Source organism: Sphingobium sp. B7D2B, from assembly GCF_025961895.1.
Classification (GTDB): domain Bacteria; phylum Pseudomonadota; class Alphaproteobacteria; order Sphingomonadales; family Sphingomonadaceae; genus Sphingobium.
Window position 1 is genome coordinate 1,140,548 of record NZ_JAOQOM010000001.1, and the last position, 57,671, is coordinate 1,198,218.

The 57,671-nt window shown below is 66.3% G+C and carries 48 protein-coding genes and 1 tRNA gene (2 of these 49 running past the window's edge); 28 read left to right on the plus strand and 21 right to left on the minus strand.

All coding sequences use genetic code 11. From position 1 onward, the window contains the following. The 6 genes from M2341_RS05155 to M2341_RS05180 all read right to left on the minus strand — a co-directional run. Nucleotides 1-147 carry the start of an SDR family oxidoreductase gene (locus tag M2341_RS05155; protein WP_264584474.1) on the minus strand. 606 nt of this gene lie to the left of the window's left edge, so the window shows 147 of its 753 coding nt (coding positions 1-147); the start codon lies at nt 145-147; its stop codon lies off the left edge, out of view. Nucleotides 148-157: 10 nt separating this feature from the next. Beyond that, nucleotides 158-1,660 carry an MATE family efflux transporter gene (locus M2341_RS05160; RefSeq protein ID WP_264584475.1) on the minus strand — a complete coding sequence of 501 codons (1,503 nt, stop codon included), beginning with the start codon at nt 1,658-1,660 and terminating at the stop codon, nt 158-160. A gap of 18 nt (nt 1,661-1,678) precedes the next feature. Next, nucleotides 1,679-4,654, minus strand: a complete 2,976-nt coding sequence (locus M2341_RS05165) for a valine--tRNA ligase (protein ID WP_264584476.1) — start codon at nt 4,652-4,654, stop codon at nt 1,679-1,681. 291 nt (nt 4,655-4,945) lie between these two features. Then, nucleotides 4,946-5,527, minus strand: coding sequence for a DUF2497 domain-containing protein (locus M2341_RS05170; protein WP_319801040.1), 582 nt, complete (start codon nt 5,525-5,527; stop codon nt 4,946-4,948). Between the two features lie 23 nt (nt 5,528-5,550). Next, nucleotides 5,551-6,999 carry a TolC family outer membrane protein gene (locus M2341_RS05175; protein WP_264584477.1) on the minus strand — a complete coding sequence of 483 codons (1,449 nt, stop codon included), beginning with the start codon at nt 6,997-6,999 and terminating at the stop codon, nt 5,551-5,553. Nucleotides 7,000-7,019: 20 nt separating this feature from the next. After that, complete coding sequence (locus tag M2341_RS05180) at nt 7,020-7,673, minus strand: protein-L-isoaspartate O-methyltransferase family protein (RefSeq protein WP_264584478.1); 654 nt, start codon at nt 7,671-7,673, stop codon at nt 7,020-7,022. 200 nt (nt 7,674-7,873) lie between these two features. Here M2341_RS05180 and M2341_RS05185 point away from each other — a divergent pair. Further along, nucleotides 7,874-7,947 (plus strand) — tRNA-Cys (locus tag M2341_RS05185). Nucleotides 7,948-7,992: 45 nt separating this feature from the next. Here the strand turns inward: M2341_RS05185 and M2341_RS05190 are convergent. The 3 genes from M2341_RS05190 to M2341_RS05200 are packed head-to-tail and all read right to left on the minus strand — an operon-like array spanning nt 7,993 to nt 13,422. After that, nucleotides 7,993-11,232, minus strand: coding sequence for an error-prone DNA polymerase (locus tag M2341_RS05190; protein ID WP_264584479.1), 3,240 nt, complete (start codon nt 11,230-11,232; stop codon nt 7,993-7,995). Then, nucleotides 11,229-12,803, minus strand: a complete 1,575-nt coding sequence (locus M2341_RS05195; RefSeq protein ID WP_264584480.1) for a Y-family DNA polymerase — start codon at nt 12,801-12,803, stop codon at nt 11,229-11,231. The genes M2341_RS05190 and M2341_RS05195 overlap by 4 nt, the downstream gene beginning before the upstream one ends. Then, the gene (locus tag M2341_RS05200) at nt 12,685-13,422 is read right to left on the minus strand and encodes an ImuA family protein (RefSeq protein WP_264584481.1); all 738 of its coding nucleotides are present in this window, start codon (nt 13,420-13,422) and stop codon (nt 12,685-12,687) included. Before M2341_RS05200 ends, M2341_RS05195 begins: the two co-directional genes overlap by 119 nt. Before the next feature lie 288 nt (nt 13,423-13,710). Between M2341_RS05200 and M2341_RS05205 the strand changes: the two genes are divergently transcribed. The 3 genes from M2341_RS05205 to M2341_RS05215 are packed head-to-tail and all read left to right on the plus strand — an operon-like array spanning nt 13,711 to nt 16,154. Next, nucleotides 13,711-14,199: a nuclear transport factor 2 family protein gene (locus M2341_RS05205; RefSeq protein WP_264584482.1), complete on the plus strand. Its 489-nt coding sequence runs from the start codon at nt 13,711-13,713 to the stop codon at nt 14,197-14,199. Then, nucleotides 14,196-15,191 carry a hypothetical protein gene (locus M2341_RS05210; protein WP_264584483.1) on the plus strand — a complete coding sequence of 332 codons (996 nt, stop codon included), beginning with the start codon at nt 14,196-14,198 and terminating at the stop codon, nt 15,189-15,191. The genes M2341_RS05205 and M2341_RS05210 overlap by 4 nt, the downstream gene beginning before the upstream one ends. 3 nt (nt 15,192-15,194) lie before the next feature. Then, on the plus strand, nt 15,195-16,154 hold the full coding sequence (locus M2341_RS05215) for a hypothetical protein (protein ID WP_264584484.1): 960 nt from the start codon (nt 15,195-15,197) through the stop codon (nt 16,152-16,154). A 48-nt stretch (nt 16,155-16,202) separates the two neighbouring features. Here M2341_RS05215 and M2341_RS05220 read toward each other — a convergent pair whose 3' ends face one another. Next, nucleotides 16,203-17,663 carry a sulfatase-like hydrolase/transferase gene (locus M2341_RS05220; protein WP_264584485.1) on the minus strand — a complete coding sequence of 487 codons (1,461 nt, stop codon included), beginning with the start codon at nt 17,661-17,663 and terminating at the stop codon, nt 16,203-16,205. Between the two features lie 100 nt (nt 17,664-17,763). Between M2341_RS05220 and M2341_RS05225 the strand changes: the two genes are divergently transcribed. Continuing rightward, a complete protein-coding gene (locus M2341_RS05225; RefSeq protein ID WP_264584486.1) occupies nt 17,764-18,708 on the plus strand; it encodes a LysR family transcriptional regulator in 945 nt (314 codons plus the stop codon). 66 nt (nt 18,709-18,774) lie between these two features. On the opposite strand, the gene M2341_RS05230 is transcribed toward M2341_RS05225, so the two are convergent. Beyond that, a complete protein-coding gene (locus M2341_RS05230) occupies nt 18,775-19,473 on the minus strand; it encodes a pirin family protein (RefSeq protein ID WP_264584487.1) in 699 nt (232 codons plus the stop codon). A gap of 125 nt (nt 19,474-19,598) precedes the next feature. On the opposite strand from M2341_RS05230, the gene M2341_RS05235 reads away from it, so the two are divergent. The 3 genes from M2341_RS05235 to M2341_RS05245 all read left to right on the plus strand — a co-directional run bounded on the left by M2341_RS05235 (nt 19,599) and on the right by M2341_RS05245 (nt 22,313). Then, nucleotides 19,599-20,528 (plus strand): LysR family transcriptional regulator, encoded by a 930-nt coding sequence (locus tag M2341_RS05235; protein ID WP_264574637.1) that lies wholly within the window; start codon nt 19,599-19,601, stop codon nt 20,526-20,528. Between the two features lie 121 nt (nt 20,529-20,649). Further along, complete coding sequence (locus tag M2341_RS05240; RefSeq protein ID WP_264584488.1) at nt 20,650-21,537, plus strand: hypothetical protein; 888 nt, start codon at nt 20,650-20,652, stop codon at nt 21,535-21,537. A 155-nt stretch (nt 21,538-21,692) separates the two neighbouring features. Next, nucleotides 21,693-22,313 carry a nuclear transport factor 2 family protein gene (locus M2341_RS05245; protein WP_181558933.1) on the plus strand — a complete coding sequence of 207 codons (621 nt, stop codon included), beginning with the start codon at nt 21,693-21,695 and terminating at the stop codon, nt 22,311-22,313. Between the two features lie 36 nt (nt 22,314-22,349). Here the strand turns inward: M2341_RS05245 and M2341_RS05250 are convergent, their stop codons facing one another. The 3 genes from M2341_RS05250 to M2341_RS05260 form a co-directional block, all read right to left on the minus strand. Beyond that, complete coding sequence (locus tag M2341_RS05250) at nt 22,350-22,820, minus strand: nuclear transport factor 2 family protein (protein WP_264584489.1); 471 nt, start codon at nt 22,818-22,820, stop codon at nt 22,350-22,352. Between the two features lie 30 nt (nt 22,821-22,850). Beyond that, nucleotides 22,851-24,185, minus strand: a complete 1,335-nt coding sequence (locus M2341_RS05255) for an MFS transporter (RefSeq protein ID WP_264584490.1) — start codon at nt 24,183-24,185, stop codon at nt 22,851-22,853. A 150-nt stretch (nt 24,186-24,335) separates the two neighbouring features. Continuing rightward, nucleotides 24,336-25,256 carry a helix-turn-helix domain-containing protein gene (locus M2341_RS05260; protein WP_264584491.1) on the minus strand — a complete coding sequence of 307 codons (921 nt, stop codon included), beginning with the start codon at nt 25,254-25,256 and terminating at the stop codon, nt 24,336-24,338. 215 nt (nt 25,257-25,471) lie between these two features. Between M2341_RS05260 and M2341_RS05265 the strand changes: the two genes are divergently transcribed. From M2341_RS05265 to M2341_RS05280, 4 genes are read left to right on the plus strand one after another with little or no spacing between them, the layout of a single operon-like run. Then, nucleotides 25,472-26,965, plus strand: coding sequence for an aldehyde dehydrogenase family protein (locus tag M2341_RS05265; RefSeq protein WP_264584492.1), 1,494 nt, complete (start codon nt 25,472-25,474; stop codon nt 26,963-26,965). Continuing rightward, complete coding sequence (locus M2341_RS05270) at nt 26,958-27,389, plus strand: DUF3237 domain-containing protein (RefSeq protein WP_264584493.1); 432 nt, start codon at nt 26,958-26,960, stop codon at nt 27,387-27,389. Before M2341_RS05265 ends, M2341_RS05270 begins: the two co-directional genes overlap by 8 nt. 2 nt (nt 27,390-27,391) lie before the next feature. Beyond that, complete coding sequence (locus M2341_RS05275; RefSeq protein ID WP_264569668.1) at nt 27,392-27,844, plus strand: DUF3237 domain-containing protein; 453 nt, start codon at nt 27,392-27,394, stop codon at nt 27,842-27,844. Nucleotides 27,845-27,846: 2 nt separating this feature from the next. Then, nucleotides 27,847-29,448 carry a GMC family oxidoreductase gene (locus tag M2341_RS05280; protein ID WP_264584494.1) on the plus strand — a complete coding sequence of 534 codons (1,602 nt, stop codon included), beginning with the start codon at nt 27,847-27,849 and terminating at the stop codon, nt 29,446-29,448. Nucleotides 29,449-29,460: 12 nt separating this feature from the next. Here M2341_RS05280 and M2341_RS05285 read toward each other — a convergent pair whose 3' ends face one another. Together M2341_RS05285 and M2341_RS05290 are read right to left on the minus strand one after the other, a co-directional pair. Continuing rightward, nucleotides 29,461-31,134, minus strand: a complete 1,674-nt coding sequence (locus M2341_RS05285; protein WP_264584495.1) for an FAD-dependent oxidoreductase — start codon at nt 31,132-31,134, stop codon at nt 29,461-29,463. Between the two features lie 92 nt (nt 31,135-31,226). Further along, a complete protein-coding gene (locus M2341_RS05290; protein ID WP_264584496.1) occupies nt 31,227-33,314 on the minus strand; it encodes a TonB-dependent receptor plug domain-containing protein in 2,088 nt (695 codons plus the stop codon). Between the two features lie 85 nt (nt 33,315-33,399). Between M2341_RS05290 and M2341_RS05295 the strand changes: the two genes are divergently transcribed. Together M2341_RS05295 and M2341_RS05300 are read left to right on the plus strand one after the other, a co-directional pair. Next, nucleotides 33,400-33,909, plus strand: a complete 510-nt coding sequence (locus tag M2341_RS05295; RefSeq protein ID WP_264584497.1) for a homogentisate 1,2-dioxygenase — start codon at nt 33,400-33,402, stop codon at nt 33,907-33,909. Between the two features lie 95 nt (nt 33,910-34,004). Further along, nucleotides 34,005-34,697: a VIT family protein gene (locus tag M2341_RS05300; RefSeq protein ID WP_264584498.1), complete on the plus strand. Its 693-nt coding sequence runs from the start codon at nt 34,005-34,007 to the stop codon at nt 34,695-34,697. Nucleotides 34,698-34,715: 18 nt separating this feature from the next. Here M2341_RS05300 and M2341_RS05305 read toward each other — a convergent pair whose 3' ends face one another. Beyond that, entirely contained in the window at nt 34,716-35,471 is a 756-nt protein-coding gene (locus M2341_RS05305) for a FadR/GntR family transcriptional regulator (protein ID WP_264584499.1), read from the minus strand. Nucleotides 35,472-35,642: 171 nt separating this feature from the next. Here M2341_RS05305 and M2341_RS05310 point away from each other — a divergent pair, with 171 nt between their 5' ends. Genes M2341_RS05310 through M2341_RS05320 form a run of 3 tightly spaced genes read left to right on the plus strand, consistent with a single transcriptional unit; the run spans nt 35,643 to nt 39,551 of the window. Continuing rightward, on the plus strand, nt 35,643-36,980 hold the full coding sequence (locus M2341_RS05310) for a Rieske 2Fe-2S domain-containing protein (RefSeq protein WP_264584500.1): 1,338 nt from the start codon (nt 35,643-35,645) through the stop codon (nt 36,978-36,980). 9 nt (nt 36,981-36,989) lie between these two features. Next, nucleotides 36,990-38,198, plus strand: a complete 1,209-nt coding sequence (locus tag M2341_RS05315) for a pyridoxal-phosphate-dependent aminotransferase family protein (protein ID WP_264584501.1) — start codon at nt 36,990-36,992, stop codon at nt 38,196-38,198. Nucleotides 38,199-38,237: 39 nt separating this feature from the next. Then, nucleotides 38,238-39,551 carry an MFS transporter gene (locus M2341_RS05320; RefSeq protein WP_264584502.1) on the plus strand — a complete coding sequence of 438 codons (1,314 nt, stop codon included), beginning with the start codon at nt 38,238-38,240 and terminating at the stop codon, nt 39,549-39,551. 104 nt (nt 39,552-39,655) lie between these two features. Here M2341_RS05320 and M2341_RS05325 read toward each other — a convergent pair whose 3' ends face one another. After that, a complete protein-coding gene (locus M2341_RS05325; protein WP_264584503.1) occupies nt 39,656-39,829 on the minus strand; it encodes a hypothetical protein in 174 nt (57 codons plus the stop codon). Nucleotides 39,830-40,034: 205 nt separating this feature from the next. Then, nucleotides 40,035-41,492 (minus strand): aldehyde dehydrogenase family protein, encoded by a 1,458-nt coding sequence (locus tag M2341_RS05330; protein WP_264584504.1) that lies wholly within the window; start codon nt 41,490-41,492, stop codon nt 40,035-40,037. Between the two features lie 89 nt (nt 41,493-41,581). On the opposite strand from M2341_RS05330, the gene M2341_RS05335 reads away from it, so the two are divergent. Then, the gene (locus M2341_RS05335) at nt 41,582-42,661 is read left to right on the plus strand and encodes an aldo/keto reductase (RefSeq protein WP_264584505.1); all 1,080 of its coding nucleotides are present in this window, start codon (nt 41,582-41,584) and stop codon (nt 42,659-42,661) included. Between the two features lie 17 nt (nt 42,662-42,678). On the opposite strand, the gene M2341_RS05340 is transcribed toward M2341_RS05335, so the two are convergent. Together M2341_RS05340 and M2341_RS05345 are read right to left on the minus strand one after the other, a co-directional pair. After that, complete coding sequence (locus M2341_RS05340; protein WP_264584506.1) at nt 42,679-43,809, minus strand: acyl-CoA dehydrogenase family protein; 1,131 nt, start codon at nt 43,807-43,809, stop codon at nt 42,679-42,681. Continuing rightward, complete coding sequence (locus tag M2341_RS05345) at nt 43,806-44,981, minus strand: acyl-CoA dehydrogenase family protein (protein ID WP_264584507.1); 1,176 nt, start codon at nt 44,979-44,981, stop codon at nt 43,806-43,808. The genes M2341_RS05340 and M2341_RS05345 overlap by 4 nt, the downstream gene beginning before the upstream one ends. A gap of 340 nt (nt 44,982-45,321) precedes the next feature. Between M2341_RS05345 and M2341_RS05350 the strand changes: the two genes are divergently transcribed. The 10 genes from M2341_RS05350 to M2341_RS05395 all read left to right on the plus strand — a co-directional run. Further along, nucleotides 45,322-48,228, plus strand: coding sequence for a TonB-dependent receptor domain-containing protein (locus M2341_RS05350; RefSeq protein WP_264574655.1), 2,907 nt, complete (start codon nt 45,322-45,324; stop codon nt 48,226-48,228). Between the two features lie 112 nt (nt 48,229-48,340). Then, entirely contained in the window at nt 48,341-50,494 is a 2,154-nt protein-coding gene (locus M2341_RS05355; protein WP_264584508.1) for an acetate--CoA ligase family protein, read from the plus strand. 3 nt (nt 50,495-50,497) lie between these two features. Further along, complete coding sequence (locus M2341_RS05360) at nt 50,498-51,298, plus strand: crotonase/enoyl-CoA hydratase family protein (protein ID WP_181558952.1); 801 nt, start codon at nt 50,498-50,500, stop codon at nt 51,296-51,298. A gap of 3 nt (nt 51,299-51,301) precedes the next feature. Beyond that, the gene (locus tag M2341_RS05365) at nt 51,302-52,474 is read left to right on the plus strand and encodes a thiolase family protein (RefSeq protein WP_264584509.1); all 1,173 of its coding nucleotides are present in this window, start codon (nt 51,302-51,304) and stop codon (nt 52,472-52,474) included. 5 nt (nt 52,475-52,479) lie between these two features. Then, entirely contained in the window at nt 52,480-52,905 is a 426-nt protein-coding gene (locus tag M2341_RS05370) for a Zn-ribbon domain-containing OB-fold protein (protein WP_264584510.1), read from the plus strand. A 247-nt stretch (nt 52,906-53,152) separates the two neighbouring features. Beyond that, nucleotides 53,153-53,881, plus strand: a complete 729-nt coding sequence (locus tag M2341_RS05375; RefSeq protein WP_264584511.1) for an SDR family oxidoreductase — start codon at nt 53,153-53,155, stop codon at nt 53,879-53,881. 119 nt (nt 53,882-54,000) lie between these two features. Then, a complete protein-coding gene (locus tag M2341_RS05380) occupies nt 54,001-55,341 on the plus strand; it encodes an MFS transporter (RefSeq protein WP_264584512.1) in 1,341 nt (446 codons plus the stop codon). Continuing rightward, the gene (locus M2341_RS05385; RefSeq protein WP_264584513.1) at nt 55,338-56,096 is read left to right on the plus strand and encodes an HD domain-containing protein; all 759 of its coding nucleotides are present in this window, start codon (nt 55,338-55,340) and stop codon (nt 56,094-56,096) included. The genes M2341_RS05380 and M2341_RS05385 overlap by 4 nt, the downstream gene beginning before the upstream one ends. 108 nt (nt 56,097-56,204) lie before the next feature. Continuing rightward, a complete protein-coding gene (locus M2341_RS05390) occupies nt 56,205-57,215 on the plus strand; it encodes a protocatechuate 3,4-dioxygenase (RefSeq protein WP_264584514.1) in 1,011 nt (336 codons plus the stop codon). A 22-nt stretch (nt 57,216-57,237) separates the two neighbouring features. Next, nucleotides 57,238-57,671, plus strand: partial view of an RraA family protein gene (locus M2341_RS05395; RefSeq protein WP_264584515.1) — the 5' portion only. Its footprint extends 244 nt past the window's final position; the window shows 434 of its 678 coding nt (coding positions 1-434); the start codon lies at nt 57,238-57,240; its stop codon lies off the right edge, out of view.

Here is a 57,671-nt window from a genome sequence, read left to right on the forward strand (position 1 = left end):
CACCATGCCGGGGTGCGCGGCAAGGGCCTTGTCGATGGCGTCCCGGTCCACATCGCCGATCAGCACGCGATGCCCCTCGGCATGGAAGCGCCGGGCGATGGCGAGGCCGATGCCGCCTGCGCCGCCGGTGACCAGAACGCGCATCATATCCTTGCCCTCACCCTGCGCTGTGAACCGGCGCGCTGCCCGGCATCCCCAGGCTCGCCTCCCGCCAGCGCGCCCAGCGATAATAGGACCAGCCGAGCAGCAAGGAGACGGCTGCGGAGGCGTTGAAGCTCCACCATAGCCCATCCGCGCCCAGATAGGGATAGCTGGCAAAGTAGAAGCCGATCCGCACCAGAAACAGCGAGAAGGTGAGGATGAACAGCGGCGCCAGCACCACGCCATTGGCGCGCATCGTGCCGAACATGACCGTGGTCACGCTGAACAGCAGGAAGCTCCAGTTGACGATGTTCATCATGTGGCGGCCGATCTCGATGGCGTCGCCGCCGCCTTCCAGGAACAGGGCGAGGATGGGCCGCGTGAACAGCATGACGAGCATGATGAGGCTGCCGGTCATCGCCAGATTGACGCCGACGGCAACCAGCGTGGTGCGCTCCACCCGGTCCCACTTGCCCGCGCCGATATTCTGGGCGGCAATGGCGGAAACCGCGCCGCCGACCGCCATGGCCGGCATCTGGATGTAGTTCCACAACTGCTGGGCGGCGGCGAAGGCGGCCACGGTGGTCGTGCCCTCGCGGTTGACGAAGCCGATGACGACCAGCGTGGAGAGCGAGAAGATCACCATCTGCAGCCCCATCGGCACGCCGCGCCCGGCGACGATCCGCAGCAGCGCCCAATCGGGCTTGAGATAGCCCCACTCAGCCCCGCGCAGCCGCAACGGCAGGTCGCGCCAGTAGATATAGGCGACCATTGCCGACAGGCCGGCATAATTGGCGACGGCGGTGGCGAAGGCCGAGCCGGCGATCCCCATTTCCGGCGCCGGGCCAAGGCCGAGGATGAACACCGGGTTGAGCAGGATATCCAGCAAGACGGTGAGGATCATGAACCACAGCGGCGTCATGGAATCGCCGCTGCCGCGCAGGCCCATCATCAGCATCACGAACATCATCGCGCCGGGCAGGCCGAGGAAAACGAAGTGGAGATAGGCGCGGGCGAGCCGGAAGACCTCCGGCGGCGTGGAGAGCAAGGCGAGGATGCGGTCCGACCACAGGAAACCGCCGATGGCGATGACGAATGCCATGCCGAGGCAGAAGCCGATCGCCGAGCCGAAAGCGTGGCGCGCGGCCCGCAGATCGCCGCGCCCGAAGGCCTGCCCGACGACCACATTGGCCGCCATGCCGAAGCCGAAGATCAGCGAGAACATCAGGAACATGATGATGTTCGCATTGGCAGTGGCGGCGAGCGCCGCTTCGCCCAGGAAATGCGCAACCCAGATCGAGTTGATCGAGCCGTTGAGCGTGTGGAGGATGTTGGAAGCGAGCGTCGGCAGGGTGAAGAGCACCAGCGTGCCGAAAATCGGCCCGCTCGTCAGATCCCGCCCGCCACGGATATGGCGGGGGCCGGGCACGAGGCCACTATCCTCGACCAGCGCCTCCGCATCGGGGTCTGCGGCTGGGCGCCGCTCCCCCGAATCGTCCCATGATGGAGTCTCGCTCATCGCTTCGTGCCCACGTCCTTATCCAAGACGCGTCAGAGCAGCCTCCAGACGCTGGAATTCCGCGACTTTCTCGGCATGGTCGGCACGCGCCTTATCGACCGCTTCGGGCTTGGCCTTCTCGACAAATGCCGGGTTGGCGAGGCGCCCCTCGAGCGACTTGGCCTCCTTCTGCGCGGCATGAAGGGACTTTGTCAACCGAGCGCGTTCGGCCTCGATGTCGATGACACCCTCGAGCGGGAGGACGACGGTCGCTTCGTCCACGACCACCTGTGCCGCGCCCCCCTGAGGTGGCTCATCAAAGTAGCTGTTTTCGATGCGCGCTAGTCGCCTGAGGGCGCTGTAAAAGGTGTTTACACGGCGGACAGTAACGACGTCGGCATCTCGGATGAAAGCTGTCAGTTTAGCACCCGGTGGAACGCCCAATTCCGCACGGGTCGCGCGAATGGCACTTACGGTGCGTATCAGCCAGTCAATATCTTCGCTGGCATTGGGATCAAGTTTTGCGGAAGGGGCGGGCCATTGCGCCACGATCAGGTCATAGGGCCGTGCGCCCTGCGCGTGCCATAGCTCCTCGGTGATGAACGGCATGAAGGGGTGAAGCATCACCAAAATCTGATCGATCACCCAGCCTGCGACCGATCGAATTTCTTTCGCTTGGTCGGGGTAGATGTCAGCATTTTCGATCAAATCTGGCTTGATCAGCTCCAGATACCAATCGCAGAACTGATCCCACACGAAATGGTAGATGGCATTGGCGGCGGCATCGAAACGCAGGTCGGCCAGCGCCTTGTCCAGCTCGGCCACAGTGCTGACGACTTCGCCGATGATCCACTTGTTCACCGCCAGCGTGGCGGCGGGCGCGGCAACGCTTTCGCTCGCGCCGATGCCGTTCGACTGGGCGAAGCGCACCGCGTTCCACAGCTTGGTGGCGAAGTTGCGATAGCCCTCGACGCGCTTCTCATCCATCTTCACGTCGCGGCCCTGGCTCTCCATGGCGGCCATGAAGAAGCGCAGCGCATCGGCGCCATATTGGTCGATGAGGCCGAGCGGATCGACGACATTGCCCTTGGACTTGGACATTTTCTGCCCATCCGCCGCGCGCACCAGACCATGGAGGTACAGCCGCTTCCACGGCACGTCCTTCATGAAACGAATGCCCTGCATCGCCATGCGCGCATCCCAGAAGAACAGGATGTCGAAGCCGGAGATGAGGAGGTCGTTGGGGTAATGGCGCTCTACCAGTGACCGCGCACTGCCCGCACCAAACCCACCGTTCGTGTCGAGCGAAGTCGAGACACCGCCAGCGCTGTCCTTCGGGTTCTCGACTTCGCTCGAACCGAACGGAGAAGGGGATGCGTCTTCCGGCCAGCCCAGCGTCGCGAAGGGCCACAGGGCGGAGGAGAACCATGTGTCGAGAACGTCTGGGTCTCGATGCAGACTAACGAAATCTCCAGAAACTCGGTCTTCTTCGCTCAAGTCGGTCGGGAAATCGTTCCGTTGCTCATATTCAACAATGTAAACTGATATGTGGCTTCCATAGTAAGCTTTAGCTTGCTGTCTGATGACTTCATCATCCGAACCCACAAAGTGATGCAGCTCGAATGGATTGGCTCTGCCGTTCTCCATCTTAGGCCCGAAGCACGCCGGAATCCGGTGCCCCCACCACAACTGCCGGCTCACACACCAGGGCTGAATGTTCTCCATCCAGTTAAAGTAGGTCTTCTCCCAGCTCTTCGGCACGATCTCGATCGCGCCCGAGCGCACCGCCTCGATGGCGGGCTTGGCCAGCGTCGCGGCGTCGACATACCATTGGTCGGTCAGCCAGGGCTCGATGACCACGCCGGAGCGGTCGCCATAGGGCGTCTGGATCGTGCGGGGTTCGGCGTCGTGTTCGGTCTCGTTGCCTTCTTTGTCGCGGGTGACGTGGGGGATGAGGAGCCCCAGCGCCTTCAGCTGCTCCACCACCAGCTTGCGCGCCTCGAAGCGCTCCAGCCCGATGAAGTCGGCGGGAACGAGACCATCAGCGGTCTGGACGACATTCGCATGCGCATCGAGCATGTTGAGCATCTGCGCGGGCGCGATGCCGGCGCGCTTGCCGACCTCGAAGTCATTGAAATCATGGCCCGGCGTGATCTTCACCGCGCCCGAGCCCAGCTCAGGGTCGGCATGCTCATCAGCGACGATGGGGACGCGACGCCCGGTGATCGGCAGGATGACATGCTTGCCGATGACGGACTGGTAGCGCGCGTCCAGCGGGTTCACCGCCACGGCCATATCCGCCAGCATCGTCTCGGGGCGGGTGGTCGCCACCTCGATGTAGTCCTGGCCCTCAACGCCCGGCCCATCGAGGCGCACGCCATCGGCAAGCGGATATTTGAAGTGCCAGAATCCGCCCTTCACCTCTCGCGTCTCCACCTCAAGGTCGCTGATCGCGGTCTTGAGGCCCGGGTCCCAGTTCACCAGCCTTTTGTCGCGATAGAGCAAGCCCTGATTGTAGAGATCGACGAACACCTTCACCACGGCGCGGGTGAAATGCGGGTCCATGGTGAACTGCTCGCGGCTCCAGTCCATCGAGCAGCCCAGGCGCCGAAGCTGGCCGGTGATCGTCCCGCCGCTCTCATGCTTCCATTCCCACACCTTCTCGACGAAGCCCTCGCGAGTATAATCGGTGCGTTTCTCGCCCTTCGCGTTCATCTGCCGCTCGACGACCATCTGCGTGGCGATGCCGGCATGGTCGGTGCCGACCACCCACAGCGCATCCTTGCCGCGCAGCCGCTCGTAGCGGATCACGATGTCCTGCAGCGTGTTGTCGAGCGCGTGGCCGATGTGCAGGCTGCCGGTGACGTTCGGCGGCGGATTGACGATGGTGAAGGGCTGCGCATCCGGGCGGGCCGGGCGGAACTGGCCGGTCTGCTCCCAATGCGGATACCATTTCGCCTCGATTGCGGCGGGATCGAAGGTCTTTGCAAGCTCGGTGATGGGCGTGTTCGTCATGGCTGGGGCCTTAATCAGTCTTGCCGCGCCGCGCCAGTGGGTGCGCGGGGGGAGAGGAAGGCGGCGTTGCGCCACCTCGCGTACATTGTTCTCCCGCGAAAGCGGGAGTCCAGGGCGGGGAAGGGCGGTGCCATGCGCCCTGGGCTCCTGCCTTCGCAGGAGCACTGGTCGTTCCATCCGAAAGGGAATGCAGTCGTCCGGTGACGCTCAGATGCTTATCTGATGTTGCGAGCCGGAACTGTCGCTCTCAAATCTGCCGAACCGCTGCGATGGAGGGCCGCGGCCCGGCCATCATACTCGGCCGGTGATCCGGTCGATCTCGCGCTTCACCATGGCCTCGACCATGCCGGGCAGGTTCTCGTCCAGCCATTCCTTGAGCATGGGGCGCAGCATCTCGCGCACCAGGCCTTCGACCGTGTTGGGTTGGCTGTCTTCCGGGCTGATGAGCAGCCGCGAGAGGTTGACGAGCGAATCGCGGGCAGCGCGGGCCTTCTCGTCCGAGACGAGCGTGGAGGCCGGCGCGGAAACAGCGGGTGCGCCATCGGCGGACGCCGCTGCCGCGCGCGGCTTGGCGGCGGCTCTGCTTTTAGACTCGGCGCTCTTTGGCTCGGCTTTCTGCTCCACAGCGGCCGGGGCGGGCTTGGCGGGGGCGCTCATCATCGGCTCCTCATGCGAGTCGTCGCTCTCGGCCCCGTCGGCATTGTCGCCGGGCAGCGCGTCCGTCAGCTCCAGAATCTGGTCATCCAGGCTGGCGCTCACGCTCGCCATGGCGGCCCGGCGCGGCACGCGCGGCGTCGCGGAAAGGCCGTCCTCCTCGGCGATGATCCGTTTGATGGAAGAGAGAATTTCCTCCATCGACGGCTCGTTCTGCATCGCCCCCATCATGGTTCCTGCGCTCAGTTGGTGTCTGAAGCGTTTACTGTCGCGTTTTGGGCGGCAGAGTCAACCGTGCGGGACGAAATGGGCGCCGGCTTGGCGTCATCGTCCCAGTCGAACCACTTGCCCTTCACGCGCTGGAAGTTGTCGGCCGGGTTGATCACCTGCTCGGGCGCGATGCCGAAGTCCGTCGGGTTGATCCGGCCCATCGCGGCCAGCAGCGAGAAGGCCGCGACATAGGCATTGCGCTCTGCCGTCACGAGCTGGACGCTCGCGATGAAGCTTTCCTGCTCCGCGTTCAGGATATCGAGGATGGTGCGGGTGCCCACGCTGTTTTCGGCGCGCACGCCGCGCAGCGAGAGGCCGCTGGCATCCACCGCCACGCGATTGGAGGCGATCACTTCATTGCTCGCCTGCCAGCTCGAATAGAGCGAGCGGGTCTGCGCGATCACGCTGCGCTCGACGGCGGTCTCGGTTTCTATCGCCTGCTGCTGATAGGCCTGGCTCTGGCGGACCTGCGCGCCGGGCCGGCCGCCCTGATAGAGCGGCAGGGAAAGGCGCGCGCCGACGATCACCTGACCGCTGTCTTGCGCCTCGTTGGCGCCGCCGCGGGAGGCGAGATCGGTATAATGCTGGCCGCTGGCGAAGGCGGAGACCGTCGGCAGCCGCTGGCCCTTGGCGACGCGCACGTCATAGGCCGCGGCTTCGCGGATGTTGCGGGCCGCGAGCAGATCGGGATTCTGGGCCATGGCGACATCGACGGCTTCGTCAGGCGTCGCGGGCAGGCCGGGCAATTGCGGCGGGGTCTGCAGGTCGACCGGCTCGTGGCCGACCAGCTGGATGTAGCGCTCGCGCGCCTCGATCAGCGAGGCTTCGGCCGTCTGCATGTCCGCGCGGGCCAGCGAAAGGCGCGACTCGGACTGGGCGACGTCCGTGCGGGTGAGATCGCCGACCTGGAAGCGATTGTTGGTCGCCCGCAGATTGACCTCGAGCACCTGCACATTGTTGCGGCTGAGGCCCACAACGGACTCCGCGCGGATCACGTCCATATAGGCCGCCACCACCTGCGAGAAGATGGAGAGCTCCGTGGCGCGCAGATCATATTGCCCGGCCTCGATCCGCTCGCGCGCGCCGGCCAGCGCATTGCGCACCCGGCCGCCGGAATAGACCGGCACGCTCACGCTCAGCAGCGTCGTAAGCGAGCGGGAGGGCGCCAGCGGATTGAGCGGGCGCTCATGGGCGAACTCGTTGTAGGTGGAGGAGACGCCCACATCCGGCAGGCCATTGGCCTTCTGGATGTTGAAATTCTCGTCCGTCGCCCGCTGGCCGGCCCGCGCCGCGGTCAGCGTCGGATTGTCCCGATAGGCCGCGGCCAGCGCTTCCTGCAGCGTCTCGGCCTGGGCGGGGAGGGTGCTGGTGCTCAGCAGAGCGGCGAGCATCGCGAGGGGCTTGGTCCGGCGGATGAGCATAAGCGGTCGAGGCTTCCGGGTCAGAATGTGAAGGTCTTGGGCCGGGCGAAACCGGGCAGGGGCACGGCCTCCCAATCCACGAAGGCGCGTGCGCCAAAGCCGCCGGTGGTGCGCGTGCCGATGCACAGGCGCGTCACGCCGCGCTCCAGCCGGGCGAACACCGCGCGGCCACCGATGCGCAATTGCGCAATGAGCGCCTCGTCCAGCTCCTCAATGGCGCCATCGACGAACAGCAGATCATAAGGCGCGCCCTGCGCGAAGCCGGCGGCGAGCGGTCCTTGCTGCAGCGTAACGCCGGCATGACCGGCCAAGGCAGCCTTGGCGTGGGCGAACAGCGCGTCATCGTCCTCGATCGCGACCACAGTGCAGCCAAGCCGCGCGAGCAGCGCCGCCGCATAGCCGGTCGCCGCGCCGACCAGCAGCACCTTCTCGCCCGCGCGCGGGGCGGCTTCGACCAGCAGGCGCGCGGTGGCAAGCGGCGGGTTGAGCGCCCGGCCATTGGCCAGCGGCACGGCCCGATCGATATAGGCCGCGCTGCGCCGCTCCTGCGGCACATAGAGTTCGCGCGGTTCGGCGAGGATCGCTTCGAGGATCACAGGATCGTTGACGTCGCTGGTGCGCAACTGGCTTTCCACCATCGCACGGCGCATCGCCTTGAAAGTCTGCTCGGTCATAAGCTCCCTGATGACATGGCTGTATTGTATGAGCAATACAGTAATTGGCTTTGCCAGCCTCTCTAGCTTTTTTGCACCGCACAGTGAAAAGTTTTTTAATGCCCCTACGCAGTCTGCGCACCTGTCCCGTCCGTCATGGCGCAAAGCAAGTTGCGTTGCCGAATGAATTGAGCTAGCCGCCCTCCCTCGACCACCCCCGAGGCCCGATGGCGGAGTGGTGACGCAGCGGACTGCAAATCCGTATACGCCGGTTCGATTCCGGCTCGGGCCTCCAGGACTTCACACACACACACACACACACACATGCCCCAAACGGGCCTCAGTGGAAGTCGCGCGATTTTGGCAGAATTCTGACATTGCGGGGATGGCCATTGAGGCGGGGGCGCTGGGGGTTGCGGATTTCGTCGCCGCGCGCGGTTTGCGGGGCCATGGGGGGATGATCGGCGAGGTCATCGAGCATCGCCGTGCGGTCGATCACCCGCCGGACCATCAGGTGGACCACGCCTTCCTTGCTCTTCTGGATTTCACCCTCGATCAGCATCAGGCGCGCGGCCATCACGGCGCGGCGCTGCTTGTCGAGATCGCGTGCCCACAGCAGCGCGTTGACGATCCCCGTTTCATCCTCGATCGTGATGAACACGGCATTGCCCTTGCCGGGCCGCTGCCGGGTCAGGACCACGCCTGCGACGCGCGTCCTGCGGCCATCGGGCAGCGCATTGGCGGCCGCGCAGGATCGCACGCCTTCGCGGGTCAGCGCAGCGCGCAGAAACTGCATCGGATGCCCCTTCAATGACAGGCGCGCGGTCTGGTAATCGGCCACCACTTCCTCGGAGAGCGGCATGGCGGGCAGGCGCGGATCGGCTTCGCGGCCGAGTTCCGGCGCATCGGCAAAGGCGAACAGGGGGAGCTGGGTGGGCGGCGTGCGACGCACCTCCCACAAGGCATCGCGGCGCGACTCCGCCAGCGTGCCAAAAGCATCAGCATCGGCCAGCTTGCGCAACGCCTGGGGAGGCAGGCTGGCCCGCCGGGCGAGATCTTCAATAGAAACGAACGCGCCCTCCTGCCGGGCCTGTGCGATCGTATCGGCCCATCCCTGCCGGAAGCCGTCGATGCGTGAAAATCCCAGCCGCAGCGCCAGCGCACTGCCGGCCGGTCCTTCCAGCGTGCTATCCCATTCGCTTGCATTCACGTCGATCGCACGGATCTCCACGCCATGCTCCTGCGCATCGCGCACCAGTTGCGCGGGCGCATAAAAGCCCATCGGCTGGCTGTTGAGCAGGGCGCAGGTGAACGCGGCCGGATGGCGACATTTCAGCCAAGATGAGACATAAGCGAGCCATCCAAAGGCCTGGGCATGGCTTTCGGGAAAGCCATATTCGCCAAAGCCCTCAATCTGTTGATAGCAGCGTTCGGCAAAGTCCCGCTCATAGCCGCGCGCCACCATGCCTTCGACCAGCAGGCTCTGGTAATTATGCACCGTTCCGTGATGGCGGAAGGTGGCCATGGCGCGCCGCAACCCATCGGCCTGGGGCGGCGTGAACTTGGCCGCCACGATGGCCAGCTTCATCGCCTGTTCCTGGAACAGCGGCACGCCCAATGTCTTGCCCAATACCTCGCGCAGCTCGTTGGGATCGTTTGGCGGGGCAGGGCTGGGAAAGACCACGGCCTCCTCCTTGTTGCGGCGGCGCAAATAGGGATGGACCATGCCGCCCTGGATCGGCCCGGGGCGGACGATCGCCACCTGAATGACCAGATCGTACAGCTCCTTGGGCCTCATCCTTGGCAGCATGGCGATCTGCGCACGACTTTCGACCTGAAAGGTGCCGATGCTGTCGCCGCGCTGGAGCATCGCGTAGGTCGCCTTGTCCTCGCGCGGCACCGTGGCCAGCGTCAGGTCCGCCAGGCCATGCGTGCGCAGCAGGTCGAAGCTCTTGCGGATGCAGGTCAGCATCCCGAGCGCCAGCACATCCACCTTCATCAGGCCCAGTGCGTCGATGTCGTCCTTGTCCCATTCGATGAAGGTGCGATCGGGCATGGCGCCATTGTGAATGGGCACCAGTTCGTCGAGCCGGCTCTCGGTCAGCACGAATCCGCCGACATGCTGAGAGAGATGGCGGGGATATTCGAGCAGGCGCTCAACCAGCGTCCGCAGGCGGCCGACTTCGGGATTGTCAGGATCAAATCCGGCCTCCTCGATCCGCGGGGAGGGTACCCGGCTGCCGCCGGGGGAGCCCCAGATGGTCGAGGCGATCCGCGCGGTCACGTCCTCGGTCAGGCCCAGCGCCTTGCCCACTTCGCGGATCGCGCTGCGTGGGCGATAGTGGATCACCGTGGCCGCAATGCCCGCCCGCTCGCGACCATAGCGGGCATAGATATACTGCATGATTTCCTCGCGGCGCTCATGCTCGAAATCCACGTCGATATCGGGCGGTTCGTGGCGCTCTTCCGAGAGGAAGCGCGAGAACAGCAGCTTCTCCCGCACCGGATCGATCGGGGTGATGCCGAGGAAATAGCAGACCAGCGAATTGGCCGCGCTGCCCCGGCCCTGGCACAGGATCGGCTGCTCGAGGCTGCGGGCATGGCGCACAATATCGTGCACGGTGAGGAAGTAATAAGCGTAGTTCCGCTTGCGGATCAGCGCATATTCCTCATCCAGCACCGCTTGGTATTTTTCGGGCAGGCCATCGGGGAAATATTCGCGGCCACCCTCCTGCACCAGATGTTCCAGCCAGGCCTGCGGTTGCCAGCCTTCGGGCACCGGTTCGTGCGGATATTCATAGCGCAGATCATCGAGCGTGAAGGCGATGCGCGAGAGGATGTCCGTGCTGGCCGTCACGGCTTCGGGGCACGTGCGGAACAGGCGGGCCATTTCGGCAGGGGGCTTGAGATGGCGTTCGGCGTTGGCCAGCAGGCGGCGGCCCGCCGCAGCGATGGTCGTGCCTTCGCGGATGCAGGTCAGGATATCGTGCAGCGGTCGCGCGTCGGAATGATCGTAGAGCGCATCGCACGTGGCGAGTAGAGGCACGCCGCACGCCGCGCCCAGCGCCTGGGCTTGCGCCAGCCGCCGCGCATCCGCTCCGCTGCGCTGCATGGTCGCCGCCAGCCACACCGCGCCGGGACGCGCCTCCGTTAGCCGCTCCAACAGGCTCCGGTCACGCCCGGTGGCGATCAGCAGCAGGTCGTCGGCATGATCGAGCAGATCCGGCAGATTGAGCGTGCAATCACCCTTTTCCGCGCGGCGGTTACCCAGCGTCAGCAGCCGTGTCAGCCGTCCCCAGCCATGGCGGGTGGCGGGATAGGCGACGATATCCGGCGTCCCATCCCCAAAGACCAGCCGCGCGCCGACAGCAAGGCGGAAACCGGTGGCAGGCCCGCCGATCTCCCGCCAGGCCACATGCGCGCGCACGACGCCTGCCACCGTGTTGCGATCCGCAATGCCCAGCCCGGCCATGCCCAGATGATGGGCCTGCGCCACCATATGCGCGGGATGCGAAGCGCCGCGCAGGAAGCTGTAATTGGTGGCCGCGACCAGCTCTGCGAAAGGGGGCGGGTCGCTCATGCGAACAGCCCGTGGAGATACCAGTTCGGATCGGGCTTTTCATCATAAAGCCCGTGGCGGAAGATCCAGTAGCGTCGCCCGCGCACGTCCTCGATCCGGTAATAGTCCCGTGTCAGCCCGGCCTTGCCGGGGGCTTCGCCGCCCTTGCGCCGCCACCATTCGGAGGCGATCCGCTCGGGGCCTTCATAGAGCCGCACCTCGTGCAGCCTGCGTTTCCAGCGGAAGCGGTGCGGCGGGCCGTCCGGCACTTGCGCGATCACCTCCACCGGCTGGGGCGGATCGAACAGGAATAGCGGGCGCAAGGGCGGCTCGCCCACCGGCGGCGTGGGCCATGGAAGGGGCGCGCGGGCATGGATCGCGGGCAAAGCAAGCTGCGCCTGTTCGGGAATATGGCTGTCCTGCGGCTCAAGGCGACACAGGCTGGCCGGCCCCAGGCGGGTGCTCAACCGGTCGATCAGATCGGCCAGCGCGCCGGCATCCTGCTCGCTGCCATCCAGAGCCGGCTGGCTGGTGCCGAGCGGCTCGGTGACGGGTAGGAACAAGGTGATGCGGTCATAGCCAAAGCCGGGGTCGAGCGGATCGGCCAGCGTGCCGATGCGTTCGTCGAACAGGCGCAACACCGGCGCCGGATCGCGCGTGGGCAGACCGGTCTCGATTGCCAGCCGATGGCGCGCCCCATCGCTGCGGAACAATGTCAGCACGAAGCGCCGGCCACCCAGTCCGCGCTCATCGAGTGTCCGGGCCGCCTCGCGCAGCAGCTCGAGAAAACAGGCGGCGATGCTGGCCTGCAAGGCGACCGGCTCGGCAAAACGGCGCTCGAAATGGAGCGGCTCGGGCTGTGCGAGCGGATCGATCGGCGCCTGTTCCTCGCCCAGCAGGCGGCGCAAGGCGGTCACCGCGTCCGCCCCGAACCGCGCGGCGATGCTGGCGGCGGCCCGTGACGCGAGATCGCCGATGGTCTTCAGCCCGGCCCGGCGCAAGGCGAGCGTCGCCTCTTCGTCCAGCCCCAGCGCCAGCACGGGCAGTGCCCGCAGCGCCTCCCGCTCGCTGGTGACGGGCAGGCGGGCATGACGGGCCAGCGCCTGCGCGCCCTGCGCGGTAGAGGCTGTGGCCATGCACACGCTCATGCCAATCGCGGCGAAGGCATCCTCGGCCTGCGCGGCCAGACCGGCCTCGCCGCCGAACAGATGGTCGCTTCCCGCAATATCCAGCGTTATCCCATTGGGCGGGGCGAGGGTGACATGCGGTGACCAGGCGATGCAATGCCGGGCCAGCCGCTGCAGCCAGTGGCGGTCGGCCTCTTCGTCCATGTCGGCCACGATGAGGTCGGGCTGCAGCGCGCGGGCATCGGCCAGCGTCTGGCCCGGCGAGATGCCGAGCGCGCGGGCCTGCGCATCGACGGCGCACAGCCGCAATGCGCCCTTGATCTTGGCGACGAGGACCAGCGGCCCGTCAGGCTGCCCGCCGGTCCCCGCGCTGTCGACCCCCTGCTGAATCCGCAGCCTTTCTGTGGGCAGGAGCGGAAACCACAGCGCCAGATAGCGCCGCTTCACGGAACAAGCGTCGGTCACGGTCCCACTCCAGCCGCCAGGAAAGGCCGCAAGGGCCGGAACGCTGCCGCAGCAAGGTCACATCGAAGGTCGGCAGTCCGGGCGCATTGCCCGGCAGCGCGAGCGAAGGTGCGGCGGCCACCTGCCAGCGGGTCTGTGCCGCGCTGGGCACGGGCAGCGCGTCCGGGCGCAGCAGCAGCAATGTCACGCCGGATTTCTCTGCCGCCAGAGTCAGGCGGCGGCTGGCGGTCAGGTCCAGCGCGGGCATCGGCCCCCAGCCTTCCACCACGACTGCGCTCAGGCCAGAGCAGCGCAACGCATCCACGGCCGCGCGCAGCAGGTCCATGCCGTCCCTGACGGTGCCGATCAGCCCCAGGCCGGGGGCGCCGCCCAGTTCGGCCCAGCCATGGCCCTGCGCCACGCCGCCTTTTCGGCTCGCCTGTCGCTCGCGGAGCCACAGCACCTTGCCGTCGGCCTCGCTCAGACCTGTCGCCAGCGAGACAACGAAACCCGCCGCTGCCGCGACATCGTCGACCTCTGCGGCATAGACTTCATGCACCCGCCCGCGCGCCAGCCCGCCGCCCAGCAGCGTATCGATCGCGGCGATGCCGAACGCCTTTCGGGAGGGGGCATCCGGCATCGCGTGATCGCATAAAAGGGCAGGGGCGAGTCTCATATGTTCCTATTATGTTCCTATTCTGAGCAGGGTCAAGGGATCGTTCCGGCAGCTTGTCCGATCGCCACCCAAGCCACTGGAGTCGAACGATCATTGGCCGTCACGCCTCTTCCAAGCGACCGTAAGAGCGTTTTCCCTCGCCGGGCATTTCGCTTGACAAGGCAGCCCTGCGCGACGGAATAAACTACAACGACGTATCACGATTTATCTGCTGCATGCGGATGCTGCGTCATGAGGGGGAGGTTAGAGGGGATGGGGTTCAAGTCAGCCGTCGGCAAAGCGCTCATGCTTGTTCTGTTCGGATCGCTCGCTCAAACGGCTGTGGCGGCCGAGAATTGCCCGTCGCCCGGCATGACCAAGGCCGATTTCGAGCGCTATTTCCTCTGTTTCAATGCGCGCGATTATGCCTGCTTCACCAGCTATTACGACCCCGATGTCGTCCTCGTGAAAGGTGGCAAATGGCCCGATCTCAAGGGGCGCGATGCCATCATCGCCTTTTATCGCGACGTCGATGCCCGTGGGCTGCAGGAGCATGTCACCCCGCACGCCATCGAGGTGCAACCGCAGGGCGCGAGGGTCGATCTGGAAGCGCATTTCCAGGCCACCAGCGACTGGCCCGACTTTGGCTCACGGCCCTTGAAGGCGGGCGATGACTGGCGGTTGCGCGGCGTGCTGCTCTACGAGATTCCATGCGGCAAGATCACCCGCATCCGGCCCCGCCCGCGTCCCGTGCAGTCATGATCGCGCGCGCCATTCGTGCGCTGGCCATGATGGCCGCGCTCCTGCTCGCCGCCCCGGCAATGGCTGCCGGACCTGCCGCCCCGGCGGCCTGTGACCGCACTTGCCTCACCGAGATCATGGACCAGTATCTGGCCGCCATGGTCGCGCATGCGCCCGCCCGGGCGCCGATGGCAGCGCAATATCGCGCGACGGAGGATGCGCAGGAGGTCCGTCTCGGCGCGGGCCTGTGGCAGACGGCGACCGGCCTCGGCACCTATCGCATCGACCTCGCCGATTCGGTGAGCGGCACTGTCGGCTATATCGGCGAGGTGCTGGAAGGGGAGGGCAAGGTCACCATCGCGCTGCGCCTCAAGGTGGCGGATCGCAAGATCACCGAGGTGGAGACAATTCTCGGGCGCGGGCGGGTGCCTGGCTCGTCGATCGTGCCGGCGCCGCGCGCGTCGTTCGGCAATATCGTTCCGCCCGCCGAGCGGCTGACCCGCCAGCAGATGATCCAAACGGCCAATGCCAATTTCGACGCGCTGCTCGCGGCCGACGGCTCCCCCTATGCGGAGGATTGCCAGCGCATCGAGAACCGCATGGCGATGAGCGGCAATGCGGAGCTCAACTATCCCATCGGCACGATCCCCGGCGTGCCCAAGCCGCATTTCGGCAGCATGGGCTGCGGCCAGCAGATCAGCCTGCACCTGTTCGACCAGCTCGACGCGGTCGAGCCGCGCCGCTTCCTCCTGCTCGATGAAGAGAAGCAGCTCGTCTTCGGCGTCTATGTTATGCGCTGGTACAAGAAGGGTCGGTGCAACGAGGTCCCCGGCTATGGCACGATCTGCCATGACAAGCCCCGCCAGCCGGTCTCGCTGCTCAATGCGGAAATCCTCGGCGTGCGCGGCGGCAAGATTCACGAGGTCGAGGCGATCTTCAAATTCGCCGCTTATGAGGCCGACAGCGGCTGGCAGGGCGATCTGCGCGACGCCGGGTCCGGCGGGGAGAACTGAGCGATGATCCGCTTTGCATGGCGTGCCACCGCCCTCGCGCTGCTGCTCTCCACCGGCTTGCCGACGCTGGCTCGGGAGGCCGCACCTGCGTGCGACCGCGCCTGCCTCTATGCGCATGTGGACCGCTATCTTGCCGCCGTCGAGCAGGGGACCCCCGCCGGTCTCGATCTCGCACCGGACTTTCGCGCCACCGAGAATGGCGTGCCGGTGGCGCCGGGCGAGGGGCTCTGGCAGACGACGGATGGCTATAGCAGCTACCAGGCGCGCGCCGCCGATGTGGCCGCAGGCCAAGTCGCGGTGCTGGGAGAAGTGAAGGAGGCCGGCAAGACCGTCGGCTATGCCACGCGCCTCAAGATCGTCGCCGGGCGGATCGCGGAAGCCGAGACGGTGATCGGCCGGTCATTCGCGCCGCAGCATCCCTCCATGCCGACCGAGGTCAGAGCCGGCCTGCGCACCATCGTGCCCAAGCGCGAGCGCCTGTCCCGCGCCGAAATGATCGCACTGGCCGACCGGAACTTCGATAATATGCTGCGCAACAAAGGCGATCATTTCGCGCCGGATTGCCAGCGGATCGAAAACCGGATGCCGATGAGCGGCAACCCGCAACTGGCTTATCCCATCACGCCCATTCCCGGCAAACCGCTGCCGCATTTCGGCAGCATGAGCTGTCAGGCGCAGGTGGAGGCGCATCTGTTCGATACGCTCGATAAGGTCGAGCCGCGCCGCACTCTGGTGGTGGATGAGGAACAGCAGGTGCTGTTCGGCGTGTTTTCCCTGCGCTTCTATGGGCGGACCGAGTGCAACGACATTCCGGGTTATGGTCGCACCTGCCCCGCCAAACTGAGGGGGCCGATGTCGCTGCTCAGCGGCGAGATGCTGGGCGTGCGGGGCGGCAAGGTGCGCGAGGTCGAGCTGATCTTCACGCGCCTGCCTTATGAGGCCGGGCAGGGCTGGGCACCCTGAGCGGACGGGGCCGAAGGACACCCGAGCCTGCCTACCCCGCCACGCCCGTCAGCGCGGCTTGACGCTATTCTCCATCTTGGCGCCGAAGTGATCGGCCAGATCCTTGCCGGTGAAGCCATGGGTTGATGAATCCGGGTCGAGCGGCAGCATCTGGCTGTCCCATGCATCATAGGCCGCCTTCACCTGCGCCATTTTCTCCGGCATCCGGTCCTTGAGGTTCGCGCGCTCCATCGGATCGTCGGCGACGTTGAACAGGAAGCTGTTCTGGAGAATCTTCAGATACTTCCAATCGCCCATGCGGCAGGCCTGCTGGTCCAGATTCTTGTAGCGCCAGCACAAGGTCCGCTCGCTCTTGCTGGAGGGGTCGGCGAGATAAGGCAGCAGATTGATGCCGTCGCTGGGATAGGCCGGGTCCGGCGCGCCGCCCGCCGCCGCGAGCAGGGTCGGCAGCCAGTCCATGGACATCATCACCTGATCGCTGGTCACCCCGGCAGGCACATAGGCCGGCCAGCGCACGATCGCGGGGACGCGAAGGCCACCTTCCAGCAACTCGGTCTTGCGGCCCGTGAACGGCCAGGTGTCGGCGAAGCGCTCGCCGCCATTGTCGCTGGTGAAGATCACGATGGTATCGTCCGCGATGCCAAGGTCGTCGAGCCGCTGCAAAATGCGCCCGACCTGCATGTCCAGCCGCGTCACCATCTGCGCATAGATGCGCTGCGAGCCGCCGTCATAATGCATCAGCGCCGTCGGCTTGCCATCGGCATCCAGCCTGATGGCCTCGGCCTCGTCACCCGGCCCCTCCCAGGGCCAGTGCGGCGCGTTGACGTGCAGCGAGATGAAGAAGGGCTTGTCCCCCTGCGCAGCGGTGCTGATCGTCTCCAGCGCGCGCTCGGCCAGAAGATCGGTGAGATAACCCTTCTCGAACACCTCGCGGTCATCGTCCCACAGGTCGTGGCGCCCGGCATATTTGTGCGTGAAATAATCCACCCCGCCGCCCCGGAAGCCCCAGAAATGGTCATAGCCGCTCTTGAGCGGGCCATATTTGGGCAGGGCGCCCAGATGCCATTTGCCGATCAGCGTCGTCTCATAACCCACCGTCCGCAGCAGCGACGGGAGAGTGGGATGCTCGGGCGGCAGGCCGACAGGGCGCTGAGCGAGCGGCTCCTCAAGGCCGATGGGCAGGCGGTTCTGATAGCGGCCGGTGATGAGGCCCGTGCGCGTCGCCGAGCAGACGGCGGAATTGGCATAGCCTTGCAGGAAGCGCATCCCGTCGGCCGCGAGGCTGTCGATCGCCGGGGTTTCATAGTCACGCCGGCCGTAGCAGGAGAGGTCGGCATAGCCCATGTCGTCGGCCATGATGAACAGGATGTTCGGCTGCTTGCGCCGATTGCCCGATGCCTTCTTAGGCCGCGCCGCCCGTGCCGTCGAACCGGCCCCCACCATGCCGGCGCCGATAACGCCCAAAGATTGGCCGAGCACGCTGCGGCGAGTCACATCAAGGTCGGTCAACTTGGGTCTCCGTCTGATTTTCGCTCATGTGGCAGCGATTGAACGGGCGAGGCAACAGATGTACGGGCAATGGCATTTATAACGCACAGGTTATGGCTGAATGATGAGTGCCCTGCAAAGCCTGCCATTTACCCTGCGCCAGCTGGTGATCTTCGAGACGCTTGCCGAGACACGCAGTTTTGCCGGCAGCGCCGAATTGCTGGGCATTTCCCAGGCGTCGGTGAGCAGCCAGTTCAAGGCGCTGGAAGCGCAGCTCGGGGTCGCGCTGATGGCCCGCAGCGCGGGGCGGCGTCCAGAACTCACGCCCGAGGGCGAGCGCTTCCTCGCCGACCTGAGGATTTTTTCCAGCGCGGCCGATCAACTGGCAGCACACCGCCTGCGCAGGCCCGGCCCCCGCGAGATCGTGCGCTTTCGCATCCTGCTGGGGCAGGGCCTCGCTGATCATTATGTGCGGCCAAGGCTGGACAGGTTTCTGGCGGCCCATCCCCACATCGTTCTGGAGTTCGATACCCGCATTCCCAGCCACGAATCGACACTCGCGGCCAGCAGTGGAACCTATGACTTCGTGCTGATCCACCAGCCTGCCGATGAGCCCGTGGCGGAAGCGATGCGGTCGCTGGGGCGGGTGTCGGGCGGCATCTTCGGCAACCGCAAACTGGCCGCAGGCCGCGAGGTGCCGCTCTCTCCCGAAGAGGTGGGGCGCTTGCCGTTCGCCTTGCCGTCCGGGCGGGATGACGGGGCGGAGCAGCGCCTGCGCCGCAAGCTGGCATCCTTTGGCGTGCAGCCCACCAACATCGTGGCGCGGGTGCAATTTTTCGATGTGATCATCGCCATGGTGGCGCGCGGTCAGGCGGTCGCCAACCTTCCTGCCGCCATGATTCCGCCGGATATGCGGGGCCGGATCGTGCGGCTCTTCCCCCTGCATGACTGGCGGCTCGTCTTCCATCGGCGGGATGCCGAGGCGCAGGGGGACCGGGATGCGGTCGAGCGGCTGTTGCTGGAGAGCGTCGTCAAGAACCGCGCCTATGGCCTGATGCCGGACTGAGGCGCGGCGTCGCGGACAAGCGAACGCCGCGCTGCCGGTGGGTTCGGCAGCGCGGCGTTCCTGCAGTCAGATCACGTCGACGAGGACGATTTCGCTGTCCTCGATGGCCGTGATGCGCAGCACGTCCACATCGCTGATCGCGGCGCCGTCACGGGCATTCACCCGCACGTCCTCGATCTGCACCGCACCGGTGGCGGGCACCAGATAGGCCTTGCGGTCCTTGCCGAGCGGATAGTCCGCCGTCTCGCCGGCACGCAGGGTCGCGCCCAGCACGCGGCCATCGGTGCGGATCGGCAGGGCGTCTTCATCCTCGGCATGGCCAGAGGCCAGGGTGACGAACTTGCCCGAGCGCTCGCCCTTGGGGAAAGGCTTGGCGCCCCATTGCGGCGGCTCGCCCTCGCGGGTGGGGATGATCCAGATCTGGAAGATCCGCGTGGTCACATCCTCGAGATTATATTCCGAGTGGCGGATGCCAGTGCCGGCGCTCATCACCTGCACGTCGCCCGCTTCCGTGCGGCCGACATTGCCGAGGCTGTCCTGATGGGTGATCGCGCCCTCGCGGACATAGGTGATGATCTCCATGTCGCGGTGCGGATGGGGCGGGAAGCCTGTCTGCGGCGCGATGGCATCGTCGTTCCACACCCGCAGGCTGCCGAAGTGGACCCGCTCAGGATCATGGTAGCCGGCAAAGGAGAAGTGGTGATGGGCATCCAGCCAGCCGTGGTTGGCGGCGCCGAGGCTGTCGAAGGGGCGAAGGTCGATCATTGTGTGTCTCCTTGTCAGAGGGAAGGTCGCGGACGTTCTGTCCGGCGTTGGAGACCGATTTAGGGCTTGTGAGCTTTGCTGTTCAGTGGGATAAAATAGACCGTTATGTTCGAGAAAGTTGAATAGTGAGCGCGCCCGGCACGCCAACGCTCGACCAGTTGCGCATCTTCCTCGCGGTGGTGGACAGCGGCAGTTTTGCGGCGGCGGGGCGGCGGCTCAACCGCGCTGTGTCGGTCATCAGCTATGGCATCGCCAATCTGGAGGCGCAGCTTGGCCTGACGCTGTTCGAGCGGGAAGGGACGCGCAAGCCGGAGCTGACCGTTGCCGGCCGGGCGTTGCTCGCCGATGCCCGTGCCGTCGCCCATGGCGTGGACGGGCTGCGTGCCCGCGTCAAAGGCCTGCTCGATGGGCTGGAGGCGGAAGTGGATCTGGCCGTCGACGTCATGCTGCCGGCCGAGCGGCTGGGCGCGGTGCTGCGCGCCTTCGCGCGCGAATACCCCACCGTCCAGCTCCGCCTGCATGTCGAAGCGCTTGGCGCTGTCCTCGCCATGGTGCGGGAGGGGCGGGCGATGATCGGCATTTCCGGCCCGCTCGCCATTGGCGCCGATGGGGTGGAGTGCGTCGCGGCGGGCTCGGTCCCGCTGGTGCCGGTCGCCGCGCCCGATCATCCGCTCGGGCAAATGGCGCAGATCGCGCCCGGCGCCGGGCGTGATTACACCCAGCTCGTGCTCACCGACCGCTCGCGCGCCACCGATGGGCAGGATTATTCGGTGCTGAGTCCCAAGACCTGGCGGCTGGCCGATCTCGGCGCCAAGCACGCCCTGCTGTGCGAGGGTGTCGGCTGGGGCAACATGCCGCTGCCCATGGTGGAGAGCGATCTCGTCGCCGGCACGCTGGTGCGCCTCGCCATGCCCGATCATCCGGGCGGAACCTACCGCTTCGCCGGCATCTGGCGTCGGGATACGCCGCCCGGCCCTGCGGCTGAATGGCTGATCGCACAGTTCGTCGAACAGGGCCGGGCCGATGCTGCACTCGCAGGGATGATCGATCTCTGAGCCCTGCCGCAACGGGATGCGCGCACCGGCAAGTTCCTGCGCAAACAATCGGCTAGGGGCTGCGAGCGTCACCGGACGAGCGGGATAAACCCGGCGGCGTTACAGGAGAGGATGTCTGCGCATGGACAGAGCCGCTTTGCTGGCATTGCTGGATGAGACCGTCGCGTCTCTGGGCGCCAATGATCCCCAGCGCTTACCCCTCGCGCCCCGTTTGCGCTATACCGAGAACAGCGTCGAATTCCCCTTTGGCGACGGCGCCTGGAAGACCGTGACCGGCATCGGCGAGTATCGCTGGGATGTGGTGGACGTGCGCACCAGCAATGCCGCGCGCTTCGGCGTGCTGGAGGAGAGCGGCGACAAGGCGCTGTTCGTGCTGCGGATCGCGGCGCTGGAAACCGGCGCCCTCGCCGAGATCGAGCTGCTGGTGGCGCGCGCGACGGACAGCGGCGTTCCCTTCCTCAACACCGATCCCGCGCCGCGTCCGGAACTGACCGAGCCGGTCCCGCCCGCCTCCCGCACCGAGCGGGCACGGATGCTCTCGCTGGCCGATGGCTATTTCTCCACGCTCGAGCAGAATGACGGCACGCTGCACACCCGCTTCACCGCGGATTGCGAGCGGCGCGAAAATGGCGTGCAGACCACGCACAATCCCCAGCCCGATCTGGCGCCGGTCGCCAAGATGGGCTGCGAGGAGCAGTTCCTCCTCGGCTATTACCGGTTCGACAACTGGATTCGCGCGCGGCGCTACCCGCTGGTGGATGAGGAGCAGGGCGTGGTCCTCTGCGGCGGCTTCATCGATCATGACGGGCAGACGCGCGACTATCAGCTCACCAATGGCGAGACGCGCACCGGCTTTTTCCTGCGGCCCCACAGCTTCGCCTATCTGGAAGCCTTCAAGATCCGCGACGATGCCATTTCCGCCGTCGAAGCGGTGTTTCACTTCGTGCCCTACCGGATGCGCTCGCCCTGGGCCCAGGATGAGCGCGATCCGCGCCTGGCGAAGGCCTAAGCTGATGCCACCTGATCCAAATACACTCGTCACCCCGGACTTGATCCGGGGTCCCGCTTTACTGCTGGCCGAAGCCGAAGGCAGCGGGACCCCGGATCAAGCCCGGGGTGACGACGTGGAATCCATAATATCCCCCGACCCCAAGGAGCACCCCCATGTCCGATGATGTCTCAGCCCTGCGCGAGGAACTGGCGCGTTTGCGATCCGATCTGACGGCGCTCGCCGCCCGCGCCGACAAGGCGGATCATTATGTCGAAATCTGCAATCTGCAGTGCGCTTATGGCTATTATGTCGACAAGGGCCGCTGGGACGATGCAGCCAAGCTGTTCGCCGAGGATGGCACGCTCGAGCTGGCCGGGCGCGGCGTCTATGTCGGGCGGGAGCGGGTGCGGGAATATCTCCATCACCTGCCGCCTTATGGTCCTGGCGTGCTGTACAATCACATGCAGCTGCAGCCGGTCGTCCACATCGATTGTGCCGCCGGCACCGCCAAGGCGCGCTGGCGCACGTTCATGATGGTCGGCGGCGTCGGGCGCGAGGCGCGCTGGGGCGAGGCGACCTATGAGAACAGCTACAAGATCGAGAACGGCAAGTGGCGGATCGCGCAGCTGCACGGCTATATGAACATCTATACCGAATATGATGAAGGCTGGCATCGCGGCGGCGTCCAGCTGCTGCGCTCGATCGACGGGCTGCAGCCCGATCTGCCGCCGACGATGCAGTATGAATCCTACCCTGAGCCGGTGATCGCGCCTTACCACTATAAGGAGGTGTAGGGCGACCCAGGCCACCCGCGCGCTGCCGCTCGCCGCTCAGTCGGTGGGCGGCGTGCGCTTGCTATTGGGATCGAATTTGAGCATCTCCACGCTCTTGAGCGCCGGGTCCCAATGCTCTGCAATCATGCCATTTTCGATGCGGAACAGGTCGAACCAGCTCGTCAAATAAGGCTGCCCCTCGGCATCCTTCTCGGGCCGCTCGAACACGCACATCACCATGTCCCGCTCCGCGATCATGTTGACCAGCGGCAGCATGATCCGCTCTTCGATCTCGCGGACCGGGCGCGAGCCCTTAATGAAGTCGACCAGCGGCTGGCGGCCGGAGGCGACATTGGGATTATGCTGGATATAGCCCTCGGCAATGAATTCGGCGGCCCGGTCGGCGTGGCCTGCCTGCAGCACGGTGCGATACATGTCCCAGACGAGGCGCTTGTTGGCCGCGAGCTGCGGATCGGCGCTCTCCAGCAAGGCAAGCTGGGCGTCGCGATCGGTAATGGCCTGGCTCATGCGGGTCTCCGTTGCAAAATGAGGGCGCGGTCAATGCGCCGTGGCGGTCGCCTGCGCCGCGCGGTGATTGGTCCGCGCCGCGAGATACAGCATCAGCCCGCCGAGCAGGAAGAAGATGGCGAACAGGCCGATGGCATAGCGCAGGCCCAGGGCCGAGGCCGCCGCGCAGGCTGAGCCCTGAACCTGTCCGGCAGCCCCGGCGCACTGGGTGGCGAACTGGCTGCCGCCATAGATGAAGCTGGAGGCCATGTCGCTGACCACGCCGACCGAGGGCGGCCCCAGTCCCTGACCAAACAGATGGACCATCAGCAGGAAGACCGCCGATCCGGTCGCCCGGCTGAAGCTGTCGAGCGAGCCGTGCAGGGTCGCGATCGCCGGCCCCATCGCGGTGTAGAAGGAGAAAGAGCCGACCAGCATCAGCGGAATGGCGACGAACAGCATGTTGCTGCTCAGCCCTGCCAGGAAGATCGGTACGCCGATCACGGTGCCGAGCGCCGGGAAGCCAAGCAGCCAGCGGGCATCGCGCCGGGCCATATGCTCGCTGCCATAGCCGCCGAGCAGCGTGCCGAAAAAGGCGGCAATGCCGGAGACGACGCCGAAGACGAGACCCGCCTGCGCCGCATCCAGCCCGAAATTGCGGGAGAAGAAGGCCGGGAGGAACGTGTTTACCCCAAAGGCGCCAAGGCTGATGAAGGCGAGCCCGGCGAGCACATAGCGGATGCTCTTGTTGCCAAGCAAAAGCCGCACCACCTGCCAGGTGCCGAGCTTGCCCGATCCGGCAGTGGCAGGGGGCACGCTGCGCTCTGGCTCATGCAGACAGAAGAAGCAGAGCAGGGCGATCAGCCCGCCCATCACGCCGAAGAACATGAACGTGTCGCGCCAGCCGAAATGCTCGGCAATGGCGCCGCCGGCGAACGATCCGACCAGAGCCGCCACCGGCACGCCGAGCATATAGAGCGACAGGGCCGAGGCGCGCTTTTCCGGCGGCACCATGTCGGAGATCATCGAGTGCGGCGGCGCCTCGGTCGCGGCATTGCCCGCCGCCATGCCGCAGCGGCACAGGAAGAGCTGGAAGAAGCTGACCGTCGCGCCCGCCAGTGCCGTGAACACCGAGGCGAGCATCAGGAAGCTCGCGGTCACCCGCGCGCGGTTGTAGCGTTCCGCCAGGCGCGCGATGGGCACGCTCGCAAAGGCGTTCACCACCGCGAAGGCCGTGCCGCCGAGCAGGCCGATCTGCAGGTCGCTGAGCAGGAACTCGGCTTTGATCTTCTCGGCGATCAGCGCGATCATCACGCGGTCGAGGAAGCCGAAGGCGTTGATCGAGGCGAGCAGGATCAGGGCGACGGTGAGCTGTCTTCTGGTCACGTATATCTGTTCCCGGGTGGCAGGCCTGCGGTCGGCAGGCATCGAGCGGCAGGTCTGTCGGGATAGACCCTCAGCGCGACATGCCGATTGGATGGGAGCGCATGGACCTGACTGGTCGTGCTCGCGATCGCGATCCCCCTTCCGGCCCGTTCAGTGCAGGGAGAAGAGATTGCGATAATCGCGCGGCGTGAGGCCGAAGCGCTGTTTGAAGGCCCGGCTGAAATGCTGGGAATCGCTGAAGCCCCAGAGGTGGGCGATCTCGGTGATCGACCGGCGGGCGAGGGCCGGGTCGACCATCTCCTCGCGGCAGCGCTCCAGCCGCCGATCCCAGATGGCGCGGGCGATGGTATAGGCCTCACCCTCGAACAGCTTGTGGATCGAGCGGCTCGACATGCTGAAATCCCGCGCGATGCGCGCGATGCTCAGGTCCGCATCGGCCAGATGCCGGTCGACATATTCCAGGATCGCGCGTCGCCGGCTTTCGCGCGGGTCGGGCATGGTCAGCACGTCATCGGCATGGATGGTCATGTTGACCAGATGGGCGATCTGGTCGCCGAGCAGCTCGCGGTCCTGCATCCGCAGCGTGTTGCCGGTCATGACCGAGGCGCTCACGCTGGCATGGAGAATCTGGGCCGGCCCCCGCAGGAAGCTGCGGGGCTTGCGCCAGCGGTCCAGGCTCCATCGGGGCGCAGCGAGCAGGCTGCACGGCACCGTCACCGCCAACTGGCGGCACTGATCCGGCGCGTCGATGGTGTAGGGCACGTCCTTGCGCAGCGCGCACCACTGGCCGGCCTGCACATCATTGTAGAGCCCGCCCTGGCTGATCCGGGCGGCGCCTTCTTCCTGGAACAGCAGCTTCATGGTCGGTGGCGATCGCCGGTCGGCCATGTCGGGCAGGAGAAGCCTGTGACTGCCCAGCGAAACGATGCAGAAACGGAGCGCGCCGAAATCGCCGCCGCGCAGCGACGCCTCGCGATCGTCCGCAAATTCGATGTGGGGCGCCTGCGTGACGGCACACCATTGCCGGCTGCGCTCGACGCGGCTCGATGCCTTTGTGGTGAAGATGTGCATCCCCGTGGCTCCTCTCGCATCCTGGCCGGGGTCTTGCGCCCTCGGTCCGGCTTTTGCGCACGCTAGACCCCATATCGGGGCCTGTCCAGCAGACCGCCGCACTGTTGATTTTGTCTCCAGTGCGGCGCTGGTCAGAAAGATGCGTCGCGAGACAAGTTTGCCCGAAGGCGCGCTGATAGCAGGGGCCTCAGCCGCATCATGGACATGTATTTGAGATGACGTTGAAAGTGCCATTGCCCCTTGCCGCCGAGGCGCGTCATTTCATTGGCGGCGCATGGACGCCCCCTGCGGCGGGCGACCGGCTGCCGGTGGAAAACCCCGCGACCGGCGCGGTCTTTACCGAGGTCGGTGCGGGCACTGCGGCGGATATCGACCAGGCCGTGCAGGCGGCCGAATCGGCGATGGTCGCGGCGCGGCGCACGCGCTGGACGCCAGCCCAGCGGCAGGATGCCCTGCTGGCCTTGGCGCAGGCGGTGGAGCGCCATGCCGAGGAGTTCGCGCTGCTCGAAACGCTCGATACCGGCAAGCCGATCAGCAACAGCCGGCGGGTCGACGTGCCCGGCACCGCAGCGACCTTGCGCTATTTCGCTGGCTGGGCGACCAAGCTCACCGGGGAGAGCATGGAGCTTTCCCAGCCCGGCGAGACGACGGCGTATACGCTGCGCGAACCGGTCGGCGTGGTCGGCCACATCATTCCGTGGAATTATCCGCTGATGGGCGCCGCGTTCAAGCTCGGCCCCGCGATTGCGGCGGGCTGCGCGGTGGTGCTCAAGCCGGCAGAGCAATCCTCGCTCTCCGCGCTCAAGCTGGCGGAACTGGCCGTGGCCTGCGGCGTTCCGCCGGGCTTCTTCAATGTCGTAACCGGCCTTGGTCCGGTCGTGGGCGCGGCGCTGGTCGATCATCCCGGCGTCGCCAAGATCAGCTTCACCGGGTCGACGGCAACCGGCACCCAGATCGCGGCCGACTGCGCGCGGCAGATGAAGCGGGTGACGGTGGAGCTGGGCGGCAAATCGCCGGTCATCGTCTTTGCCGATGCCGATCTCGATGCCACCGCGCGCGCCATTGCCATGAACATCTTCTTCAACAGCGGGCAGACCTGCTCGGCCGGCTCGCGCCTGTTCGTGCATCGGTCCGTCGCCGATGCGCTGGTGGAGAAGATCGCCCGCATCGGCGCGGCGATGACGATCGGCGATCCGCTCGATCCGGCGACCCAGCTCGGCCCTGTCATCACGCAGGCGCAACGCGCGCGGATCATGGGCTTTGTCGAGGGCGCTCTCACACAGGGCGCCAGCCGCGCCGGCGGCGACATCGCCCTGCCCGCGCAAGGCTATTATGTCGCGCCGACGGTGCTTGGTTCCGTCCAGGCGGGCATGGCGGCGGTGGATGAGGAGATTTTCGGCCCCGTCCTGTGCGCGATCCCCTTCGATACCGACGATCTCGACGAAATCGCCGCGCTGGCCAATGCGAGCCGCTATGGCCTCTCCGCCTATGTCTGGACGGGCAGCCTCTCGCGGGCGCATGGCATGGTCAGTCGCCTCCGGGCCGGGACCGTGCGGGTGAACAGCAGCGCCGGCGACATCGCGATGCCCGCGGGCGGCGTCAGGCAATCCGGCTTCGGCCGCGAAAATGGGAGAGCCGGGGTGGAAGCCTATACCGAACTCAAGTCCGTGACGATCGCGCACGATCATCAGGTCCGCGGTCATGGCTGAGCCGAACAGCGCCCCCACGCCGGGCTTCGCGCCGGCCTTCCGCATGACGCCCATGCGCGCCTTCCCGGTCACGGTCGGCGAGATCGCGACCGGTGGCCAGCGCAGCTATGTGTCCATCGGCGGCGGCACCTTCGTAGGCGAGGGGCTCGAAGGCCGGCTGGTCGGCGGCAGCGAGATGCATCTACTGCGCGCCGATGGCGTCACGGTGGTTGAAGCCTCTTATTATGTCGCCTTCAGCGATGGCAGTTTCGCCCGCTGCTTCGGCAATGGCTATCGCACCCGCGCGCCGGATTTCGAGGGGCTGCGGCTCGCTTTGCTGTTCGAGGCTGCCGAGGATGGTGGCGTCGCCCATTTGGCGCGGCTGGCGTTCGTTGCCGAGCAGGCCGAGGGCAGCCCTGTCCTCAACATCGAGAGGATCGTCTGACCATGCGGCTGGAATTCGCTCTGGAAATGCGCATTGGCCTTGGTCCGCGCATGCATATCGAAGTCGCGCAGGGCTACACGCGCGGCGCCGTGCTGATCGGCGAGGGCAGCTTCTCCGGCCCAGGACTCTCGGGCCGGATCGTCAAGGGCAGCGGCGGCGACTTTCCGCTCGTGCGCCCCGATGGTGGCGGGCGGTTCGAATCGCAATATCTGCTGGAGACGGACGACGGCGCCCATATCCTCAAGCGCAGCACCGGCGTGCGCAGCGCCCCGCCGGAGGTGGTGAAGGCCCTGCTGGCGGGCGAGCAGGTCGATCCGCAAAGCTATTATATGCGCATGACGCCGCGCTTCGAGGCGCCCGCCGGCCCCTATGACTGGCTGAACCGCACGATCTTCGTCGGCGTCGGCCAGCGCAATCCGGAAGGCTCCATTTTCCGGTTCTGGAAAGTCGTCTGAGCGTGGATCGGTTCGATTACATCGTCGTGGGCGCCGGCTCGGCGGGCTGCGTGCTCGCTGCCCGCCTGTCCGAAGATCCGCGCAACCGCGTGCTGCTGCTGGAAGCCGGCGGCAGCGACCGGCGACTGGACGTGCGCCTGCCGCTGGCGGTCTCCAAGCTATGGCCCAATCCGGCGCTCACCTGGGGCTTCATGTCGGAGCCGGAGGCGGAGCTGGACGGCCGCCGCCTGCCGGTCGCGCGCGGACGGATGCTCGGCGGCACCTCCTCGCTCAACGGCATGATGGCGATCCGGGGGCACAAGGCCGATTATGATGGCTGGCGCGATACCGGCCTCACTGACTGGGGCTGGGATGATGTGCTGCCCTGGTTCCGCAAGCTGGAGCGACACTGGCGCGGCGATACGCCCGAACATGGCGGCAGCGGGCCACTGAGCGTCGAGCCGCATCCGGCGCCCAGCCCGCTGATGGCCAATGTGCTGGAGGCGGCCCGGTCGCTCGGCTACCCGATCACGGAGGATTTCAACGGCCCGCGAACCGACGGCTTCGGTATGCCGGACTTCACGACGCGCAACGGTCGCCGCGCCAACACGTCGGAGGCCTATCTGCGCCCCGCGCTGGGCCGACCCAATCTGGAGGTGCGCACCGGCGCCGTGGCGACGCGTGTGCTGCTGCGTGATGGCCGGGCAATCGGCATCGAGGTTTCACGCGATGGGCGACTCGAAGAGATCCTCGCCGAGCGGGAGGTGCTGCTGGCCGGGGGCGCGATCAACGCGCCGCAATTGCTGCTGCTCTCGGGCATCGGCCCGGGCGCCCATCTGCAGGAGATGGGCCTGGATGTCGCCGTGGAAAGCGGCGAGGTCGGCGCCAATCTGCAGGATCATCCCGGCGCCGGCATGGAGTTCGATCTCGATCCCGCGCTAGCCTTCGACCGGGAGTTGCGCTTCGACCGGCTGACCGGATCGTTCCTGCGCTGGATGGCGGGGCGCAAGAGCATCATGGGCGCGCCGCCGCTCGCCGCCTCCGCCAATGTCGCCACCGGCGCGGACCCGGATGTGATCGACATGCACTTCCTGCTGATCCCGCTCTCCATGTTCTCGCGGGTCTGGTTCCCCGGCGTGGCAAAACCGTTCGGGCCGCGCATGGGGGCGATGTGGTCGCTCAATTATCCCAAGAGCCGCGGCTGGCTGAAGCTCGGCTCACCCGATCCGCTGGCCCATCCGCGCATCGCCTTCAACCTGATGAGCGATCCCGAAGATCAGCGCGCCATGCTCGGCGGCTATCGCGGCCTGGAGGCGCTGATCCGCCAGCCGGCACTCGCCAAGGTGGTGGGGCAGATGCGGCGGCCGGAGCGCACCCTAGTGTCGGACGATGATATCATGGCCTATATCCGCGAGACAGCGGCGACGGCCTATCACCCGAGCGGCACCTGCCGCATGGGCAGCGATGCGCAGGCCGTCGTCGACGGGCGCCTGCGGGTGAATGGCGTCGACGGGCTGCGGGTGGTCGACGCCTCCATCTTCCCGCGTCTGCCGGGCGGCAACACCAACCTCCCGGTCATCATGGTCGCCGAGCGCGCTGCGGACTTCATCAGACGCGGGGAATAGCCGCGCGCGTGATCATTCCGCCGGTTCCATCTCCAGCGGCTGCTCATCGCCAATGTAAAGCAGCGCGCCCTGATCGAGCAGGCGCTGCTGCACGGCGCGTACGTCCACCTCTCGCGGCGTAACGCCCGCGCGCACCGCAAGGCTGGCCGCCGCACCCGCCGCCTCGCCCATGGACATGCAGGTCGCCTGATCGCGCACCGCGCCCAGCGCCGCGAAGGTCGCGGAGACGCAGCGCCCCGCCACCAGCAGGCCCTCAATGCCCTTGGGTAGCAGGATGCGATAGGGAATGTCATAAGGCGCCTTGAACGGTGAGGCCACGCCGTCGCCCCACAGGCCGGTCACCGAATGCAGGTCCGGCCCGCGCGGTCCGCCCTTGGCGATCACGTCCGGAAAGCGCCGCCCTGCCAGCACATCATCCTCGGTGAGGATATGGTCGCCGACGATCCGCCGGCCCTCGCGCGCGCCGCCGGTGGGGGACTCCATGACGATATAGGCCTCCTCGAAGCCGGGGATGCGCTCGCGCAAGAAGTTGAGGTACACCCGGTTGAGTTTGCGCCGATAGATCAGCGACTTGCTCACCTCTTCCTCATTGGTGTGGTCGTACCAGACCTCGTACACGCCGGACATCATCTGCCCGTCGCGCATCTTGCCGTGGCGGAAGACGCCGATGCTGCCAAAGCGCGGCGGCGGATAGACCGGCTCGGTCGCGCCATAGAGCAAGGGCACCTTGCCGGCCTTGATATACTCCACCCATTCGCGGTCCAGCCCGGCGGGGAGGGGGACATATTTGCCATCCACCTTGGGTGCCGTCGCCTTGCCGGGGATCGGGCCGCCGGCTGCGGGAGAGAGGCGCAGCTTGGGAATGCCGCCGGCCGCGCGGATGCGGTCCACCTCGTCCCAGTCGGTCGGCTGGGCCATGGGCTCGGCGTAGAGCGTCTCGCCCTTGAGCGACTTGTAGGTATTCACCGGCCGCCCGCCACCCATCAGCGCGGAGCGTTCGCGGTCCAGCTCGGCACGCTCTTCTTCGCTCAGCAGCGGCTGGTTGCGCAGATAGTCGATCAGCCGGTCGACATCGATGCCGCCGATCTGCATGTCCATCGATCCGCCATGATGGCGCCCGTCTTCCTCGCGGCCATGGTGGAAGGGCGCGCCGGCCCAGGCGGCCACGTCTGCATCGGCCGAGGCGTCGATCACCACATCGGCCAGCACCACCTGCCCGCCGGACTTGTTGCCGATGGCGACGCCCGTCACGCGCCCGTCCTCCACCAGCGTGTCGAACACCACGGTGTTAAACAGCACTTCGACCCCGGTCTCCTCCATCATTTCATCGAGCAGGCTGGTCATCATCACGGAGTCGGTGGGGTGCCGCGCAATCGGGCTACCCTCCGGCGCGCCGCCGATGGCCTGGATGCGGTGCAGGATCTCCAGCGAGATGCCCTTCACCACCGGCGTGCCGATGCCTTTCTCGATGATGTAGCCATTGATACCGATACCGCCGATGCCGCCCCCGGTCATCATCCCGCCCAGATAGCCGACCCGCTCGATGAGCATGACCCGCGCGCCATTGCGCGCCGCGCTCAGCGCCGCCACACAGCCGGCAGGCCCGCCGCCGACGACAATGACGTCCATCGCCTTCGTCGGTGCCAGCGCGGCCACAAACCGCTCGTTCTTCCTCTGGACGGCCATGTCCTCTCCTCCGCTCCTATTATGAAGCGCGAGCATATCCTGAGAAAGATCATATAGAAAGACAGTATTATTAATTGTGGAGGGCAGGGGCGTCAGTAGCGTGCGCTCAGGCTGAGGAACAGCGAGCGGCCCGGTTCGGGGAAGCCATCGGTCAGTACATAGTCCCGGTCGAAGAGATTGCGGCCGCCAACGCTGAGCGTGGCCTGCGGCGTCAGCGCATAATCGATGCTCAGCCCGGCCAGCGCATAGCCGCCCGTCTTGTAATAGATGGGCGCGAGGCCGTTGGCGGAGGCGGGGGTGACAGTCGTCCGGCGCGAAGCAAAATCGAGATTGGGCGTGACGCGCAGGGCAGGGACGGGCCGCCAGCCCAAATAGGCAAAGCCCTTATGGCCCGGCACATCGGTGAGCTGGAACGGGCGGATCAGGCTGCCCGCCGGCGCCGTGCCGACCGTGAAGTCCCGCTGGATATAGGAATAATTGCCACCCAGCTCGATCTGGTCGCTCAGCTTCACATCCACTGCGATCTCGCCGCCATAATAATGCGCCGACCCATAATTCTCCCGGCGATTGAGGTTGGCCGGGGTGCGGACCGAAACCAGCGCGTCGCTCACCCAGCTGTGAAAGAGTGCTGCGCTGACATGCAGCGGCCCCAGCTGACGCGCCCCGCCGACCTCCAGCGTGGTCGCCCGTTCCGGGTTCAGACCGGGATTGGGCTCGGCGGTGCCGAACTGGCTGCTGAACCGCTCGAACAGGGTCGGAAAGCGGGCGCGAGACGAGAGAGAAAGATGCGCCGCGCTGCCATGCTCGCCGCGCCAGTCCAGCCGCCCTTGCGCGTTCAGCGCATCGACGTTGCGCAGCGGAAAGCTGTAGAGCCGGTTGGCGCCGGTCTGCCCCTGCGGCACGCCATATTCCTCCGCCCGGTCGAGATCGCGCCAGTCATAGGAGGCACCCAGCGTCAGGGTGAGCGTCGGCAGCAGGGCGAGGCGGTTCTCCACCGCGATGCTCCAGTTGCGCTCGGCACTGATCTGCACCGGCTCGGCGATGCTGCCGGGCAGGCCCGGCCGGCTGGTCTGGGATTCGCTATGCTCGTCATGTCGGTAATGGAAGGCGAGGGTCAGCCGGTCGACGGGCAGCAGGTTCACGCCGAGCTCTGCCGATCCGCCATAGGCCGTGTCCGCATAAGGGCTGTCGAAGGACCGACCCAGCGTCTGGCTGGTCTGGCTGCGATTGTCCCAGGAGCGCAGCAGATTGTCGAAGCGGCTGTAATAGGCCCGCGTCTTGAGCGTCGCCTGATTGCTGAGCGCGGTGGAGGAGAGGAAGGCCAGCGTGTCGATGGTCCAATAGGGCCAGCTCCAGTTGCGCAGCGAGACATTGCTCGTGTCGCTCACATGCAGCGGCGCGTTCTTGCTGCCTTCCTGCCGTGTGTAGCTCAGCACATATTCGTCGGTGGCGTTGGGGGTGACGCCCAGCTTGGCATTCACGCGCCAATCCGCCGTGCGGGAGAAGTCGCGCGCGCCGCCGTCCTCGTTCGCGCTGACCGGGCGGAAGCCACCGGCAAGCGTCCAGTGGTCGGTGAAATTGCGGGCATAGCTCGCCTGCGCGTACCAATGGTCCTGCCGCGTGCCGAGCAAGGCGAAGACGCTGTAGCCACCATAGTCCGCATCGCGGTCGAGATTGAGCGTGGCGCGCGCCTCGGCCTCCACAGCCTTGGTGGGCTTGCGCGTGACGAGATTGATCGCACCGCCCATGGCACCGGGACCATCCAGCACGGAAGCATAGGCCTTCGCGACCTGCACCTCGGCAATGTCCGGCGTGAGGAAGCGGCCGAAGTCCAGCCGGTTGTCGGCCGGGAGATAGACGCGGATGCCATCAATCGAGAGCGGCACCTGAAAGCGGTCGAACCCGCGCACGAACACCAGCCGCTCGTTGCGCGAGCCGCCGCTATTGCCCGCCGACACGCCCGGCAGGAGATTGATCGCATCGTCGAGCTGCACGCGGTTGAAGCGGACCATGGCCTGCTGGTCGAGCGTCTCCGTGCCAATCAGACGGTCAGGCCCGGCGGGCGCCGTCACGATGATCTGGCCGAGGCCAAAGCTGCCGGCCTCGGCCTCCGACGCCTGCGCGCGGGCCATGCCGGACGTCACGAGAATTGCGGCGCCCAGCACCAGTGTCGCTCTCATCAATGGGTCCCCTTTTCTTGTTCGTGATTCGATGTATATGCGCAAATACATCGAAAGAACCGACCGTCCAGAGGAGAAGCTGACAATGCGTATGATGATGGCTCTCGCAATGGCGCTGGCACCGATGCCCGTCGCCGCTCAGATGCCCGCTGCGGATGCGCCCGCCTGCGCGGACGATGCGGCTCTGCCGCCTGAATTTGCTGCCTGGCGCAACGCCGAGCGGGTTGCCAGCGCGACGGAAGCAGCCGTTCAGCTCAAGCCCGGCCAGGCCGTCGATCTCACCTTGTCGCCTGCCTCATCCGTCGCGTTCGCTGCCGCGCCCGAGCGCGCGGCCAAGCCCGGCACCTACGCCGGGAGGCTGGCGTTCGACGCCCCGCGCGAGGGCGTCTATCGTGTCGCCCTGGGCGCAGCGGCGTGGGTGGACATGGTGACCGACGGCGCCCGCGTTCCCTCGCTCGCGCATGGCCATGGGCCGGCTTGCTCGGGCATCCGCAAGATCGTCGATTTCCGCCTCAAGGCCGGGCGCCACATCCTGCAGACTAGCGGCAGCGAGGCGCCCGTCATCAGAGTGATGATCGTCCCATCACCCGAATAAGATCGCGCCAGCCCTCCGCCCAAGAGCAGATTTCCCCAATCGCCGCGCAGGCCCGGTTCTGATAAAGTCGCGCCGAACTGTGAGGGGGATCATCCGTGAGGCCGCATCGGGAACATCATCTGGTCTCGCGCATCGGCTGGCTCCGCGCGGCGGTGCTGGGCGCCAATGACGGCATCGTGTCCACGGCCAGCCTCATCCTCGGCGTGGCGGCTTCGGGTGCGGATCGGTCGGCGCTGATCGTTGCGGGCGCTGCCGGTCTGGTGGCCGGGGCGATGTCCATGGCGGCCGGCGAATATGTCTCGGTCAGCTCGCAGTCCGACACCGAGCGCTCCGACCTCGCGCGCGAAACGCAGGAGCTGGCCATCGCGCCCGAGGCCGAGCTGCAGGAACTCACCGACATCTACGTCGCGCGCGGCGTCGACCCGGCGACGGCGCGGCGCGCGGCGGAGCAGATGATGGCCCATGATGCGCTCGGCGCTCATGCGCGCGACGAGCTGCACATTACCGAGACGACAGCGGCCCGCCCGGTGGTGGCCGCCTTCACCTCCGCCGCCACCTTCACGGCCGGCGCGGCGCTGCCGCTAGTGCTTGCCGCCGTGCTGCCGATGGACCGCATGGTTTGGGGCGAGGCAGCAGGATCGATCCTGTTCCTCGGCCTGCTCGGCGCCATTGGCGCGCGCGCCGGCGGGGCCAAGCCCTGGCGGCCGGTGGCGCGGGTGGTCTTCTGGGGCGCGCTTGCCATGGCCCTGACAGCCGGGATCGGGCGGCTGGTCGGGACGAGTGTCTGAGCCGACGGCGTGGGCCGCCTAGCTGGCGGGCGTCGCAATCCCCGCCTGATCGCTCAACTCCTTGAGCCGGTAGAGCATCGACTTGCGGCGATCGAGCAGATGGAGGCGCATCGCCGTGAAGGCGCCCTCACTGTCGCGCGCGGCGATCCGGTCGAAAATGCCCTGCAGCGACTTGTAGCCGATGCGGCTGTTGCGCGGTGAGGCTTCCAGCGCCGTGAACAGGTTGAGCAGCGCATGCTCCAGCGCATGCATGAGCGTCACCAGCGTGCGCGCGCCCGAGGCCTCCACGATGAAGCGGTGGAAGGCGAGGATGCGATCGACCGACTCCCGCCGCGGCAGGTCCGGCTCCATGATCCGCTCCAGCAGCAGCCGCAGCGCCTCGATCTGGTCGTCGGTGATCTTCTCGGCGGCAAGCTCTGCCGCGCGGCATTCGATGCCGATGCGGGCATCGAAAATCTCCTCGGCCGTCACCTGCACGAGCATGAACTGCACCGCCAGCGCCGTCGCGAACTGGTCCGGCTTGCCCTCGGCAATCGTCGCGCCGCCGCCCGCGCCGGTCTTGATCGTGACGACCCCCAGCGCTTCGAGCCGGCCCAGCGCCTCGCGGATCGGCACGCGGCTGGTCTGGAAGGTCTCGGTCAACTGCGCCTCGGTGCCCAGGAACTGGCCGGGCTTGAACTGGCCGGCGAACAGCGCGTCGATCACCTGCGAGACGATGCGCGAGGCGAGCGACTGGCTGCGCACGGAACTGAAAACGGTGTCGGATTCGGCCAAGGGAACAGGCTTTCTCATGTTGGCATCGTCCGCGCGGGGCGGGCGATCGGTCATTCTATATGATGATTTCAATCCTGCCCCGCCCGGCATTGCTTGACAAGCCACGCCGCATCGGATGAAAAAGAATAACTATATTATAGTTTGATTCATTCAAGTGTGGGGGAGGGCGGAATGTCGCCGGAAGACAATGCCTTGCTGACCCAGACCGGTCCCGGCACCCCCATGGGCGCGTTGATGCGGGAATATTGGATCCCCGCTTTCATGCCGGACGAAGTCAAGGCTGGCGGCGCGCCGCTGCGGCTCCGCCTGCTCGGGGAGAACTTCCTTGCCTTCCGCTCGCCCGATGGCTCGCTTGGCGTGGTCGATCATCGCTGCGCCCATCGCTGCGCATCGCTGTTCTACGGGCGCAATGAGGAGGGCGGCATCCGCTGCGTCTACCATGGCTGGAAGTTCGATCGGACCGGCCAGTGCATTGAGATGCCGAGCGAGCCCCCGGAGACGGACTATAAGGACAAGGTGAAGATCCGCGCGCTCCCCGTGGCCGAGCGCTACGGCGTCGCCTGGGTCTATATGGGCACCCGCGCCGAGCCGCCCGCACTGCCGCATTTCGACTGGGACGAGGTAGAGGCGGGCCAGCCGCTCACCGTCACCTTCATGATGCGCGAATGCAACTGGCTGCAGGCCTTGGAGGGAGACATCGACACCTGCCATGTCGGCTTCCTGCATCTGGGCGCGGCGACGCCGGACCAGTTCGAGGAAGGCTCGATCAATTATTACAGGCAGATGCGCGAGAATCTTGCGCCGAAATATGAGGCGCTGGAGACCGATTACGGCACCATGTATTGCGCCTATCGCCCGGCCGGGGACAATCTCTATCACCGCATCGGCCAGTTCGCTTTGCCCTTCTGGACCATGGCACCGTCCGAGCCGCTCGACCATATCCGCGCCCGCGCCTGGGTGCCGCTGGATGACCATCATGCCATGCTCGTCACCATCGGCGGTCCGCGCACCGGCGCAACGACGTTGACCAAGGCGGGCAAGCCGATTCCCGGCACCACCTCGCCGATCAATTTCCTGCCCAACACCACCGACTGGCTCGGCCGCTTCCGCATCGATGCCAATCCGCGCAACGATCATCTGATCTCGCGCGAGGCGCAGTCGACGCAGAGCTACAGCGGCATCGAGGCGATCCCGGTGCAGGATCAGGCGGTCACCGAGAGCATGGGGCCGGTGGTGGACCGCACCATGGAACATCTGGGCACCAGCGACCGGATGATCGTGCTCACCCGCCGGCGGCTCAAATGGGCCGCGACGGCGTTGCGGGACGACGGGGTGGTGCCGCCGGGCGTCGATAATCCCGCCTGCTACCATAATGTCCGCGCCGGCTACGCGCTGCTGCCGCCCGAGCAGGATTGGCTCGATTTCTACAATGCGCGCCGCGCGGTCTGGAGCAGGGGGACTGCCGAGCCGGTGGACCGCAAGCGCCGCCTCGCGCCCGCGCCAGCCTGAGGACCGTTCATGCCTGCCACCTCTTCCCATCGCCCCGGCGCGCACTTCCTGCAACTGCCCGGTCCCACGACCACGCCGCAACGGGTGATGGAGGCAATTGCGCGCCCAACCATCAACCATCGCGGGCCTGACTTCCGGGACCTCACGGTCGAGGTGCTGGACGGGATAAAGGGCATCTTCAAGACCGCCGGCCCGGTCATCATCTACCCTTCGTCGGGCACCGGCGCGTGGGAGGCGGCGCTGGTCAACGCGCTCTCGCCGGGCGATGCGGTGCTGATGTACGAGACCGGCTGGTTCGCGACGCTCTGGTGCCGCCTCGCCCGCAAGATCGGCCTGGAGCCCGAGCTGATCCCCGGCGACTGGCGTAGCCCGGTCGATGCCGCAGCCATTGGCGAGCGGCTGCGCGCGGACAAGGCCCATCGCATCAAGGCGGTCTGCGTGGTCCATAACGAGACCTCCACCGGCGTGACCTCAGACATCGCCGCCGTGCGGCGCGCCATCGATGAAGCCGGGCACCCAGCGCTGCTGATGGCCGATCTGGTCTCGTCGCTGGCGTCGGTGGATTATCAGCATGATGCCTGGGGCGTGGATGTAGCAGTCGGCGGCTCGCAAAAGGGGCTGATGCTGCCGCCGGGCCTCTCCTTCAATGCCCTGTCGCAAAAGGCCATCGCGGCGTCGAAATCGGCAGGGATGAGGCGCTCCTATTGGGATTGGGGCGAGATGCTGGAAGCCAATGGCCGGGGCTTCTTCCCTTATACCCCGGCCATCAATCTGCTGCAGGGTCTGCGCGAGGCCATTGCCATGATGCAGGAGGAAGGGCTGGATGCCGTCTTCGCACGTCACCAGCGGGCGGCGCAGGCGACGCGTGCTGCAGTCGCCCAATGGGGCTTCGAGACGCAATGCCGGGATGCCGCCGCCCATTCGCCGGTCCTCACCGCCGTGCGGATGCCGGACGGCATCTCCGCCGATGCGGTGCGCGAGGCGGCGCTGGAGCGCTGCAACATGAGCCTCGGCAATGGCCTCGGCCAGCTCGATGATCGGGTGTTCCGCATCGGCCATCTCGGCGACTTCAGCGACGCGCTGGTACTCGGTACCATCGCCGCGACGGAAGCTGCGCTGGCCTTCGCGGGCGTCCCCTATCGGGCCGGCGGCACGGAAGCGGCCATCGCCGTGCTGACCGGTCGGGCGCAGCGCGGCGCGCCCGGCCTGGCCGCCTGATCGGGCGAGGGCGGCAAGAGACGGGACGGGAGCGAGAGCATGGCAGGTCGAGCGAGCCTCACAGACAAGATCGCCATCATCCGCGCGACCTGGCGCTATCCGGGTTGGGGCGTGGTCGCCAAGGCGTTCTTCATCTTCCTCATCGCCTTCGGCGCGCCGCTGACCATGCCGTTCGTCTATCCCGAGGTCATGAAGGAGTTCGGCTGGACGCTCACCCAGGCGACGCTCATCTACACCTATAAGAGCCTCACCGGCGCGATCATGGCGATCTTCATCATCGGTCCGCTGGTGGAGCGGATCGGCCTCAAGCTGGTGCTGGTCGGCGCCATGGCGGCCGAAGCCATCGGGCTGGCGGGCTTCCTGTTCGTCCACTCGCTGTGGAGCTATTATGTCGTCGGCTTCATGATCGGCATCGGCCAGGGCGCCGTGATCATTTCGCTGCGGCTGCTTGTTTCGCGCTGGTTCATGCGCAATGTCGGGCTGGCGACGGGCGTCGCGGTCATCGGCACCAGCTTTGGCGGGGTGCTGTTCCCGCTGATGACCAGCCAGCTCATTCCGCTTTATGGCTGGCGCGTCGCCTTTGCCTGTCTGAGCATCGGCATCTTCTGCATTTCCATCCCGCTCGCGCTGTCGGTGCGGTTCAACCCCAGCGAGGCGGATGTGCTGCCCGAGGCGGTACGGACGAGCGAGCAGGTCAGCAGCGCCCGGCTGCGCGCGGCCGATCTCGGCATCAGCTTCCGCACCATGCTGCGCCAGCACGCCTTCTGGCTGATCGCGCTGGCGACGTTCCTCTCGGCGCTGATCGATCAGGCGCTCTTCCAGCACAGCATCTATTATCTCACCAACGAGATCGGCCTCTCGCGCACCGTCGCTGCCTCGGCCTGGTCGCTCACCTTCCTCATCGGCATCGGCGCCAAGTTCGTCGCGGGCATGACGTTCGATCGCTTTTCGGTGAAGGGCGTCGCCGGATGGAACCTGCTGCTCGGCCTCGCCATCCTGCTGGCGCTGCCGGTGCAGGGGCTGTTCACCGCGCTCGTCTTCACCACCGTGCTGGGCGTCGCGCATGGCGGGCTGACCGTGGATGGCCCGGTCGTCGCCAAGCATGTCTATGGCCCCGGCCTCATGAACCGCCTGCTGCCGGTGCTCGCCGGCTTCAACACCATGGGATCGGCCTTCGGGCCGGTCGTGCTGGCGAACCTGTACGATCGCACCGGCACCTATCTGGTAGGCTTTGGCGTGTTCATCGGCCTGACGATCGTCGCCGCACTGCTGATGGCGCGCGTCACCCCGGCCTATCTGCTGCGGATCAGGGCACTGCAGGATAGCGGGTCAGAACGCGCAACCGGTGGCTAATGGCCGCCTGAACACATTCCAATCGCTGACTATGCGCTGTCACCCTATGTTGAGCGGCGCGTTGCTCCCTATCCTGCGTCATTCCCGCGAAAGCGGGAATCCAGTCAAGCTCGCGAGTTCAATCCCAGGGTGACAGCAAGATCCTGCCAATCGGGGTTGGCCTGCTCGATCAAATCGAGCTTCCAGGTTCTGCGCCATTTCTTGATCTGCTTTTCGATGAGGTTGGAAGTGACGCCCAGATAGAGCGCACCGTTGCGATGCAACGCCAGCAGATACACTTAGGGATCGATTTCGCGCGTCATTTCAACGTTGCTACTGGATTCCCGCGTTCGCGGGAATGACGAGGTGAGGCAACAATCATGTCCGGACGATCACATGACGAGACAAGGCCGATCCCGGACAAGTGCCGGACCATCCCCCTGCGCCAGTCATTGATCGGCTTGGCTGAGCGGGAGCGGAGCACCTCCGTCCCGGCGGGCTTTTTCACGTAAGCGGAATCGTGACAGCCTGCATTTCCATATAGGATTGCATGCCCGCGACGCCCTGTTCCCGCCCATAGCCTGAATGCTTGGCGCCACCGAAGGGCACGTCGCGGCCATTGCCGCCGTGCCGGTTGACCCAAACCATCCCGGCCTCAAGCTGCCGGGCAATGGCGCCACCGCGAGCCGCATCCGCCGTCCACACCGATGCGCCGAGGCCGAATTCGGTGGCGTTGGCGCGGCGGATGACATCCTCGATCTCGTCGAAAGCCAGCACCGGCAGCACCGGGCCGAACTGCTCTTCGCGCACCAACGGCGCCGCGTCATCCAGCCCTGCGACCACTGTCGGCATGACGAAATAGCCGGGGCCGGGCAGGCGCTCGCCACCGGTGAGAATCTGCGCGCCCGGAGTCGCCCGCACGCCCTCGAGCAGCGCCAGCACCTTCTCCAACTGCATCCGGTTCTGGATCGGCCCCATCTGGCTCTGCGGATCGGTGCCCGGCCCCACGCGGATGGCGGCCGCCCGGCGGGCCAGCGCCTCGACCATCGCCGGGTAGAGCGCGCGATGCACGAACACCCGCTTGATCGCCATGCAGACCTGCCCGCAATTGGCAAAGGCGCTGCGGGCAATGCCCTCGGCGGTGGCTTCCACATCCGCATCGGGCAGGACAATGGCGGGGTCGTTGCCGCCCAATTCCAGCGTGATGCGCTTGAAGGTGCCTGCCGCGCTGGCCATCACATGGCGGCCAGTCGCCACCGATCCGGTGAAGCTGATCTTGTCCACATCCGGATGCGTCGTCAGCCAGATGCCCAGATCATTGCCGCCGCTCAGGATGTTGACCGTGCCCGGCGGCACGATGTCGGCAATCGCCTGGCCGATGGCGAGCGTGGAGAGCGGCGTGAGCGGGGAGGGCTTCAGCACGATGCAATTGCCGGTGTAGAGCGCCTGCGCGATCTTCACGGTGGCCAGCATCACCGGCACGTTCCACGGCGTGATGCCGCCCACCACGCCGAGCGGCCGGTAGCGGATTTCCACCCGCTCGCGCGCATCTTCGCGGAGCACGCCGCCCGCGACATCGAAGGCGCTCAAGGCCTCGACATGATCGGCCGCGCGGCGCACCTCGCCAATGGCGTCGCGCAACGGCTTGCCCTGTTCGGCGGTGAGCAGCGCGCCCAGCGGATCGGCGACCTCGCGTAGGCACGCGGCGATTTTGTGGATGACGGCGCGCCGCTCGGTCACATCGCGGGCGGACCAGCCGGGGAAGGCCCGGCGCGCGGCGGCGACGGCCCGGTCGAGATCGTGCCGCTGCGCGTCCGGTGCCTGCGCAAAGGCGGTGCCAGTCGCGGGATCGATCACTGGCATGAATGCCTCTCCCGCCACGATCTCCCCGTCGATCAGCATGCCGGCGGCAAGCTGGGGCGAGTCAAGCATGGGCTTTTGCGCGGTCAGACGATCGTTCATGTTGCTTTTGGTCTCCGCTTGGCTCACATCCGGCGATACGCCATAAAGATAATATAGTAGTATAGTTTGAGCAATCGGGAAGGGGTGGAATGTTTGACGATTTCGTGACCTTGGGACGGTCGGGCCTGCGCGTGAGCCGTTACGCGCTCGGCACCTTCAACTTCGGCGGCGCCCAGCCCTGGAGTCTGGACGCCACCGCCGCCGGGCGCCTCATCGCGCAGTATCGCGACCTCGGCGGCAACTTCCTCGATTGCGCCAACAGCTACGGCGGCGGCGAGGCCGAGGCGATCCTCGGTGATTATCTCGCCGGCGAGCCCGGCCTGCGCGACCGGTTGGTGATCGCCACCAAATTCGGCTCGAATGTCCGCGATGGCGATCCCAATGCCGGCGGGGGCGGGCGCAAGTCCATCCTGCAAAGTGTCGAAGCCTCGCTGCGCAAGCTCAGGACCGACCGGGTCGACCTGCTCTGGATGCACATTGTCGATCCGCTGACGCCGATGGACGAGACGATGCGCGCGCTCGATGATCTGGTGCGGGCGGGCAAGGCGCTGCATGTCGGCCTCTCCAACATTCCGGCGTGGAAAGTGGCCGAGGCGCACTGGCTGGCGCAGTGGCGCAATCTGGTGCCGGTGATTGGCCTGCAGCTGCAATATTCGCTGATGGAGCGGAATATCGAGGTCGAGCATGTGCCGCTGGCCCAAGCCTATGGCTTGGGCATCGCGGCCTGGTCGCCGCTCAAAAGTGGGGCGCTGAGCGGCCGCTATCGGCGCGGCGATGCCAGCAATCATGATGCCGAAGGGCGTGGCTCGTTCCTTGCCCGCATTCTGGACGAGAAGGCCGAGCGCGTGCTGGACGTCGTGCTGCAGGTCGCGGAGCGCCACGGCGCCAGCCCAGCACAGATCGCGCTGGCCTGGCTGCAGGCGCAGCCTTGGGTCGCGACGATCCTGCTGGGCGCCAACGATGCCGACCAGCTTGTCGAGAATGCCGCAGCGAGCCGCATCACCCTGTCGGCCGAGGATCTGGCGGCGCTCGATGCCGCCGGACCTCCCGCGCTGAGCTATCCCGCCGACTTTGCGCGGCGTGCCACGGGCTCGATCAGTGGCGGCACCCGCATCAACGGCATCGCGCCACCCACTGGCGGCGGCTCGCCGAGCCAGAGCCGCCGCTAAGGGTTTAAGCTGAGCGCTTAAAGGGCCAGCGCCGCGTAGCGCTCGAGATGAGCGTTGCGGTCGCCATGGGAGAGCTCGAACAGCCCCAGCCGGGCGAACAGATGCGCGGCCGGATATTCCTGCACCAGCCCCATGCCGCCATGGAGTTGCACGCACTGCTCGCCGATGAAGCGGGCCGACTCGCCGACCTTCACTTTCGCCGCCGAGACCGCGCGGGCGCGCGCCATCGGGTCGCCCGCCTCGCAGGCGGCGATGGCGGCGGCCGCGATCGGCGCGGCAAGCTCCTGCGCGATAGCCATGTCGACCAGCCGATGCTGGAGCACCTGAAAGGCATCCAGCGGGCGACCGAATTGCCGGCGGGTGTGGGTATGCTCGCGAGCAAGGGCATTCGCCGCCCGCAAGGCGCCAACGGCGTCGGCGCAGGCGAGGGCGGTGGCTTCGTCGAGCGCGTGGGCCAGCGCCACCTCGCCGCCGCTCAGCCGTGCCGCGGTGGGCACGATGACGTCGTCCAGCAAGAGGTCGGCGGCACCGGTCCAGTCGAAGCAGCGGGTCGGGCGAACGGTCAGATCCGCCGCCGGGACGAGAAACAGTGCCACACCCCCGGCCGTGTTCGCCGAAATGATGAACAGGTCTGCGCTATCCCCGCCCGCCACGGCAACCTTGCGCCCCGAAAGGCGCCAGCCATGCGGATCAGGCGTGGCGTGGGCAGTGATCGGCCGGCCATAGCCGCCATCGGCTTCCTCATGCGCCAGCACGACGCGCACTGCGCCGGTGCAGATGGCGGGCAGCCATGCCGCCTGCTGGTCCTCGCTGCCGGCCGTCGCCAGAAGCCGCGCGCCGATCATCACCGCCGCAAAGGGCTCCAGCACCATCGCGCCGCCCATCGTCTCGACCACCATGGCCAGATCACCCAGCGTACCGGGGAAGCCGCCATGCCCCTCCGGCAGGGTGAGGGCGAGCAGGCCAAGCTCGGCATAAGCCGCCCAGGCCGCCCGCGATTCCCGCGCGGCGCTCTCATGCGCATCGCGGCGTTGCTCGAAGCTGTAGTGCCGCGCGAGCACGGTTTCGAGCGAGTTGCGCAGCAGGTCGCGAATGTTCGTCTCTTCGGCACCGCCTGCCGGCGCGGCGTCCATCACGGTCGTGTTCATCGGGCTGTCCCCAGGCCAAGCGTTTTGGCGATGATGTTGCGCTGGATTTCGTTCGACCCGCCGTAGATGCTGACGACGCGCGTATCGAAATGGCTTTTGAACAGGCGCCCGAGCCATGGCTTGCCCGCATCGCCAGCATCCATGGCGGCGTCGGGGGCGAATGGCGCGGCGCTGCGGCCCGCCACCTCGACCAGCAGGCGCGTCAGTCGCTGCTGAAGCTCCGATCCCTTGATCTTGAGCATATTGGCTTCGATCCCCGGCGCGACCCCGGCCCGGGCGCGGTCCAGCATGGCGGTGGCCATGGCCTCCAGCGCATCCAGCTCGATGGCGGCTTCGGCGATGCGCGCGCGGACATGCGGCGTGCCGGCCAGTCCCTGTTCGGCCGCGATCTGCCTCACCCGCGCCAGCTGGCGGCGGTTGAGGCCGATGCGCGCGATCGACAGCCGCTCATTGCCGAGTACCACGCGCGAATAGGTCCAGCCTTTATGCGGCTCGCCCACCAGATTTTCGGCGGGCACCCGCACAGTGTCGAAGAACACCTCGTTGGTGGTGTGGGCGCCGTTGAGCAGGATGATCGGGCGAATGTCGATGCCCGGCGTCTTGAGGTCGATGAGCAGCATGGAGATGCCCATTTGCGGCTTGGGCGCATCGGGATCGGTGCGGACCAGCGCGAACATCATGGTCGATTCATGCGCCATAGTCGTCCACATCTTCTGCCCGTTGACCACCCAATGGTCGCCGTCCCGCACGGCGCGAGTCTTGAGCGAGGCGAGGTCGGACCCGGCACCCGGCTCGGAAAAGCCCTGGCACCAGATGTCCTCGCCGGAGAGGATGCGCGGCAGATAATGGGCCTTCTGCTCTGGCGTCCCATAATGCATCAGCGTCGGGCCGAGCATCTTGAGGCCGAAGGAGCCAAGGTCGGGCGCCCCTTCCTCGGCCAGCGTTTCGGAGAAAATATAGGTCTGGACCGGGCTCCAGCCCGTGCCGCCATGCTCCACCGGCCAGTGCGGCGCCGCCCAGCCGCGCGCGTGCAGCGCCTTGTGCCAGGCGAGCCGCTCCGCTGCGGTGATGCCGACCGCGTTGGTCACTTTCTCGCGCACATCCGCCGGGCATTGCGCGCGCACGAATGCGCGGACCTCTTCGGCAAAAGCCTGCTCGCTTTGCGTGTACATGCCTGTCCTCTCCTTCTCCTTCCCATCATCGCGCGCGCGCAGATAATATCAAGTAGCTTTATATAAAGCGGCTGGAGAATGTTGTTGTCATTAGCATCGATTTGCGCAACAATTGAGTCGTCACCGGATCGGGGCAGAGGGCTGCGCGGTTTGCATTGAGGGCGCCGCCGGCAAGCCTTGGTTTCCGGTGCATTGGGCCGTCATCCACGCACCTGTTAAAACCCGGCGACCCCAAAAGATAATATAGTATCATTGTTGTTGACACAGCCTTTATGACGCTTAGTCTCGGGCACAATGAAAGGCCGGCAGGCGCAACCTGCGGCAACAAATAGGAGGGGATATGTCTCGTCGAACATGGTTGCTCGCGTCTGCTGCCGCTTGCACATTTGTCGCCCTGGGGTCTGCCCCGGCGCTCGCGCAGGATGGGCCGGCGCCCCAGGCGCAGGATAACGATGCGCAGGTGCGCGATATCATCATCACCGGTTCGCGCGTGAAGCGCGATGGCTTCCAGGCGCCCACGCCGCTGGTCGTCGTGACCTCGGAGGCAATCGCCGAGCGCGGCGCGGCCAATGTGGGCGACTATCTCAATGAGGTGCCGTCCTTCCGCCCGAGCGTCAGCAACCAGACGAACACCCAGTCGTCCAACCTTTCCGGCGCGACCTTCGCCGATCTGCGCGCGCTGGGGAACATCCGCACGCTGGTGCTGGTCGATGGCCGCCGCCATGTGCCGACTGTGCCGACCGGGCAGGTTGACCTCAACCTGATGCCGACGGTGCTGATCGACCGGATCGACGTCGTCACCGGTGGCGCGTCCGCCGCTTATGGGTCGGATGCCATTTCCGGTGTCGTCAACGTCATCATGAACAATCGCCTGACCGGCCTGAAGGGCGATCTTTCCCTGGGTCTTTCCGAAGAAGGCGATAATTTCGAGCGCCGCGTGGGCCTCGCATTCGGCAGCCCCTTCGCGGACGGGCGCGGGCATTTCACCATCGGCGGCGAATATGTGAAGTCCGATGGAATCGGCAGCTTCGATGATCGCGCCTGGGGCCGTCGCTACGAGGAATCCGTCTCCTTCGCGGCCAACCGTCCGGCCGGCGTGCCTTCCCGCTCATTCGAGAGCGGCGTGCGCTTCGTCAACTCGCTCATCGGCGGCGTCATTCTCGGCAACAATGCCGATACGAACCCGGCCAATGGCGTCGATGCCCTGCGCGGCATCTGGTTCCCGGCGCCCGGTCAGGTCGGCACGTTCACTTATGGCAATGAGAGCGGCGGCTCATCCTACAATATGTCCAGCTCGCAGGGCACGCCGCCCCGTCTCGGACATACGCTGGTGCTGCCGATCGACCGTTATGTCGTGCGGGCGAACCTCAATTATGAGCTGAGCGACTCCGTCGGCATGTTCGTCGAAGGGAGCTATGGCCGGTCCGGGTCCGATTATTCCGGCCCGATGCCGCGTGACACCGCGGTCAGCGGTCCGCGTGCGGTGGTGATCCAGCGGGATAACTATTTCCTGCCGGCGCAGGTCGCGACGATCATGGACGCGAACAATATCACGTCCTTCGTCATGGGTCGGTCCAACCCCGACTTCTCGTCCACGCAGATCGTCAACTTCAACAGCACCTATCGCATCGTCGGCGGGCTGAACGGCAATATCAGCGGATGGAACTGGGACGCTTACGTCCAATATGGCCAGAACAAGCTGGAATCGCAGATCCGCAACATGCGCATCCAGCAGAACTTCATCTGGGCGCTGGATGCGATCCAGCTTCCCAATGGTCAGATTGTCTGCCGCAACACCGTCGCGCGGGCGCAGGGCTGCCAGCCGCTCAACCTGTTCGGCGCCGGCGCGATGTCGCAAGAGGCAATCAACTATGTGAACGGCACGCAGTTCCAGTCGATCACGACCAGCCAGTTCGTGGGCGCCGCCAATATCAGCGGCGAGCCCTTCTCGACCTGGGCGGGGCCGGTCTCGCTCGCGGTCGGCGGTGAATATCGGCGGGACAGCGCCGAAAGCGTCGTGGATTCGCTCGCGGCCGCCGGGGCGTACAACTTCTCGAACCCCAAGCCCTATGAAGGCGCGTTCACGACCAAGGAAGCCTATGCCGAGGTCGTGGTGCCGCTGGCCCGCGACGTGCCCTTCTTCAAGTCGTTCGATCTCAACGGCGCGATCCGGCACACCAATTATGAGGTGTCGGGCGGCGTCACGACGTGGAAGATCGGCGCGACCTGGGATGTGGTCGATGGCGTCCGCCTGCGCACGACACGCTCGCGGGATATCCGTGCACCCAATGCGGCGGAGCTGTTCTCGGTAACGTCCACCCAGTCGACCCTGCGCAATCCGTTCAACGGTGTGTCGCGGTCCTACACGGTGGTCTTCGCGCCCAGCGAGACGCTGGCGCCGGAGAAGGCGAACACCTTCACGGTCGGTGCGGTGTTCACGCCCACCTTCCTGCCCGGCTTCTCGGCCTCGGTCGATTTCTACAATATCAAGATCGACGGGGCGATCGCGAGCTTCCCGGCGCAGCAGATCATCGACAATTGCTATGCCGAGATCCAGGGCGGCACGCCGGGGGCCTTCTGCGCCACCACCTCGCTATCCGGCACCGGCACGAGCACGGAAATCAACTCCGTGACCGTCCAGCTGCTCAATCTTGCCTCGCTTGAAACGCGCGGCGTGGACTTCGAGATGGTCTACCGCTTCAACGCCGGGCCGGGCCGGGTCACGACGCGCCTGTTCGGCACCTATGTCGCTGACCTTATTTCCGACGACGGGCTGGGCGTCGCACCGACCTATAATGCCGCCGGGATCATCCAGACGCGCGGCAGCCGCATCGACCGCGCGGGGCAGTTGGGCGGGTTCACCTCCGGCCTCAACACCGGCGCGACCAGCGTGCCGCATTGGCAGCTCAATGCCAGCCTGGGCTACGAGACGGAAAAGTGGGGCACCACGCTCAACGCGCGCTGGATCGACAAGGGCATTGTGGACGCTACGCTCGTACAGCCGGGCGACCCGGACTATAATGCGGCCTCGCCGATTTCGGTGGGCAATATGAACGTCGCCTCGCGGCTGTATCTGAACTGGACCGGCAACGTCACGCTCATGCAGCGGGGCGACAAGAAGGTGCAGCTTTACGCCGTGGTCAACAATCTGCTGAACAAGGAACCGCCGTTCCCCAGCACGCAGGTGGCCGGCTTCTACGACCGCATCGGCCGCGCCTACAAGGTTGGCGTCCGCTTCGCCTTCTGACCGTTCGGTCCGTGGCCGGGAGCAGCATCCCGGCCACGGTCCGGCTTTTCGATAATGGGGGCCGCGCTCGCGCGCCCTTTTTCATGGCCCCCTCAGCATGAATGGTGATCCTATGTCTGCGACCGATCTTTCCCCCCGGATCAAACCTGTGCGGGGAGCCGATGCGGTCGCCTTGTTCATGCGGCCGCGCTCGATTGCGGTCATCGGCGTGTCGGCCAAGCCCAAGACGGCGGGGCGGACGGTGCTGGCCAATCTCCAGCTCAACGCCTTTGATGGCGATGTCCATGTCGTCGGCCGGGCCGAGGGGGAGATTGACGGTTATCCCGTGACGCAGAGCATCGACGATCTGCCTGAGGGCGTCGATCTGGCGGTGTTCACGCTCCCGGCGGCGGGTGTGAAGGATGCGCTGGAGGCCTGCGTGCGGCGCGGCGTCAAGGCGGTGACGGTCTTTTCCTCGGGCTTTGCCGAGGCGGGTAACCGGGCGGGGCAGGATGAACTGGTCCGCATCGCCTATGAGGGCAATGTCGCGCTGCTCGGGCCGAACTGCCTTGGCTACACCAATCTCGTCAAGGGCTTGCCCATCGGCTTTGCCAATGCCCGCAAGGTCGCCAGGCTGGCACCGGACGATCCCAATCCCGCCATTGCCATAGTCTCGCAGAGCGGCGGGCTGATGGCCTATGCCAGCACCAATCTCGCCGCGCGGCATCTGCCGATGGCCTATACCGTCTCCACCGGCAACGAGGCCGGCATCGGCATTCCCGATTTCATCGATTTCTTCGCGCAGGATGAGGCGACCAAGGTCATCGCCCTGTATCTCGAGGAAGTGCGCGATCCGCAGGCCTTCCTCGCCGCAGCCCGGCGCGCGCAGGCGGCCGGCAAGGCGCTGGTCGCCATTCATCCGGGCCGGGGCGAGAAGGGCAAGGCCGCCATCCAGTCGCACACCGGCGCGCTGGCAGGCGACTATGCCACCATGCAGCTCCATCTCGATCGCGCCGGTGTGGTGCTGGTCGAGACGCTGGAGGAGTGGGTCGATGTGATCGAGCTGCTGGCACGCTATCCGGTCGCGCCGACCAAAGGCCCGGGCGTGCTCACCTTCTCGGGCGGCTTCTGCGCCATTGCGCACGATTATTTCGAGGCGTTGGACATGGAGATGCCCGCCCTTACCGAGCAGACCCGCAGCGAACTGGCGCCGCAACTCCCCGTCTTCATCCCGCCGCGCAACCCGCTCGATCTCGGCACGCAGGCGATTTTCCAGCCGGAGCTGATCCCGCTCGGCACCAATGCGCTGATGGCGGATGGCAATGTCGGCAGCGTGCTGATCGCCATCAACAGCGGCACGGCCGCCTCGCAGCGCGGCTATGGGCCGATGTTCATCGACAGCCTCAAGGGCAAGGATCGCCCGGCGATCATGGCCTTTCCGGCGCCCGAAATGGACCCCGATTTCGAAGCCTCGGTGCGCGCCAACCGCCTGATCCTCAGCCGCTCCATCGAGCGGTCGATGACGGCGCTGTCTCGCGTCACGCGCCATGGCCGCTCGCTGGAGCGCTCGGCGCGCTCGGTCACCCACACGCCCTTTGCCGATCTGCCGATGCTGGGCAGCGGCCCGCAGCCCGAATGGCTCGGCAAGCAGCTGCTGTCCGCCATGGGTATCCGCGTGCCCGCCGGCGGCCTCGCCACCTCGCTGCAGGAAGCCGAGGCGACCGCCGCCAAGGTCGGTTACCCGCTCGCCATCAAGGCGCAGGCCGGCGCACTGGCGCACAAGACCGAGGCGGGCGGCGTCATCCTCGGCATCCGTGACGCCGACGAGCTACGCCGCGCCTGGGACGATCTCCACGCCAATGTCGCCCGCGCCCAGCCCGGTCTGGTGCTGGATGGCGTGCTGGTCGAGAAAATGGCGCCCAAGGGCCTGGAACTGATGATCGGCGCCAAGCGCGATGCCAAATGGGGGCCGGTCGTGCTGGTCGGCCTTGGCGGCATCTGGGTCGAGGCGCTGGGCGATGTGCGCCTGCTCCCGGTCGACATGGCGCAGGAGGATATTATCGCCGAACTGATGAAGCTGCGCAGCGCCAAGCTGCTCAAGGGCTTCCGGGGTTCGCCCCCGGTCGATGTGCAGGCGGTCGCCCACACCGCCGCGCTGATCGGCCGCCTGATGGAGACCATGCCGCAGATCGAGGAGATCGACCTCAACCCCGTCTTCGTGCATCCGCAGGGGGAAGGGCTGACCGCCGTCGATGCCCTCATCATTACCGCTGCGGAGGGGAACTGAACCATGAGCGAGACGCTGGCGACCTATGAGCTGGATGGCGAGATCGCCATCGTCGGCATCAACCGCGCGGCCAAGCGCAACGCGGTCAATACGGAAGTGATGGCGAGCCTGCACGCGGCGTTCGAGCGCGCCGCGTCGGAAGCGCGCGTCGGCATCCTTTTCGGCCATGGCGGCAATTTCTCGGCCGGGCTGGATCTGGCGGAAGCGGCCTCGCGCATGAGTGGCGCCAATCCGCCCAAGCCCTGGGAGCGCGGCCGCTGGACGGTCCCGCTCGATCTCGTCGCGCGCGGGCCGATCCCGTGGATCGCCGCGCTGGAGGGCGCCTGCATCGGCGGCGGGCTGGAGATCGCCTCGGCCTGTCAGGTGCGCGTGGCGGACGAGAGCACCTTCTTCGCCCTGCCGGAAGGCAAGCGCGGCATCTTCGTGGGCGGCGGCGGCGCCGTGCGCATTCAGGGCCTGATGGGCTATGCTCGCATGGCCGACATGATGCTCACCGGCCGCGTGCTGAGCGCCGCAGAGGGCGAGCGCGCCAATCTCTGTCAATATGTTGTGCCCAAGGGCGAGGCGATGGCTAAGGCGAAGGCGCTTGCCGCCAGCATCGCCAGCAATGCGCCGAACACCAATTGGGCCGTGTGCGCCGCGCTCCCCCGCATCGGCGACATGAGCCACAGCGACGGGCTGTTCTTCGAGGGGCTGATCGGCGGATCAGCGCGCAGCAGCGAGGGCACCGACCGCATCCGCGCCTTTGTCGAGCGCGGCGAGAACAAGGTCGCCGCGCCGCCTTCCGACCCGACGAAAGGCTGAACCATGGCGCTGCGGGACAATGCCATTGTCGGCTATGCGGAAACCAGGATCGTCCTGCGCAGCGAGGTCGATGTCTGGGAGCTGGGCGCCGAAATCCTCGACGGCATTCTGGAGCAGACCGGCTTCGAGAAGGGCGAGATCGACGGGCTGATCCTCTCCTCCTCGTCCACCGGCGCCGGCAATATCTTCTGGTCGCAGACCACGGCCGATCAACTCGCGCTGGAACTGGATTTCTGCCAGACGGTGGACATTGGCGGCTCCTCGCCGGTCGGCGCGGTGGCGCGCGCCGCCGCCGCCATCGATGCCGGGCTCTGCACGACCGTCCTCTGCCTCTTCGCCGATACCGCCGTCGCCGAGAATAACGGCCGCCCGCGCTCCTATGGCGCGGAGTGGACCACGCCTTATGGCTATCTCGGCGCACCCGCCGCCTTCGGCATGTTGAGCCGCTATTATCATGACAAGTTCGGCCTGGACGAGCGCGCTCTCGGCAAGCTGGCGGTGGCCCAGCGGGAACATGCCCTGCGCAATGACAATGCCTGCGAGAAGCTGCGCAAGCCGATCACGGTCGATGATTATGTGCAGTCGCGGATGATCAACGATCCGATCCGCCTGCTCGATTGCGTCATGCCCTGCGATGGCGCCAGCGGGGTGCTGGTCACCAGCCGCAAGCGCGCCGAGCAGCGCGGCCTCACGCGCTGTGCGGTGCTGCGCGGCTATGGCGAGCGCACCAATCTGGGCGCCGCCTCGGCCATTGTCGATCCCACCGTCACTGGCCACCGGCAGGCCGGGGAGCGGGCCTTTGCGCAGGCGGGGCTCACCCCGCGCGATATGGGCTCCTTCCATCCTTATGACGACTTCATCATTGCGATCATGATGCAGTTGGAAATGCTCGGCTTTTGCGCGCACGGGCAGGGGGCAGCGTTCATCCACGAGACCGATTTCCTCTTCTCCGGCGATCTGCCGCTCAACACCGGCGGCGGGCAAATCTCCGCGGGGCAGTGCGGTCTGGCCGGTGGCGGCACCAATCTTGTCGAGGCGGTCCGGCAGCTTTTTGGCGATGGCGGCGCGCGGCAGGTGAAGGACCGCCGCCATGCGCTCGTCACCGGCATCGGCGGCATTCCCTATGGGCGGAACTGGAACACCAGCACCGCCCTCATCCTCACGTCGGAGGGCTGAGGCGCATGGCCGATCTCAACGATCTCCTCGATATCGATCGCCCGCTGCCCCCCGAGCGCAGCTTCTCGCGGCCCTATTGGGAAGCGACGCGCGAGAAGAAGCTGCTCATCCAATATGATCGCGTGGCCGGCGCCTATCAATTCTACCCGCGCCCCACGAGCATCTACACCGGCCGCCGCGACACTCTGGAATGGCGCAAGGTCTCCGGGCGCGGCACCATCTTCAGCTACACCATCGTCCGCCGCGCCCGCCCGCCGTTCCGCGACAAGGAGCCCTATGTCGTCGCCATGGTCACGCTGGAGGAAGGCGTGAATGTGATGAGCAACATCATCCATTGCAGCGAAGCCGAGCTGAAGACCGGGCTGGCGGTGAAGCCCTATTGGCATCCGCTGCCCGATGGTCGCCACCTGCTGCTGTTCGAGCCGGCCTGAGGCGTTGCCGCGCGATCCTCTTTTGAATGGCCAGAGCGATGACGCCTGCTTAGGCTAGGCGATATCGAAGGTTTGAGCGAAGGTCTGACACCGCGCTAGCACCCCTTCGTCATTCCCGCGAACGCGGGAATCCAGGTCCACGCCTGCGCCTTGACGCAAGGTCCAAGCTGGATTCCCGCGTTCGCGGGAATGACGAGGGGAGATGGCAGACCGGTGCATCCGCCGCGCGCAAGGGAGAGGACGCATAATGAGTTACATCAAGGGCAAGGTCGCACTGGTCACCGGCGCAAGTTCAGGTCTGGGCTCTGCTATCGCAAAGGAATTCGCCGCAGCCGGGGCCTCGCTGATCGTCGGCGCTCGCCGCAAGGCACCGCTGGATGCCTTCGTGGCAGAGGTCGAAGCGCAGGGCGGGCAGGCGCTCGCCGTGCAGTGCGATGTGTCGCAGGAGGCGGATGTGCAGGCGATGTTCGCCGCCGGCCTTGCGCGCTTCGGGCGCATCGATATCCTCATCAACAATGCCGGCATTGCCGATCATACCCCGACCGATGAACTCACCTTCGCGCGTTGGTCTGAAGTGATCGACACCAATCTCAACGGTGCGTTCCTGTGCGCGCGGGAGGCGCTACGGATCATGAAAGGGCAGGGGGCGGGGCGGATGATCCACATCGGCAGCCTGTCCGCGCAAGTGCCCCGCCCGAACACGATTGCCTATGCCGCGAGCAAGTTCGCGCTGGCGGGCATGAACCATTCCCTCGCCATTGACGGGCGCGATCATGGCGTTGCCTCGTCCATCTTCCACCCGGGCATTGTCGGCACCAATCTGGTGCAGAACATGCACGAGGGCGATCCGCGCGACCGGATCAGCGCCGATGTGGCGGCGCGCGCGGTGCTGGCCATGGCCGATCTGCCCGATCATGTGAACTTCGTCGATGGCACCATATTGCCCCTCAATATGCCCTTTCTGGGTCGCGGCTGACCGCGCCCGATATTGTTGTTTCAAGCAACGGAGTTGTTGACAGGTCGATAGGATGCATGGGAAGCTGAGCCGATAAAAAAAGCATGAATCGGCAAGGCTGGCTACGGAGAGGACAGGCGATGGCCACGACACCCGCGACAGGCAAATACTATCCCGGCTGGTGGGTGGTGGCTGCCGGATTCATCATCTTCTTCTTTTCCTTCGGCGGCCCGACCTACTCCATGTCGCTCCTCTATAATGAGGTGATCGCGGAGTTCGGCTGGACCCGGGCCGAGGCCACCGGCATCTATGCGTGGAAAGGCCTCACCGGCGCGCTCGTCGCCATTCTCGTCATCGGGCCGGCCGTGCAGCGCTTCGGGTTGAAACCGGTCTTCCTCACCGTGCTGATCATCCAGGCGCTGGGCTTCTTCACCTTCCTCAACGTCAGTTCCATCGCCACTTACTTTCTCGCCGGCTTCCTCATTGGCCTCGGGCAAGGCGCGGTGCTGCTCTGCATCAAGCTGATGGTTGCGCGCTGGTTCATGCGTAATGTCGGCTTTGCCGGGGCGCTGGCGCTGGTCGGGTCGAGTGCCGGCGGCGTGGTCTTTCCCATCGTTATCGCCGCGCTCATTCCCGAGATCGGCTGGCGCATGACCTATGCGCTGATTGGCGTGTCCATCCTCGCCGTCTCGGTGCCGCTGGTCCTGTTCGTCAAGCAGAACCCTTCGGAAGAGGATCTGCTGCCGGAGACCGCCAATGCCAAGGGCGTGCTGCCCAGTGCCGAGGTGGCGGCGGCGACGCGCGCGGCGGACATCCCGATGAGCTATGCCGAACTGGTGCGCAAGCCGATGTTCTGGGGCATCATGGTCGGCGTGCTGATCATCGCGGGCGTGGATCAGGGCCTGTTCCAGAACATGCAGCTCTATTTCGTGCAGGAAGTCGGCCTGACTCGCGAGACGGCGGCGTGGCTGCTCTCGCTCACCTCGGCCATTGGCCTTGCCTCCAAGTTCATCGCCGGCAAGTTCTTCGATGTCTATTCGGTGAAGGGCATCGCCGCCTGGTATCTGCTCATCGCCGCGATGGTGCTGCTCGCCTTCCAGGTCTCCAGCCTTTCCACCGCGATCATCTTCATCTGCGCGCTGGGTCTCGCCCATGGCGGACTGGTGTGCGAGGGGCCGGTGCTGGCCAAGCATGTCTTCGGCCCACGCAACATGGACAAGGTTCTGCCCATCGTCACCGGCTGCTTCGCGCTCGGCTCGTCCATCGGCCCGGTGACGCTCGCCTATATCTACGATGTGAACGGCCATTATGTCTGGGGATTCGCGCTGTTCGCCGCCATGGCGTTCTTCGCGGCGTTCCTGCTCACCTTCGTGCGGCCGCTCTATCGGGACCGGCTGCGGGCCGCGACGCAGACCGGCGTGGGCGAGGGGGTGGGGATGGCAACGCCGCGGGCCGCCGCCAAGCCCTCCGCCGCGCTATGAGTGCGCCGGATCTGCACAGCCTCCATGCGCAGGCCGACGCGCTGGAGGAGGAGATGAGCGAGGCGCTGGACGCGATCATCATCAAGTCCACCCTCTACCAGTCCGGCGATGTCGATCCGCGCCTGCCGCGCCCGCCCATCGACAATCCGCGCCGGCTCCCGTTCCTGATGGGGCCGGACCCGCGCCTGCCGCCGATGCCGGAGAAGCCGACGCTGGTCGATTTCTTCCGTCATCGCTTCGGTCCGTCCGCGCACGTCTTGCAAAGCGCGAAGCTGGCGCGCGATGCCGGGCATGACGAGAAGATCGTGCTCGCCTGCCTGCTGCATGACATCGCCGTCACCGGCTTCATCCGCGCCGATCATGGCTATTGGGCGGCGCAGTTGATCGAGCCTTATGTCGATCCCGAAGTCAGCTGGGCGGTGCGCGAGCATCAGGTGGTGCGCTTCTACCCCGATGAATCGGTCGGCTATGACTATCCCGAAGCCTATATCCGCTTCTTCGGCGCCGATTACCGGCCCGATCCCCATATCGACCGCGCCTATCAGCGCGCCCGCAACCACAAATGGTATATGAGCGCGCGGCTCGTCACGCTCAATGATTTCTACGCCTTCGACCCCAATGTCGTCGTGGAGATCGAAGAGTTTACGGACATCATCGGCCGCCATTTCCGCCAGCCGGAGGAAGGGCTTGGCTTCGATGACAGCCCCTCCGCGCACATGTGGCGCACCATCATGATGCCGACGCGCTTTCTCTGAACAGCCTTGTCGAAAGCGCCCGCCATCGGTTGCTAACCGCATCGATATTGTTTACTGAGTCTACAATTATATGCCCGAGCGGCAACAATCTGGGAGCGGAGCGGAATCATGGCGGAGATCGTGCTGGGAATGTGGACATCGCACGGGCCGACCCTCTCGACCACGCCCGAGCAATGGACCCTGCGCGTCGCGGCCGATCTCAAGCGCCAGCACCCTTTCCGCGGCGCGGAATATAGCTTCGATGAGCTGGTCACGCTGCGCGCGGGCGAAAACCTCGCCGAGGCCTGCACCCTGCCGGAGCGCGAGCGCCGCTCGGCCGCCTGCCAGAGCGCGATCAGCGACATGGCCGACCGTTTCGCCGCCGCCAAGATCGATGTCGCCGTCATCATGGGCAATGACCAGCGCGAGCTGTTCCTGGAGGATGTGACGCCCGCGATCACCGTCTATCTCGGCGAGACGATCTGGGACCAGCCCGCCACCCCCGAGCAGGCCGCGCGGATGCCGCCGGGCATTCATGAGGCCGAGTGGGGCCACAGCCCGCCCGAGCGCCGGGATTATCCCTGCCAGCCCGAGCTCGGCATGCACGTCTGCAAGTCCCTGGTGCCGCAGGGCTTCGATCTTGCCGTCTCCAAGAAGCTGCCCGAGCCCGCCGGCCACTGGTCGAGCGGCGCGCCGCACTCGCTCGGCTTCATCTATCGCCAGATCATGCGCGACGCGGTCGTGCCCAACCTGCCGATCCTCATCAACACCTTCTTCCCGCCCAACCAGCCCACCGCCCGCCGCTGCTTCGAGCTGGGGCGCGCGGTCGGCAAGGCGATCCGCAGCTGGAAGCAGGATCTGCGCGTCGCCGTGTTCGGCTCGGGCGGCATGAGCCACTTCGTCATCGACGAGGATTTCGACCGCATGTTCTTCGAGGCATTGCGTACCCGTGACGCGGAGACGCTCTGCGCCATCGAGGACAAGCACCTCCAGTCCGGCACCTCCGAGCTCAAGACCTGGATCGCCGCCGCCGGCGCGCTGTTCGACACTGATCTCACCGGCGACGTGGTCGGCTATGAGCCCTGCTACCGCTCGGAGGCCGGCACCGGCACCGCCAATGGCTTCGTCGCCTGGCAATAAGCCAAGATTTTTCTGAGGACGGATGATGACAGCAACAGACCCCCATGTCGCGCGGCTGCGCAAGCTGGATGCCTGCGCGGTGTCGGACACGCTGGACAAGCTGGGCCTGGCCGGCTGCGTGACCGGCCTGCGTTCGGCCTCGCCGGGCCGCCGCATCGCCGGGCGCGTCCACACCGTGAAGCTCAAGGCCGGCAACGCGCCTGCCGACCGCCCCCCGGTGCATCTGGGCGCTGCCGCCATCGACGCCAGCGGCCCGGACGATGTGATCGTGGTCGAGCAGCGCACCGGCATCGACGCCGGCTGCTGGGGCGGCATCCTGTCGCGCGGCGCGCAGCACAGGGGCGTGGCCGGCGTGATCTGCGAAGGGCTGGCCCGCGATGTCGATGAGGCGCGCGAGATCGGCTTTCCGGTCTTCTGCCGCGGCTACACCGCCCGCACCGCGCGCAACCGCGTCTA

Coding starts and splice junctions, on each gene's coding strand:
- M2341_RS05160 (WP_264584475.1), bottom strand. CDS start 1,660: ATGAGCGAGACTCCATCATGGGACGATTCGGGGGAGCGGCGCCCAGCC.
- M2341_RS05165 (WP_264584476.1), bottom strand. CDS start 4,654: ATGACGAACACGCCCATCACCGAGCTTGCAAAGACCTTCGATCCCGCC.
- M2341_RS05170 (WP_319801040.1), bottom strand. CDS start 5,527: ATGCAGAACGAGCCGTCGATGGAGGAAATTCTCTCTTCCATCAAACGG.
- M2341_RS05175 (WP_264584477.1), bottom strand. CDS start 6,999: ATGCTCATCCGCCGGACCAAGCCCCTCGCGATGCTCGCCGCTCTGCTG.
- M2341_RS05180 (WP_264584478.1), bottom strand. CDS start 7,673: ATGACCGAGCAGACTTTCAAGGCGATGCGCCGTGCGATGGTGGAAAGC.
- M2341_RS05190 (WP_264584479.1), bottom strand. CDS start 11,232: ATGAGCGACCCGCCCCCTTTCGCAGAGCTGGTCGCGGCCACCAATTAC.
- M2341_RS05200 (WP_264584481.1), bottom strand. CDS start 13,422: ATGCCGGATGCCCCCTCCCGAAAGGCGTTCGGCATCGCCGCGATCGAT.
- M2341_RS05205 (WP_264584482.1), top strand. CDS start 13,711: ATGGGGTTCAAGTCAGCCGTCGGCAAAGCGCTCATGCTTGTTCTGTTC.
- M2341_RS05210 (WP_264584483.1), top strand. CDS start 14,196: ATGATCGCGCGCGCCATTCGTGCGCTGGCCATGATGGCCGCGCTCCTG.
- M2341_RS05215 (WP_264584484.1), top strand. CDS start 15,195: ATGATCCGCTTTGCATGGCGTGCCACCGCCCTCGCGCTGCTGCTCTCC.
- M2341_RS05225 (WP_264584486.1), top strand. CDS start 17,764: ATGATGAGTGCCCTGCAAAGCCTGCCATTTACCCTGCGCCAGCTGGTG.
- M2341_RS05230 (WP_264584487.1), bottom strand. CDS start 19,473: ATGATCGACCTTCGCCCCTTCGACAGCCTCGGCGCCGCCAACCACGGC.
- M2341_RS05240 (WP_264584488.1), top strand. CDS start 20,650: ATGGACAGAGCCGCTTTGCTGGCATTGCTGGATGAGACCGTCGCGTCT.
- M2341_RS05245 (WP_181558933.1), top strand. CDS start 21,693: ATGTCCGATGATGTCTCAGCCCTGCGCGAGGAACTGGCGCGTTTGCGA.
- M2341_RS05250 (WP_264584489.1), bottom strand. CDS start 22,820: ATGAGCCAGGCCATTACCGATCGCGACGCCCAGCTTGCCTTGCTGGAG.
- M2341_RS05260 (WP_264584491.1), bottom strand. CDS start 25,256: ATGCACATCTTCACCACAAAGGCATCGAGCCGCGTCGAGCGCAGCCGG.
- M2341_RS05265 (WP_264584492.1), top strand. CDS start 25,472: ATGACGTTGAAAGTGCCATTGCCCCTTGCCGCCGAGGCGCGTCATTTC.
- M2341_RS05270 (WP_264584493.1), top strand. CDS start 26,958: ATGGCTGAGCCGAACAGCGCCCCCACGCCGGGCTTCGCGCCGGCCTTC.
- M2341_RS05275 (WP_264569668.1), top strand. CDS start 27,392: ATGCGGCTGGAATTCGCTCTGGAAATGCGCATTGGCCTTGGTCCGCGC.
- M2341_RS05285 (WP_264584495.1), bottom strand. CDS start 31,134: ATGGCCGTCCAGAGGAAGAACGAGCGGTTTGTGGCCGCGCTGGCACCG.
- M2341_RS05290 (WP_264584496.1), bottom strand. CDS start 33,314: ATGAGAGCGACACTGGTGCTGGGCGCCGCAATTCTCGTGACGTCCGGC.
- M2341_RS05295 (WP_264584497.1), top strand. CDS start 33,400: ATGCGTATGATGATGGCTCTCGCAATGGCGCTGGCACCGATGCCCGTC.
- M2341_RS05310 (WP_264584500.1), top strand. CDS start 35,643: ATGTCGCCGGAAGACAATGCCTTGCTGACCCAGACCGGTCCCGGCACC.
- M2341_RS05315 (WP_264584501.1), top strand. CDS start 36,990: ATGCCTGCCACCTCTTCCCATCGCCCCGGCGCGCACTTCCTGCAACTG.
- M2341_RS05320 (WP_264584502.1), top strand. CDS start 38,238: ATGGCAGGTCGAGCGAGCCTCACAGACAAGATCGCCATCATCCGCGCG.
- M2341_RS05330 (WP_264584504.1), bottom strand. CDS start 41,492: ATGAACGATCGTCTGACCGCGCAAAAGCCCATGCTTGACTCGCCCCAG.
- M2341_RS05335 (WP_264584505.1), top strand. CDS start 41,582: ATGTTTGACGATTTCGTGACCTTGGGACGGTCGGGCCTGCGCGTGAGC.
- M2341_RS05340 (WP_264584506.1), bottom strand. CDS start 43,809: ATGAACACGACCGTGATGGACGCCGCGCCGGCAGGCGGTGCCGAAGAG.
- M2341_RS05345 (WP_264584507.1), bottom strand. CDS start 44,981: ATGTACACGCAAAGCGAGCAGGCTTTTGCCGAAGAGGTCCGCGCATTC.
- M2341_RS05350 (WP_264574655.1), top strand. CDS start 45,322: ATGTCTCGTCGAACATGGTTGCTCGCGTCTGCTGCCGCTTGCACATTT.
- M2341_RS05355 (WP_264584508.1), top strand. CDS start 48,341: ATGTCTGCGACCGATCTTTCCCCCCGGATCAAACCTGTGCGGGGAGCC.
- M2341_RS05360 (WP_181558952.1), top strand. CDS start 50,498: ATGAGCGAGACGCTGGCGACCTATGAGCTGGATGGCGAGATCGCCATC.
- M2341_RS05365 (WP_264584509.1), top strand. CDS start 51,302: ATGGCGCTGCGGGACAATGCCATTGTCGGCTATGCGGAAACCAGGATC.
- M2341_RS05370 (WP_264584510.1), top strand. CDS start 52,480: ATGGCCGATCTCAACGATCTCCTCGATATCGATCGCCCGCTGCCCCCC.
- M2341_RS05375 (WP_264584511.1), top strand. CDS start 53,153: ATGAGTTACATCAAGGGCAAGGTCGCACTGGTCACCGGCGCAAGTTCA.
- M2341_RS05380 (WP_264584512.1), top strand. CDS start 54,001: ATGGCCACGACACCCGCGACAGGCAAATACTATCCCGGCTGGTGGGTG.
- M2341_RS05385 (WP_264584513.1), top strand. CDS start 55,338: ATGAGTGCGCCGGATCTGCACAGCCTCCATGCGCAGGCCGACGCGCTG.
- M2341_RS05390 (WP_264584514.1), top strand. CDS start 56,205: ATGGCGGAGATCGTGCTGGGAATGTGGACATCGCACGGGCCGACCCTC.